At 70.9% G+C, this 48,376-nt stretch carries 39 protein-coding genes; 31 read left to right on the top strand and 8 right to left on the bottom strand.

What is annotated here, in order from left to right; genetic code table 11:
• Positions 1–38 precede the first annotated feature (38 nt).
• Positions 39–581, bottom strand: a complete 543-nt coding sequence (locus tag ACFWBQ_RS35925) for an NADAR family protein (protein WP_385507361.1) — start codon at positions 579–581, stop codon at positions 39–41.
• A gap of 219 nt (positions 582–800) precedes the next feature.
• On the opposite strand from ACFWBQ_RS35925, the gene ACFWBQ_RS35920 reads away from it, so the two are divergent.
• The 8 genes from ACFWBQ_RS35920 to ACFWBQ_RS35885 all read left to right on the top strand — a co-directional run bounded on the left by ACFWBQ_RS35920 (position 801) and on the right by ACFWBQ_RS35885 (position 10,532).
• Positions 801–2,315, top strand: coding sequence for a gamma-aminobutyraldehyde dehydrogenase (locus tag ACFWBQ_RS35920; RefSeq protein ID WP_385507357.1), 1,515 nt, complete (start codon positions 801–803; stop codon positions 2,313–2,315).
• Between the two features lie 46 nt (positions 2,316–2,361).
• Positions 2,362–3,612, top strand: a complete 1,251-nt coding sequence (locus tag ACFWBQ_RS35915; RefSeq protein ID WP_385507354.1) for a spermidine/putrescine ABC transporter substrate-binding protein — start codon at positions 2,362–2,364, stop codon at positions 3,610–3,612.
• Between the two features lie 51 nt (positions 3,613–3,663).
• On the top strand, positions 3,664–4,815 hold the full coding sequence (locus tag ACFWBQ_RS35910; protein ID WP_385507352.1) for an ABC transporter ATP-binding protein: 1,152 nt from the start codon (positions 3,664–3,666) through the stop codon (positions 4,813–4,815).
• On the top strand, positions 4,812–5,735 hold the full coding sequence (locus ACFWBQ_RS35905; RefSeq protein ID WP_385507350.1) for an ABC transporter permease: 924 nt from the start codon (positions 4,812–4,814) through the stop codon (positions 5,733–5,735). The genes ACFWBQ_RS35910 and ACFWBQ_RS35905 overlap by 4 nt, the downstream gene beginning before the upstream one ends.
• A complete protein-coding gene (locus ACFWBQ_RS35900) occupies positions 5,735–6,538 on the top strand; it encodes an ABC transporter permease (RefSeq protein WP_385507348.1) in 804 nt (267 codons plus the stop codon). Before ACFWBQ_RS35905 ends, ACFWBQ_RS35900 begins: the two co-directional genes overlap by 1 nt.
• A gap of 21 nt (positions 6,539–6,559) precedes the next feature.
• Positions 6,560–7,975 (top strand): NAD(P)/FAD-dependent oxidoreductase, encoded by a 1,416-nt coding sequence (locus tag ACFWBQ_RS35895; RefSeq protein WP_385507346.1) that lies wholly within the window; start codon positions 6,560–6,562, stop codon positions 7,973–7,975.
• 173 nt (positions 7,976–8,148) lie between these two features.
• Entirely contained in the window at positions 8,149–8,619 is a 471-nt protein-coding gene (locus tag ACFWBQ_RS35890; RefSeq protein ID WP_385507345.1) for a hypothetical protein, read from the top strand.
• A gap of 86 nt (positions 8,620–8,705) precedes the next feature.
• A complete protein-coding gene (locus ACFWBQ_RS35885; RefSeq protein ID WP_385507342.1) occupies positions 8,706–10,532 on the top strand; it encodes a chitinase in 1,827 nt (608 codons plus the stop codon).
• Here ACFWBQ_RS35885 and ACFWBQ_RS35880 read toward each other — a convergent pair.
• Together ACFWBQ_RS35880 and gabT are read right to left on the bottom strand one after the other, a co-directional pair.
• Positions 10,483–11,307, bottom strand: coding sequence for a phosphatase PAP2 family protein (locus tag ACFWBQ_RS35880; RefSeq protein WP_385507341.1), 825 nt, complete (start codon positions 11,305–11,307; stop codon positions 10,483–10,485). The genes ACFWBQ_RS35885 and ACFWBQ_RS35880 overlap by 50 nt on opposite strands.
• A gap of 149 nt (positions 11,308–11,456) precedes the next feature.
• Positions 11,457–12,797, bottom strand: coding sequence for a 4-aminobutyrate--2-oxoglutarate transaminase (gabT, locus tag ACFWBQ_RS35875; RefSeq protein WP_385507337.1), 1,341 nt, complete (start codon positions 12,795–12,797; stop codon positions 11,457–11,459).
• A 245-nt stretch (positions 12,798–13,042) separates the two neighbouring features.
• Between gabT and ACFWBQ_RS35870 the strand changes: the two genes are divergently transcribed.
• The 3 genes from ACFWBQ_RS35870 to ACFWBQ_RS35860 all read left to right on the top strand — a co-directional run bounded on the left by ACFWBQ_RS35870 (position 13,043) and on the right by ACFWBQ_RS35860 (position 18,783).
• Positions 13,043–15,400 carry an ATP/GTP-binding protein gene (locus ACFWBQ_RS35870; protein WP_385507334.1) on the top strand — a complete coding sequence of 786 codons (2,358 nt, stop codon included), beginning with the start codon at positions 13,043–13,045 and terminating at the stop codon, positions 15,398–15,400.
• 106 nt (positions 15,401–15,506) lie between these two features.
• Positions 15,507–17,096: a PucR family transcriptional regulator gene (locus tag ACFWBQ_RS35865; RefSeq protein WP_385507331.1), complete on the top strand. Its 1,590-nt coding sequence runs from the start codon at positions 15,507–15,509 to the stop codon at positions 17,094–17,096.
• Between the two features lie 241 nt (positions 17,097–17,337).
• Positions 17,338–18,783 (top strand): aldehyde dehydrogenase family protein, encoded by a 1,446-nt coding sequence (locus ACFWBQ_RS35860; RefSeq protein WP_385507329.1) that lies wholly within the window; start codon positions 17,338–17,340, stop codon positions 18,781–18,783.
• 101 nt (positions 18,784–18,884) lie between these two features.
• Here ACFWBQ_RS35860 and ACFWBQ_RS35855 read toward each other — a convergent pair whose 3' ends face one another.
• Positions 18,885–19,487 carry a hypothetical protein gene (locus ACFWBQ_RS35855; protein ID WP_385507327.1) on the bottom strand — a complete coding sequence of 201 codons (603 nt, stop codon included), beginning with the start codon at positions 19,485–19,487 and terminating at the stop codon, positions 18,885–18,887.
• A gap of 534 nt (positions 19,488–20,021) precedes the next feature.
• Between ACFWBQ_RS35855 and ACFWBQ_RS35850 the strand changes: the two genes are divergently transcribed.
• The 10 genes from ACFWBQ_RS35850 to ACFWBQ_RS35805 all read left to right on the top strand — a co-directional run bounded on the left by ACFWBQ_RS35850 (position 20,022) and on the right by ACFWBQ_RS35805 (position 32,026).
• On the top strand, positions 20,022–21,968 hold the full coding sequence (locus tag ACFWBQ_RS35850) for an acyl-CoA dehydrogenase family protein (RefSeq protein ID WP_385507324.1): 1,947 nt from the start codon (positions 20,022–20,024) through the stop codon (positions 21,966–21,968).
• A 78-nt stretch (positions 21,969–22,046) separates the two neighbouring features.
• Positions 22,047–23,285, top strand: coding sequence for a 3-phosphoshikimate 1-carboxyvinyltransferase (gene aroA / locus ACFWBQ_RS35845; protein ID WP_385507322.1), 1,239 nt, complete (start codon positions 22,047–22,049; stop codon positions 23,283–23,285).
• Between the two features lie 46 nt (positions 23,286–23,331).
• On the top strand, positions 23,332–23,826 hold the full coding sequence (locus tag ACFWBQ_RS35840; protein WP_385507320.1) for a nucleotidyltransferase domain-containing protein: 495 nt from the start codon (positions 23,332–23,334) through the stop codon (positions 23,824–23,826).
• Positions 23,827–23,964: 138 nt separating this feature from the next.
• A complete protein-coding gene (locus ACFWBQ_RS35835; protein ID WP_385507317.1) occupies positions 23,965–24,663 on the top strand; it encodes a hypothetical protein in 699 nt (232 codons plus the stop codon).
• 52 nt (positions 24,664–24,715) lie between these two features.
• Entirely contained in the window at positions 24,716–25,978 is a 1,263-nt protein-coding gene (gene dxr / locus ACFWBQ_RS35830) for a 1-deoxy-D-xylulose-5-phosphate reductoisomerase (protein ID WP_385507315.1), read from the top strand.
• Positions 25,975–27,285 (top strand): M50 family metallopeptidase, encoded by a 1,311-nt coding sequence (locus ACFWBQ_RS35825; protein WP_385507313.1) that lies wholly within the window; start codon positions 25,975–25,977, stop codon positions 27,283–27,285. The genes dxr and ACFWBQ_RS35825 overlap by 4 nt, the downstream gene beginning before the upstream one ends.
• 181 nt (positions 27,286–27,466) lie before the next feature.
• Complete coding sequence (gene ispG, locus ACFWBQ_RS35820; RefSeq protein WP_385507311.1) at positions 27,467–28,624, top strand: flavodoxin-dependent (E)-4-hydroxy-3-methylbut-2-enyl-diphosphate synthase; 1,158 nt, start codon at positions 27,467–27,469, stop codon at positions 28,622–28,624.
• Positions 28,625–28,788: 164 nt separating this feature from the next.
• Complete coding sequence (locus ACFWBQ_RS35815) at positions 28,789–29,649, top strand: GNAT family N-acetyltransferase (RefSeq protein ID WP_385507308.1); 861 nt, start codon at positions 28,789–28,791, stop codon at positions 29,647–29,649.
• 29 nt (positions 29,650–29,678) lie between these two features.
• Positions 29,679–30,254, top strand: coding sequence for a GNAT family N-acetyltransferase (locus tag ACFWBQ_RS35810; RefSeq protein WP_385507305.1), 576 nt, complete (start codon positions 29,679–29,681; stop codon positions 30,252–30,254).
• A gap of 71 nt (positions 30,255–30,325) precedes the next feature.
• Positions 30,326–32,026 (top strand): proline--tRNA ligase, encoded by a 1,701-nt coding sequence (locus ACFWBQ_RS35805; RefSeq protein ID WP_385507304.1) that lies wholly within the window; start codon positions 30,326–30,328, stop codon positions 32,024–32,026.
• Between the two features lie 70 nt (positions 32,027–32,096).
• On the opposite strand, the gene ACFWBQ_RS35800 is transcribed toward ACFWBQ_RS35805, so the two are convergent.
• Genes ACFWBQ_RS35800 through ACFWBQ_RS35790 form a run of 3 tightly spaced genes read right to left on the bottom strand, consistent with a single transcriptional unit; the run spans position 32,097 to position 34,079 of the window.
• Entirely contained in the window at positions 32,097–33,017 is a 921-nt protein-coding gene (locus ACFWBQ_RS35800) for an aminoglycoside phosphotransferase family protein (RefSeq protein WP_385507301.1), read from the bottom strand.
• Between the two features lie 28 nt (positions 33,018–33,045).
• A complete protein-coding gene (locus ACFWBQ_RS35795) occupies positions 33,046–33,552 on the bottom strand; it encodes a ferritin-like domain-containing protein (RefSeq protein ID WP_385507298.1) in 507 nt (168 codons plus the stop codon).
• Positions 33,549–34,079: a hypothetical protein gene (locus tag ACFWBQ_RS35790; protein ID WP_385507296.1), complete on the bottom strand. Its 531-nt coding sequence runs from the start codon at positions 34,077–34,079 to the stop codon at positions 33,549–33,551. Before ACFWBQ_RS35790 ends, ACFWBQ_RS35795 begins: the two co-directional genes overlap by 4 nt.
• A gap of 172 nt (positions 34,080–34,251) precedes the next feature.
• Between ACFWBQ_RS35790 and rimP the strand changes: the two genes are divergently transcribed.
• The 10 genes from rimP (at position 34,252) to ACFWBQ_RS35740 (ending at position 47,320) form a co-directional block, all read left to right on the top strand.
• Positions 34,252–34,749, top strand: coding sequence for a ribosome maturation factor RimP (rimP, locus tag ACFWBQ_RS35785; protein ID WP_385507295.1), 498 nt, complete (start codon positions 34,252–34,254; stop codon positions 34,747–34,749).
• Between the two features lie 2 nt (positions 34,750–34,751).
• Complete coding sequence (gene nusA, locus ACFWBQ_RS35780; RefSeq protein ID WP_385507292.1) at positions 34,752–35,792, top strand: transcription termination factor NusA; 1,041 nt, start codon at positions 34,752–34,754, stop codon at positions 35,790–35,792.
• 132 nt (positions 35,793–35,924) lie between these two features.
• Positions 35,925–36,203 (top strand): YlxR family protein, encoded by a 279-nt coding sequence (locus tag ACFWBQ_RS35775; protein WP_385507290.1) that lies wholly within the window; start codon positions 35,925–35,927, stop codon positions 36,201–36,203.
• Between the two features lie 148 nt (positions 36,204–36,351).
• Positions 36,352–39,489 (top strand): translation initiation factor IF-2, encoded by a 3,138-nt coding sequence (gene infB, locus ACFWBQ_RS35770; protein WP_385507287.1) that lies wholly within the window; start codon positions 36,352–36,354, stop codon positions 39,487–39,489.
• A 166-nt stretch (positions 39,490–39,655) separates the two neighbouring features.
• The gene (locus ACFWBQ_RS35765) at positions 39,656–39,952 is read left to right on the top strand and encodes a DUF503 domain-containing protein (protein ID WP_356429414.1); all 297 of its coding nucleotides are present in this window, start codon (positions 39,656–39,658) and stop codon (positions 39,950–39,952) included.
• A gap of 25 nt (positions 39,953–39,977) precedes the next feature.
• Positions 39,978–40,436 carry a 30S ribosome-binding factor RbfA gene (rbfA, locus tag ACFWBQ_RS35760; protein ID WP_384500998.1) on the top strand — a complete coding sequence of 153 codons (459 nt, stop codon included), beginning with the start codon at positions 39,978–39,980 and terminating at the stop codon, positions 40,434–40,436.
• Entirely contained in the window at positions 40,433–41,329 is an 897-nt protein-coding gene (gene truB, locus ACFWBQ_RS35755; RefSeq protein ID WP_385507283.1) for a tRNA pseudouridine(55) synthase TruB, read from the top strand. Before rbfA ends, truB begins: the two co-directional genes overlap by 4 nt.
• A gap of 212 nt (positions 41,330–41,541) precedes the next feature.
• A complete protein-coding gene (locus ACFWBQ_RS35750; protein WP_385507277.1) occupies positions 41,542–45,138 on the top strand; it encodes a trypsin-like peptidase domain-containing protein in 3,597 nt (1,198 codons plus the stop codon).
• Between the two features lie 43 nt (positions 45,139–45,181).
• Positions 45,182–46,135 (top strand): bifunctional riboflavin kinase/FAD synthetase, encoded by a 954-nt coding sequence (locus tag ACFWBQ_RS35745; RefSeq protein ID WP_385507274.1) that lies wholly within the window; start codon positions 45,182–45,184, stop codon positions 46,133–46,135.
• 78 nt (positions 46,136–46,213) lie between these two features.
• Complete coding sequence (locus ACFWBQ_RS35740) at positions 46,214–47,320, top strand: XdhC family protein (protein WP_385507271.1); 1,107 nt, start codon at positions 46,214–46,216, stop codon at positions 47,318–47,320.
• 37 nt (positions 47,321–47,357) lie between these two features.
• Here the strand turns inward: ACFWBQ_RS35740 and ACFWBQ_RS35735 are convergent, their stop codons facing one another.
• Positions 47,358–48,338, bottom strand: coding sequence for an ABC transporter ATP-binding protein (locus tag ACFWBQ_RS35735; protein WP_385507359.1), 981 nt, complete (start codon positions 48,336–48,338; stop codon positions 47,358–47,360).
• Between the last annotated feature and the right edge of the window lie 38 nt (positions 48,339–48,376).

The raw sequence follows: 48,376 nt of genomic DNA, 5'->3' as shown, positions 1-48,376 counted from the left end.
TCCCCCTACCCCCCCCATGTCTACTTTACTTTTTCAAATTAATTGGGGGGGCGCCGCGGCCCCCGCGCCTCCATGAGCGCGAAGCCCAGGAGATTCAGCCCCCGCCATGCGGCCGGGTCCGCGGTCCTCGGATCGTCCTTGGCGAGCCCGATGCCCCAGATCCGGTCCATCGGGCTGGCCTCGACCAGCACGCGTTCCCCGGTGCCCAGCAGGAACGCCCGCAGGGCCGGGTCCTGGCCGAACTTGTGGACGCTGCCCGCCACCACCAGTGCGAACCGCTCCCGCCCCCACAAGCCGTCGTCGAATCCCCGGACCAGCCGGCCCACCTTCTTCGCCGCTGCCGGGCTGCTCGCCGCCACGGCCCCGTGCTCCGCCTCCTCGTCACCGAAGAGCCGTGCCTTGCCGGCCATCATCCAGTGCTCCGCCGACGCGTAGGTCACCGAATCGACCGTGAACGGCGCGGGCCACCACTGGCTGAGGCAGCTCTCGCCGAGACGGCCGTCCGCGCGGGGACGATGTCCCCAGAACGGCAGGTACTTCACGTGCTCCCCGCGTGCCGCACGCGCCAGGAGGCCGTCCATGTGTTCCTGTCCCATGGCAGCCGAGTCTGGCATCCGCCACTGACAGTCCGTATGGGGATTTCCGTACCCGCGCGACACATGGTCGACAGATTCCGTCGCGTAACCAAAAGGAAACAACGGAATCACTTGTTGGTGGAGGTCTGCTCTGCCAGGATCGGCACTCAATTCGAGAAGAAGCTACGCCGCCCCCGGATCACGGGGACAGCACAGGAGAGCGTCATGGGCAACGGCTTCCAGGTGCAGGACCGCTTCGCGGACGGTGCGCAGTACATCGGCGGGAGACTGCGGTCCGGTACATCGGGGCGCCACCAGGAGGTGGTGGACCCAGCGACGGGTGAGACGGTCTACCGCTACGAGCTGGCCGGTGCGGATGATGTCGACGCAGCCGTCGCCGCCGCCCGCGGGGCGTTCCCCGCGTGGTCGGGCGCCACCCCCGGCGAACGGTCCGGACTGCTGCACCGCTTCGCCGCCGTACTCGACGCGCAGGCCGGTGACTTCGCGTACGCCGAGTCCCTGCAGTGCGGCAAGCCCGTCAAGCTCTCCACCGAGTTCGACGTGCCCGGAACCGTCGACAACACCTCGTTCTTCGCAGGCGCTGCCCGCACCCTGGAAGGAAAGTCGGCCGGCGAGTACAGCGGCGACCACACCTCCTTCGTACGCCGCGAGGCAATCGGGGTCGTCGGCTCCATCGCACCCTGGAACTACCCGCTCCAGATGGCGGCCTGGAAGATCCTCCCGGCCGTCGCCGCGGGCAACACCATCGTGCTGAAGCCGGCCGAGATCACGCCGCTGACCTCTTTGATGTTCGCCCAGGCAGCCACCGAGGCAGGTATCCCGGACGGCGTGATCAACATCGTCTCCGGCGCCGGAAAAGTCGCAGGTGAGCACCTCGTCGGCCACCCCGACGTCGTCATGACCTCGTTCACCGGTTCCACGGCCGTCGGTAAGCGGGTTGCCGAGATCGCGGCCTCCACCGTCACGCGCCTCCACCTGGAGCTCGGCGGCAAGGCGCCGTTCCTGGTGTTCGACGATGCCGACCTCGACGCCGCGGTCAACGGAGCGGTCGCCGGATCCCTCATCAACACGGGCCAGGACTGCACGGCCGCCACCCGCGCCTATGTCCAGCGCCCGCTGTACGACGCATTCGTGGCCGGTGTCGCAGCGCTGATGGAGAGCGTGCGGCTCGGCGACCCCTTCGACCCGTCGACCGACCTCGGCCCGCTCATCAGCCACGCACAGCGCGACCGGGTCGCCGGGTTCGTGGAGCGCGCCCGGGCGTACGCCACCGTCGTCACCGGCGGCGAAGCCCCCGGGGGAGACCTCGCGGGCGGCGCCTACTACCGGCCGACACTGATCACGGGCGCCGCTCAGGACAGCGAGATCGTGAACGCGGAGATCTTTGGTCCGGTCCTGGTCGTGCTGCCCTTCGACACCGACGACGAGGGAATCCGCCTCGCCGACGACACCCCGTACGGACTCGCCGCCTCCGCATGGACCCGCGACCTGTACCGGGCGAACCGCGCCACCCGTGAGATCGGGGCGGGCTGCGTGTGGATCAACGACCACATCCCGATCATCAGCGAGATGCCGCACGGCGGATACAAGGCCAGCGGCTTCGGCAAGGACATGTCGTCGTACTCCTTCGATGAGTACACGCAGGTCAAGCACGTCATGTACGACAACACCGCGGTAGCCAGGAAGGACTGGCACCGCACCGTCTTCGGGGACCGATAGCAGCGGCCGCCGCCCGGCGGCCCACCCACCCGGAAGGGCAACGCGTATGGAGCAGTACGAGCCCGAGCACCTCTCCGCGGCCCAGCTGGCCGCAATGAGGCGCAGCCTGACCACAGGCAGGGGCGCCCTCACCCGCCGTTCGCTGCTGCGCGCCTCCGGCGCCGGCGCCCTCGCGCTCGGCGGCATCGGCACGCTCGGCGCGTGCGGTATCCCGCCCGCGAAGCGGGAAGGGGACGCGGCGGCGGCCTCGGACGACCACTCGGCCAGGGAGAAACAGATCAACTTCTCCAACTGGACCGAGTACATGGACGTCAGCGAGGACGAGAAGAGCCGCCCGACGCTGGAAGCGTTCACCAAGCGCACCGGGATCAAGGTCAAGTACACCGAGGACATCAACGACAACGTCGAGTTCTTCGGAAAGATCAAGCCGCAGCTGGCGGCGGGCCAGGACACCGGGCGTGACCTCGTCGTCGTCACCGACTGGCTGGCCGCCCGCATCATCCGGCTCGGCTGGGCGCAGAAGCTCGACCCGGCGAACCTGCCGCACGCGTTCGCCAACCTCTCGGCCCAGTTCCGCAGTCCTGACTGGGACCCGGGACGCGCCTACTCCTATCCCTGGACCGGCATCCCCACCGTCATCGCGTACAACGTGAAGGCGACCGGCGGCCGCAAGGTCGACTCCGTCACCCAGTTGCTCGACGACCCGAAGCTCAAGGGCAAGGTCGCCTTCCTCTCCGAGATGCGCGACTCCGTAGGCATGACCCTGCTCGACATGGGCAAGGACCCCGGGACGTTCACCGACGCCGACTTCGACGCCGCGATAGGCCGGCTCCAGAAGGGCGTCGACAAGAAGCAGATACGCCGCTTCACCGGCAACGACTACACCGCGGACCTCAGCAAGGGCGACCTCGCCGCCTGTGTCGCCTGGGCCGGCGACATCATCCAGCTGCAGGCCGACAACCCCGACATCAAGTTCGCGATACCCGCCGCCGGATACATCACCTCCAGCGACAACCTGCTGGTCCCGGCCAAGGCCAGGCACAAGACCAACGCCGAGAAGCTCATCGACTACTACTACGAGCCCCCGGTCGCCGCCCAGCTCGCCGCGTACATCAACTACGTCTGCCCGGTCGACGGGGTCGCCGCGGAGCTCGCGAAGATCGACGCGTCGATGGCCTCGAACACCCTGATCCTCCCGGACAAGGAGATGGCCGCGAAGTCGCGTGCCTTCCGTTCGCTCAGCTCCGAGGAAGAGACGGCGTACGAGGAGAAGTTCGCCAAGCTCATCGGCGCCTGACCGGCCCGTTCCCCTTCCCGATCTCCCCCGACACCACTGGGACTGCGACCCATGACACAGCAGCAGACAGCGGGCGGCGACGTCCGTCTCACCGGGATCAGCAAGACATTCGGCTCCTTCACCGCCGTACAGCCACTCGATCTGACCGTTCCCGAGGGCTCCTTCTTCGCCCTGCTCGGCGCGTCCGGCTGCGGCAAGACCACCACCCTGCGGATGATCGCGGGCCTGGAGGAGGCCACCACCGGCACGGTCTCGCTCGGCGGCAGGGACATCACGGGCCTGCCGCCGTACAAACGGCCCGTCAACACCGTCTTCCAGAGCTACGCGCTCTTCCCGCACCTCGACGTCACCGAGAACATCGCCTTCGGCCTGCGCCGCCGCGGCATCAAGTCCGTGAAGAAACAGGTGGGGGAGATGCTGGACCTCGTCCAGCTGGGTGACTTCGCCCGCCGCAAACCGCACCAGCTCTCCGGTGGCCAGCAGCAGCGCGTCGCCGTGGCCCGCGCACTCATCAACCACCCCCAGGTGCTGCTGCTCGACGAGCCGCTGGGTGCGCTCGACCTCAAGCTGCGCCGCCAGATGCAGCTCGAACTCAAGCGGATCCAGACCGAGGTCGGCATCACGTTCATCCATGTCACCCACGATCAGGAGGAGGCCATGACCATGGCCGACACCGTCGCGGTGATGAACGGCGGCCGGGTCGAGCAGCTCGGTGCCCCCGCCGAGCTGTACGAGAACCCGCAGACCACCTTCGTGGCGAACTTCCTCGGGACCTCCAACCTCATCGAGGCCGAGATCCTCTCCGCGGGCACGGACATCGTCGTCTCGGCCGGCGGCGGGAAGCTCCGGCTGCCCGGCGGCCGGTGTTCCGCCCCCACGGCGAGCGGCGGCAGGCTGCTCCTCGGCATCCGCCCCGAAAAGATCTCCCTCGTCCCCGCCGAAGAGGCGGACGCGATAGCCGACGGCCGCAACCGGGTCACCGGACGGATCGTCGACTCCAGCTTCATCGGTGTCTCCACGCAGTACGTCGTCGAGAGCCCGGCCGGCAAGGCACTGCACGTGTACGAGCAGAACGTCGACCACCGCGCGGGCCTCGTCCCGGGCGCCGAGGTCGTCCTGCACTGGAATCCCGCACACGCCTTCGGCCTGGATGCCACACAGGACATGGACGCAGGCGTGGAGAGCGTGGAGGACGCGGCGTGAGCGTCACCGACGCGCCGCCGGCGCCACCCACCGAACCCGAGATCCGCAAGCCCTCCACCCGCAAGCGGCTCGTCCCGTACTGGCTGCTGCTCCCCGGCATCCTGTGGCTGCTCGTCTTCTTCGCGCTGCCGATGGTCTACCAGGCGTCGACCTCCGTACAGACCGGATCCCTGGAGAAGGGCTTCCAGGTCACCTGGCACTTCGGTACGTACTGGGACGCCTTCGCCGACTACTACCCGCAGTTCATCCGGTCCCTGCTCTACGCCGGTACCGCCACGATCCTGTGCCTGCTGCTCGGCTATCCGCTCGCGTATCTGATCGCCTTCAAAGCCGGTCGCTGGCGCAACCTCGTGCTCGTGCTGGTCATCGCGCCGTTCTTCACCAGCTTCCTGATCCGTACGCTCGCCTGGAAGACGATCCTCGCGGACGGCGGCGCGGTCGTCGACGTCCTGGACACCCTGCACGTCCTGGACGTCACCAGCTGGCTCGGCTGGACGGAGAACAACCGTGTCCTGGCCACCCCGATGGCCGTCGTCTGCGGTCTGACGTACAACTTCCTGCCCTTCATGATCCTGCCGCTCTACACGTCGCTGGAGCGGATCGACGGCAGGCTGCACGAGGCGGCCGGCGACCTGTACGCAACCCCCGCCACCACCTTCCGCAAGGTGACGTTCCCGCTGTCCATGCCCGGGGTGGTCTCCGGAACCCTGCTGACCTTCATCCCCGCCAGCGGCGACTACGTCAACGCGGAGCTGCTGGGCTCCACGGACACCAAGATGGTCGGCAGCGTCATCCAGACCCAGTTCCTGAGAGTCCTGGACTATCCGACGGCTGCCGCTCTCTCCTTCATCCTCATGGCGGTCGTCCTGCTCGTGGTCACCGTCTACATCCGCCGCTCCGGGACGGAGGACCTGGTCTGATGTCCGTACTCCGCCGGCTTCGCCGGAACCTGGTCGTGATCGCGGGTCTGCTGACCCTCGCGTACATGATCCTTCCGAACATCGTCGTGATGGTGTTCTCCTTCAACAAGCCGAACGGCCGCTTCAACTACGCCTGGCAACGGTTCTCGCTGGACGCCTGGAAGGACCCCTGCGGCGTCGCCGACCTGTGCGGCTCGCTCTCGCTCTCGCTCAGGATCGCCGTCTGGGCGACCGTCGGCGCGACCGTGCTGGGCACGATGATCGCCTTCGCGCTGGTCCGCTACCGCTTCCGGGCGCGCGGCGCGATCAACTCGCTGATCTTCCTGCCGATGGCGATGCCCGAGGTCGTCATGGCCGCCTCGCTGCTCACGCTCTTCCTCAACATGGGCGCCGAGCTCGGCTTCTGGACCGTGCTGATCGCGCACATCATGTTCTGCCTCAGCTTCGTGGTGACGGCGGTCAAGGCGCGCGTGATGTCGATGGACCCGAGGCTCGAGGAAGCCGCACGCGACCTCTACGCGGGCCCCGTGCAGACCTTCGTCCGGGTGACCCTGCCGATCGCCGCCCCCGGAATAGCGGCGGGCGCGCTGCTCGCCTTCGCGCTCTCCTTCGACGATTTCATCATCACCAATTTCAACGCGGGATCCACGGTGACCTTCCCCATGTTCGTCTGGGGATCGGCGCAGCGCGGTACACCCGTGCAGATCAACGTCATCGGTACGGCCATGTTCGTGATTGCCGTGACGGTGGTACTTGTCGGACAGCTCATTGCGAACCGACGGAAGAGCAATGCGGGAAAGTAACACCTGAAGGAGTTGGAAACCATGGCCCCGGACGCCATGCGTACTGCTGCACATTCGCTTTCCGATGCGACCCCCCTCTCCTACTGGCTCGACGACCCGGGAAAGCCTGATGCGCTTCCCGCGCTCACCGGGGACGAGCACTGCGATCTCCTCGTCGTAGGCGGCGGCTACAGCGGACTGTGGACCGCGCTGCTCGCCAAGGAAAGGGATCCCGGGCGCGACGTCGTCCTCATCGAGGGCTACGAGTCGGGCTGGGCCGCCTCGGGCCGCAACGGCGGATTCTGCGCGGCCTCGCTGACCCACGGCCTGGCCAACGGACTGGAGCGCTGGCCCGACGAGATCGGGAAGCTGGAGGAGCTGGGCGGGCAGAATCTCGACGCCATCGAGGCGGCCGTCGCCCGTTACGCCATCGACTGCGACTTCGAGCGCACCGGTGAGATCGATGTGGCCACCCAGCCCCACCAGCTCGAAGAGCTACGGCAATGGCACCGCAGGACCGAGGAGCTCGGCTTCACCGGAGTGGAATTCCTGGACCGCGACCAGGTGCGGACCCATGTCGATTCACCGACTTTCCTGGGTGGTCTGTGGGATCGGCGCGGGGTCGCCCTGCTGCACCCGGCGAAGCTCGTCTGGGGTCTGAAGCGGGCCTGCCTCGGTCTGGGTGTACGGATCTTCGAGCACACCCGGGCCCTCGAGCTCGCCGCGCAGGGAGCCGGCATGGCGGTGCGCACCCCGTACGGCAGGGTCTTCGCCCGCACGGTCGCTCTCGGCACGAACATCTTCCCGTCGCTGGTCAGACGCGTGCGGCCGTACACGGTCCCGGTGTACGACTACGCGCTGATGACCGAACCGCTCAACTCCGGCCAGCTCGCCTCGATCGGCTGGCAGAACCGGCAGGGACTGGGGGACAGCGCGAATCAGTTCCACTACTTCCGGCTCTCTGCGGACAATCGCATCCTGTGGGGCGGCTACGATGCGATCTATCCCTACGGTGGCCGACTGAATTCTGATCTCGACCAGCGTCCGGAGACCTTCCTCAAGCTCGCAGGGCAGTTCTTCGAGTGTTTTCCACAGCTTTCCGATGTGCGTTTCAGTCATGCCTGGGGCGGCGCGATCGACACCTGTTCGCGATTCTCCGCATTCTTCGGAACGGCCCATCGCGGACGGGTCGCCTATGCGGCCGGATTCACCGGACTGGGCGTCGGAGCCACGCGTTTCGGCGCGGACGTGATGCTGGATCTGCTGGCCGGCGAGGAAACGGGGCGCACCGCCCTCGGCATGGTCCGATCCAAGCCGATGCCGTTCCCGCCGGAGCCGTTCGCCTGGGCAGGGATCGAGCTCACCAAGCGGTCACTCGCCCGCGCGGACAGCCGCGGTGGACACCGCAACCTGTGGCTGCGGGCCATGGACCGGCTGGGGCTCGGCTTCGACAGCTGAGGCTTCGACGACTGCGGCTGCAACGGCTTCAGGAGGCGGGTGCGGGCGACCCGGCGTGACTCAGATCACAGTCGACGGGTGGCTGAACCCGCGTCATGATCCGGGCGGACGGCTCTCTCCTGCGTGAACGCACCGGCAGAACCCTGCCGGTGCCACGGCAGAGGAGGCAGTCCATGACCGGCACGGGGGCGCATGCCGCGGTCGAATGGCTCGCATCGGCGGCACCGGATCCGGACGCCTGCCGGTGGGAGTGGGAGCGCAATCCGCAGGGGATCGCGCTCCTTCCCGCCGGGAAGCGCTGGGACGTACTGATTCTTCCGGGGGAGCTGGGCTACCCGACGCTCGATGTGCTCACCCGGCTCATCGACCGGCCGGGGCCGGTTCTTGCCGGTTTCGGCGACTCCCGCATGGGGTTCTTCGTGCCGCCGGGAACGGTCGCGCGCTGGCTCGGAACCGGTGTCCGCGGGGTGGGTCAGGGTGCCTGGATCGTCATTCCCTACCCGGGCCGCACGGTGGGCGGGGTGCGGTGGCTCATCCAGCCGGACGGGTCGGGGACGCTCACCGACGCGACCGTCCTGGAGCTTGCGATGCACGAGGCCGCAGCGGCCCGAAGCGCCCATGGGGGAGGCGGCGACGAGGGGTGATGTGCCACCAGAGGTCTTGACAACTGGATTGGTCTGGACCATGTTGTGCGCGGCCCCACTCAATTCCCCCCTGCACGGAGGCTGTTGTGGAACGCACCGGACCACCCGCCCGATTCTCCGGACTTCTGGCCGCCTTCTCGGCCGCCCTGCTCGCCGCCGGCGGTCTGGTCGCCTCGGCGCCGGCTGCCGGGGCGGCCGACGCCGATCTGGCGCGCAACGGCGGCTTCGAGGCGGGCCTGGACGGCTGGAGCTGTACGGGCGGCAGCGGAGCCGTCGTCAGCACGCCCGTACACGGAGGCACTTCCGCGCTGAAGGCGACACCGGCCGGTAACGACAACGCCAAGTGCTCCCAGACCGTGACGGTGAAGCCCGACTCCACGTACACGCTGAGTGCGTGGGTGCAGGGCAGCTACGTCTACCTCGGCGCGACCGGCACCGGGACCACCGACGTCTCCACCTGGACCCAGTCCGCCGGCGCGTACACGAAGCTCACCACCACGTTCAGGACCGGCGCCGCGACCACCTCGGTCGGCGTGTACACCCACGGCTGGTACGGCACCCCGGCCTACTACGCCGACGACCTCACCCTCGTCGGCCCCGGCGGCGCCCCCGTCGTCGTGCCCGCCGCACCCACCGGGCTGAGCGCCGGTACGGCCACCGCCTCCGCCGTTCCGCTGTCCTGGACGGCTTCCGCCGGAGCCACGGGCTACAACGTCTACCGGGGCGGGACGAAGGTCCTCACCGCCTCCGGCACCTCGGCGACCGTGACGGGGCTGGCCGCGTCGACCGCGTACAGCTTCCAGGTCACCGCGGTCAACGCCGCGGGCGAGTCCGCGAAGTCCGCCGCCGTGAGCGCCACCACGACCGCGGGCGGCGGGGGAGGCGGGAACGGGGACCTCCCCGCCCATGCCCTCGTCGGCTATCTGCACTCCAGTTTCGCCAACGGCTCCGGCTACACGCGGATGGCCGATGTGCCCGACTCGTGGGACGTCATCAACCTCGCCTTCGGTGAGCCGACGTCCGTCACCTCCGGCGACATCCGCTTCTCGCTCTGCCCGGCCGCGGAGTGCCCGGGGGTGGAGTCCGAGGAGGAGTTCAAGGCGGCCATCAAGGCCAAGCAGGCCGTCGGCAAGAAGGTGCTGATCTCCATCGGCGGCCAGAACGGCCAGGTCCAGCTCGCCTCCACGGCCGCGCGCGACACCTTCGTCTCCTCCGTGTCCAAGATCATCGACACCTATGGGCTCGACGGCCTGGACATCGACTTCGAGGGCCACTCGCTCTCGCTGAACACCGGTGACACCGACTTCCGCAGCCCGACGAGCCCCGTCATCGTCAACCTGATCTCCGCGGTCAAGTCCCTCAAGGCCAAGTACGGCGACGACTTCGTCCTCACCATGGCGCCCGAGACCTTCTTCGTACAGCTCGGCTACCAGTACTACGGTTCCGGCCCCTGGGGCGGCCAGGACCCGCGCGCCGGGGCCTATCTCCCGGTCATCCACGCCCTGCGTGACGACCTCACCCTGCTGCACGTCCAGGACTACAACTCGGGCTCCATCATGGGCCTGGACAACCAGTACCACTCGATGGGCGGCGCCGACTTCCACATCGCCATGACCGACATGCTGCTCACCGGCTTCCCGGTCGCGGGCGACCAGACCAAGGTCTTCCCGGCCCTGCGCCCCGAGCAGGTCGCCTTCGGACTCCCGGCGTCCACCCAGGCGGGCAACGGCCACACCTCGCCCGCCGAGGTCACCAAGGCGCTGAACTGCCTGACGAAGAAGACCGACTGCGGCTCCTACCAGACGCACGGCACCTGGTCCGGGCTGCGCGGGCTGATGACGTGGTCCATCAACTGGGACCGCTTCAACAACTGGGAGTTCTCGAAGAACTTCGACGCCTACTTCGGCAGCTGACCTCCCGCAGGACCAGCAGCAGTACCGCGCTCAGGCACCAGCTGGCGAGCACGTCCAGGGGCCAGTGGTAGCCGCGCAGCACCAGACCGATGCTCGTCGCCGCCGTCATCAGGACGGCGGCGACGAGCATCATCCATGAGCGCCGCACGTACGGCGCCAGCAGCAGGGCCGCGGCCCCGTACGCCACCGCCGCTGTGGCCGTATGGCCCGAGGGGTAGTAGCCGGTGGCCTCGGTCAGCGGCCCCTGGCGGTCGGTCCACAGCTTGAGGGGGACGACCAGTGCGGGTACCGCCGCCATGACCGCCACGGCGCACAGCGCGGCACGGCGGGCGCGGCGGGCGCGGCGGAACCAGGCGAAGACGACCGCACACGCCAGCACCGGCACGGCGACCTGCATGTTGCCCAGATCGGCGAAGAAGTCGGCGAGCCGGGCGGGTCCCCGCCCCGCCAGGGCCAGACCGGCCCGCTCGTCGGGTCCGAGCAGGGGGCCGTCGGCCACGACCTGCCAGGTGACCAGTGCGAAGAGCGCCATCAGCGCCGATACCTGCGAAACGAGAAGAACCGGCCACCGGGGAACAGGGGGGATTGTTCCGGGGTGGCCGGTCGGATCGGTTTGCCGCGCGCCCCGGGGGGTGTGGGGCGAGCGGCCATCCGATCGAGGAGTTCCGGAGCCAGAAGCTCCAGTGGTGTGCGCCAGGGCACTACCGGGACGGCACTGGGGGAGCCCCGGCCCGGCATCGCCCGCAGTCCCCTGCGGGCGGGGTGTTTCTCTCATCTGCGGAAACCGTACGTCAGAGGAAGGGGGGACCGATAGCGGCAACGGTATCCCGCCATCGCCCCCGCACACCTTCTTCACAGGCCCACACCAGGGCCGCGGTCATCCCCGCCGAAATCGCCTCGCGGCGGCCGGCGGACTCGCACGGATCAGAGCCGGGCGAATGCCTGCTCGAGGATGTCCAGGCCCTCGTTCAGCAGGTCCTCTCCGATGACGAGCGGCGGCAGGAAGCGCAGGACGTTGCCGTACGTGCCGCAGGTCAGCACCAGCAGGCCCTCGGCGTGGCAGGCCTTGGCCAGCGCGGCCGCGGCGGCCGCGTCGGGGTCCTTCGTGCCGGACTTCACGAGCTCGATGGCGATCATCGCGCCGCGGCCGCGGATGTCACCGATGATGTCGCCGTTCGGGAGCTTCGACTGCAGCTCGGCCAGACGGCCCTTCATGACCTCCTCGATGCGCTTGGCCTTCCCGTTCAGGTCCAGCTCACGCATCGTCTCGATGGCACCGAGCGCACCCGCGCAGGCCACCGGATTGCCGCCGTACGTGCCACCGAGACCGCCGGCGTGCGCGGCGTCCATGATCTCGGCGCGACCGGTCACCGCGGAGAGCGGGAGGCCGCCCGCGATGCCCTTGGCCGTGGTGATCAGGTCCGGGACGATGCCCTCGTCCTCACAGGCGAACCACTGGCCGGTGCGGCAGAAGCCGGACTGGATCTCGTCCGCGACGAAGACGATGCCGTTGTCCTTCGCGAACTGCGCGATCGCCGGGAGGAAGCCCTTGGCCGGCTCGATGAAACCGCCCTCGCCGAGGACCGGCTCGATGATGATGGCCGCGACGTTGTCCGCGCCGATCTGCTTGGTGATCTCGTCGATGGCCTGGGCGGACGCCTCGGCACCGGCGTTCTCGGCGCCGGTCGGCCAGCGGTAGCCGTACGCGACCGGGACGCGGTAGACCTCGGGGGCGAACGGACCGAAGCCCTGCTTGTACGGCATGTTCTTCGCCGTCAGCGCCATCGTGAGGTTCGTCCGGCCGTGGTAGCCGTGGTCGAAGACGACGACCGCGGTGCGCTTGGTGTAGGCGCGGGCGATCTTCACGGCGTTCTCGACGGCCTCGGCGCCCGAGTTGAACAGCGCCGACTTCTTCGCGTGGTCGCCCGGCGTCAGCTCGGCGAGCTGCTCGCAGACCTCGACGTACCCCTCGTACGGCGTGACCATGAAACAGGTGTGGGTGAAGTCGGCGAGCTGCGCGGAGGCGCGGCGTACGACCGCCTCGGCCGATGCGCCCACCGACGTCACGGCGATACCCGAGCCGAAGTCGATCAGCCGGTTGCCGTCCACGTCCTCGATGATCCCGCCGCCCGCCCTGGCGGTGAACACCGGCAGCGTGGAGCCCACGCCCGCGGCGACCGCCGCGAGGCGGCGAGCCTGCAGCTCGACCGACTTCGGGCCGGGAATGGCAGTGAGGACGCGGCGCTCCTGCGGAATGTCGGACATGCGGGGCTCCTGGGGGTGTTTCGGACGCTTCTCTTTCTGCAGGCTAGGGGTGGGGGCGGGCGTCAGGCATGCTCCGATCGGGAGCAGTGGGGGCGTGTCCTTGTCCGTGGCGGACAGGTGCCCGGACCTGAATGCTGTGCGGCCGCGACCTGCCCCATCCGGCCGGATTGCTGAACTCCCCGTGCCCTGGCACTAGATTGACCGGTGCAGAAGGCGGGACCTGGCTGGTCAGGGGGCAGCGGTTCATGGACACCGAAGGCACGTACGGCAAACGGGGCACAAGCGCGGAGCGGGTGCCCCGCCCGGCGGGACCACCACCGTCCGCTCCACCGCCCCCCGCGCACGCCCCGGCCGTCGGCCCTCCGCTGGAGGAATGGCTGCGCACTCCGCGCCCCGTACGGGAACCGGGCGTCTGGCGGTACGGACACACGCCGCGCCCGCCCGAGAGGCCGGAAGGGGTCTCCGACCGCTCACTGGCGGTCGGAGTGCTGATCTCGGTGCTGTGCGGGCTGCTCCTGTGGTCCCTGTGGCGCAACGGCTACATCCCCTACCGGCTGGTCCCGCTGAAGCTGTTCACCCCGCGCGACTGGTGGTACGCCGGAATGTTCGGCGGACCCAGGACGGTCGAGGGTGCCGATGCCCTCACGGTCTACGAGGCCGTCCTCTTCGGCCTGCTCGTCTACGGGTGCGGGCGTCTGGGGAACTGGTCCGAGATCTTCCGGCGCCATGTCGCCGGGCGCGGGCAGCCCTTCCTCGCGCTGGTGACGGCCGCCGCAGCAGCGGTCGCGCAGCTCCTGGTGTGGAAGGACGCCGTGCCCGTCGTCAGGCCGGTGCTCGTCCTCGTCGCCTCGATCGCGGGCGGTGAGATCTTCCAGAGCCAGGCCGTCGTGAACGTGATCTACACCCTCATCACCCTCGGGGTGCTCTGGCCGTTCGCCCGCCTCGGACGCTGGCGCGAGCTGGTCGCCGGTCGCCTCCGGGGCCTCTCCGGCGCTCCCGCTGCTGCCCGGGCACCTGCCGCACCCCCGGACGTCCCCACTTTCGAGCAGTGGCCGGAGCTGCGTGCGGCAGGGCAGACGGACGCCGCCGAGATCCTCGCCGCCGAAGTACGCACCGGCCGGATGAACGACGTCGACGTTGCGCGTCTGCGTCACGCCTGGACCGTGGGCCGGGCGCACGCCGACCGTGTCACCGCGCTCACCGAAGCCGTACTGCGCGCCGGCGGCGCCGCGGCGCTTCACCCGTCCGGCGCCCGCGACCTGCCGCAGCGCACCGCACGCCACGATCTGCTCACCGGCCAGGTCCGTATCGGCAGCTGCGCCGAGGACCCGCACAATCCGTACGCACGCCGCGGCTCGGGCGTCGCCCTGGAACCCGCGCTGCTCGGCACCTCGCTCCTCGCGGTCGGACCGCCGGGGGCCGGGAAGTCCGCCCGTCTGGTGCGGCCGGTCGTCGAGTCGCTCGCCCTTCAGGCGCTTGCCGGACGGGCGGCCGTGCTCGCTGTCGGCGCGGCCGGGGGACAGCTGGGCCCCGACGAGGCGTATGACGTCGTGGTGCGGATCGGCGACCCCGCTTCGGTGCACGACTTCGATCTGTACGGCGGCACGACCGACCCCGACGAGGCCGCGGGTGTGCTCGCCCAGGGGCTCGTCGGCGATGTCACCAACGTGGACAGCAGGCGCGCCGCCACCGTGCTCGCCCAGCTGCTCGGCCCCTACCGCGCCGTCCACGGACATTTCCCCGGGGTGCCCGCACTCCGGGAGCTCCTCGACGGGGACCTGTCCGCGATCGGCACGCTGCGCGAGGCGCTGGGGGCCGGCGGCCACCACGCGATGCTGCGCGAACTCGAGACCCGCGCGCGGCAGAAGGGCGGACCCGGAGACCCGGCGCCGGTGCTCGCCGACCGGATCGCGTTGCTCGACCGGCCCGCGTTCGCCTCGTTCTTCGCCACCGGGGACGGCGCCCGCCCCTTCTCACTGCGGTCCCTGGAGCACCTTCCGCTACGGGTGAGGATCGATCTGCCCGAGCGCGCGCATGCCGAGGCCTCGCGGCTGCTCGCCCGGCTCGTCCTCGCCCAGTTCAACGCGATCGCCGCTGCCCGCACGGACCACTCGCTCTTCGTCTGCCTGGTACTGGACGATGCCACGCACACCGTCACCACCGAGACCGTCCGGGGCGTCCGCCGGCTGCGGTCGGTCAACGCGGGGGCCGTCCTCACCCTGCGTACCGTCGACGACGTACCCGAAGGGCTGCACACCGCGCTGCTCGGCGCGGTCGGCTGCTGCATGGCCTTCTCCGGAGTCAGCACCTGGGACGGCAAGCGCTTCGCGGAGGTCTGGGGCAAGGAGTGGGTGGAGACCCGTGAGGTCGCCCAGCACGCGGTCTTCGCCGACCAGCCGTTCACCCGCGCGCTGCACGGCTTGCGCAAGCTGGTCACCGGCAAGGCCGTGACCAGGGACGCCGTGACCGTACGGCGGGTCGAACGGGAGCGCTGGTCGGCTTCCGAGCTGGCGTACTCGCTGCCCACCGGACACGCCGTGCTGTCGCTGACGACGGTGGACGGCGAACATGCACCGCCGCTGCTGGTCGAGCTCGGACGCTGAGAGCGCCGACCGGCGAGCGGTTACGGGAAACCTGCCGCCCTGGCAGAATCGAAGTCGGCCGTCTGTACGGGACGGCGCAATCGACTCCCAGAGGTCCGGCGGTCCCATGCCCCCCACTCTCGCCTCGCTCGTCCAGCACTCCGCGCTCAAGCTCACTGTCCGTGCGGGGGCGGACCGGCTCGACACGCAGGTGCGCTGGGCGCACGCCAGTGAGCTCGCCGACCCCGTCCCGTACATGGACGGCGGCGAGCTCCTGCTCGTCACCGCCACCAACCTCGACGCCGAGGACCCCGAGGCGATGCGCAGGTACGTACAGCGGCTGGCCGGCGCCGGAGTCGCCGGCATCGGCTTCGCCGTCGGCGTCACCTACGAGGACATTCCCGAGGCCCTCGTCGCAGCCGCCGACGAAGCGGGGCTGCCGCTCCTGGAGGTGCCCCGCCGCACCCCGTTCCTCGCCATCAGCAAGGCCGTTTCCGCGGCGATCGCCGCCGACCAGTACAGGGCCGTCACCGCCGGTTTCGAGGCCCAGCGGGAGCTGACCCGGGCCGCACTCGCCGGGGACGGCCCGGGCGAACTCCTGAGCCGCCTCGCCGCGTACGTCGACGGCTGGGCCGCGCTGTACGACACCTCCGGCGCGGTCGTCGCCGCGGCGCCCGACTGGGCGGCCCGCCGCGCCGCGAGGCTCACCCCCGACGTCGAGCGCCTCCGGGACCGCCCCGCTCCGGCCAGCGCCGTCGTCGGCGACACCGACGACCGGGTCGAGCTCCAGTCCCTGGGCACCGGCCGCCGCACCCGCGGTGCGCTGGCCGTCGGCACGGGGGCGGCGCTCGGCACGGCCGAGCGGTACGCCGTGCACTCGGCCGTCGCCCTGCTGACGCTCACCACGGCCCGCTCCCGCTCGCTCCAGGGCGCGGAGCAGCGCCTCGGCGCGGCGGTCCTGCGCATGCTGCTGGCGGGGCAGCCCGACCACGCCCGGGCGGTTGCCGGGGATCTGTACGGGGGCCTGCTCGACGCCCCCTTCCGGCTGCTCATCGCGGAGGCGTTCACCCCGTCGTCCCCCTCCGCGCCCGTCGCCACCGAGCTCCTCGCCGAGACGATGGAGGCCGCGGCGGCCCGGTCCGGCGAGACGCTGCTGATGGTCCCCGAGGGCGAACGAGTCGTGGTGCTGGCCGCGGACGGCGGCGCCGCGGTCGCCGCGTGCGCCGCGCATGCCCGGACGCAGGACGAGCGTCCGGCACACGAGCCGGGGAAGGAGGAGGGCGACGTCGTGGTCGGCCTGTCCGCCCCCTGTGGCCCCATCGCCGTGGCCGCCGCGTACAAGCAGGCCGAACAGGCGCTCTCGGTCGCCCGCCGCCGGGGCAGGGCCCTGGTCGAGCACGAGGAGCTCGCGGCGGGGTCGGTCCTGCCGCTCCTGGCGGACGATGCGGTACGGGCCTTCGCCGACGGAATGCTGCGCCCCTTGTACGAACACGACGCGAAGGGCCGGGGTGATCTGGTCGCCTCGCTGCAGGCCTGGCTCTCCCGGCACGGCCAGTGGGACGCCGCAGCCGCGGACCTGGGCGTTCACCGCCACACCCTGCGGTACCGGATGCGCCGGGTGGAGGAGATCCTGGGCCGCTCCCTGGATGATCCGGACGTCCGTATGGAGCTGTGGCTGGCCCTGAAGACGACGGCCGCGTCATCGGGGACCCCGTAGCGAGCGGGACCGCAGGAAGTGACGTGTCCTCCGGGGGAGGGCGGCCGTATCGCGGTTCCGCCCGGGGACGACTGAGGGCAGAGCGCCGGGCCCTCCTCCGACAAACCGGCGCATCGCCCCTCCCGTCCGCTCCACGCCGGACAAACGTCATCCGCGCCCGGCCGACCTACGGTGGGGCCAGGAGGGTGCCTCCGCGGTGCCCGCGACCCCCCGTTCACACCCCCGAAGGGCCGGAACCGCCATGACTTCCACCCACGCCTTCTGGCTGGCCGGCCGCCAGGCCACCGGCGAGGACAGCTTCGACGTCACCAACCCCTGGGACGGTCGTCTCGTCGGCACGGTCAGCGTGCCGACCGACGCCCAGGTCGAGGAGGCCGTCGCCGCCGCGCACGCCGTGCGTGACGAGTTCGCCGCCACCCCGGCGCATGTGCGGGCCGCCGCCCTCGACCATGTCGTGCGGCGTCTGACGGAGCGCACCGAGGAGATCGCCCAGCTGATCTCCGGCGAGAACGGCAAGCCCATCAAGTGGGCCCGCGGTGAGGTCGGCCGTGCCGTCTCCGTGTTCCGGTTCGCCGCCGAGGAGGCCCGCCGCTTCAACGGCGGCGACGCCCAGCGGCTGGACACGGACGCCGGCGGGACCGGCCGCCTCGCACTGACCCGGCGCTTCCCGCGCGGACCCGTCCTCGGTATCGCGCCCTTCAACTTCCCGCTCAACCTGAGCGCCCACAAGGTCGCCCCGGCCATCGCCGTCGGTGCGCCGATCATCCTCAAGCCGGCGCCGGCGACCCCCATCTCGTCCCTGATCCTGGGCGAGCTGCTGGCGGAGACGGATCTCCCGGCCGGCTCCTGGTCCGTCCTGACCGTGCCGAACGACAGGATGCCCGCCCTGGTCAAGGACGAGCGGCTGCCCGTGATCTCCTTCACCGGCTCCGGCCCGGTCGGTTACTCGATCATGGAGTCGGTGCCGCGCAAGCACTGCACCCTGGAACTCGGCGGCAACGGCGCGGCCGTCGTCCTCGGCGACTACGCCTCCGAGGAGGACCTGGACTGGGCCGCGACCCGTATCGCGACCTTCTCCAACTACCAGGGCGGCCAGTCCTGCATCTCGGTGCAGCGCGTCATCGCCGACTCCTCGGTGTACGACCGCCTCGTCCCGAAGATCGTCGCGGCCGTCGAGGCCCTCGTGACCGGTGACCCCTCCGACGCGGCCACGGACGTCGGCCCGCTGGTCAACGAGGACGCCGCCCGCCGCGTCGAGTCCTGGGTCGACGAGGCCGTCGCAGCAGGAGCGGCACTGCTCACCGGCGGCAAGCGCGACGGGGCCACCTACGCCCCGACGGTCCTCACCGACCTGCCCGGCACCTCGAAGATCGCCTGTGAAGAGGTCTTCGGCCCGGTCCTGTCCGTGCAGCGGACCGATGGCGAGGTCGAAGCCTTCGCCGCCGTCAACGCCTCCAAGTACGGTCTGCAGGCAGGCGTCTTCACGCACGACCTGCAGACCGCGTTCCGCGCCCACCGCGCTCTGGAGGTGGGCGGCGTGATCATCGGTGACGTCCCCTCCTACCGCGCCGACCAGATGCCGTACGGCGGCGCCAAGCAGTCCGGCGTCGGCCGCGAGGGTGTGCGCTACGCGATGGACGACTACACCTACGAGCGGGTGCTGGTCCTCACGGGCCTCGCCCTGTAGCCCACGCGTAAGTCAAAAACCGGCCGGAGCCCGCTGTGCGGGGCTCCGGCTGGTTCTTTTCCCCCGCCCGGATCTGCGAAGGCTGCCCGGAAGGAACGCGATCAGTACGGGCCGCCGCGGAAAAGCATGCTGCCGTGGTGGCGCGGGCGGTCGCCGCGTGCGTGGGCCGCGTCGGATCGGTCGGCGGGGGCCGAGAGCCGGGCGAGGGTCCGGAGGGTCGCCAGGCCGGCCAGCACCTCGTCACGGCGGTCCGCGGACTTCATCCAGGCCGGCAGCCGGGCGAACATCCCTCTCGTCGGGGAGGCGTGACGCTCGCGCAGCCGGGCGCCCACGTAGGCGGCGAGGGCATCGACGTGCTCCTCGTCGTAGGCCCACAGGATCCGTCCCGCACAGCGGGTCTGAAGCCAGAGCGGCCGCCGGAAGAAGGGGTCCTCGCTACCGCCGGGCACCGCGCCGACCAGACCGGCGCCCCGCTCCTCGGCCGTCCAGTCGGCGACCGCGCCGCAGCCGGCGCAGGTGAGGCGGCGGGGCTGGAAGAGCAGGGCGCTGGAGTACTTCGGCGCCGCGAGGCCGGGCCGAGGTACGACGAGCGCGCGGCCACCGCACCTCGGGCAGACCACGAGCACCCGGCCGGTGAACTGGGGGAGCCACGAACCGTCGTCGTGGTGGCGGACCGGTTCGGCGTGCGCGGGCTCGGAGCTCATGACGGACACCCTGCCAGGCCCGATCCGCCCCGGCGACCAGGATCCGGCGGACCCTGCACGAGCCACGGGACACCCTCCAGCTGGGGTCGCCCATGCAGCGGAGTCGTTCCGGCCGACTTTGAGATCCCGCGTACGCGGCCGTCCCGGGGAGGCGTGCGGTGAGCCCCCCCGCTCCCGCACCCGTAGGCACAGGGGCGTGACCGGGCCCGACGGCCCAGGCACCGGGGCCGCTGCGACCGGTCCCGGCGGGTGTTCCCGTGCGAACACCGCGGCGGGCTGAAGGGGTTCGGAACGGGCCGGATCGGGGCGATACGGTCCGAAGTGCGGAGAGCCCTCGCAGATTGGAGGGAAACTGCAGGTCAGGGTGGTGGAAGGGGCTCATTGTGCGGGGGCTCCGGCCGGTCCGGTACCCCGCAGGGAGTCCGCAGCAGGGGTGGTGGGGGCGGCGTGGATCGGGTACATACGGACGAGTAGCACCGATCGGTTTGCGTACGTCCCGACCATCGACCCGACTCGCGGCGAGGTGAGCTCCTCATGTCCGCCCCATCCGACATTCCCCAGGCCCCCAAAGTCACCGAACGCGAAGCACGGCAGGTGGCCGAGGCCGCCCGCGAACAGGACTGGCGCAAGCCCAGTTTCGCCAAGGAACTCTTCCTCGGACGCTTCCGGCTCGACCTGATCCACCCCCACCCCGTGCCACCCGCCGACGACGTACGGCGCGGCGAGGCCTACCTCGCCCGACTGCGCGAATTCTGCGAGACCCGCATCGACGGGGCGCTCATCGAGCGCGAGGCAAAGATTCCCGACGAGGTCGTCAACGGCCTCAAGGAACTCGGCGCCCTCGGCATGAAGATCGAGACCAAGTACGGAGGCCTGGGACTGACCCAGGTCTACTACAACAAGGCGCTGGCCCTGGTCGGTTCCGCCAGCCCCTCGCTCGGCGCGCTGCTCTCCGCCCACCAGTCCATCGGCGTACCGCAGCCACTGAAGATGTTCGGCACCCAGGAGCAGAAGGACACCTTCCTGCCCCGCCTCGCCCGTACGGACATCTCCGCCTTCCTCCTCACCGAACCCGACGTGGGATCCGACCCGGCGAGGCTGGCCACCTCGGCCGTCCCCGACGGCGAGGACTACGTCCTGGACGGCGTGAAGCTCTGGACGACCAACGGCGTCGTCGCAGATCTGCTCGTCGTGATGGCCCGTGTCCCGCAGTCCGAGGGCCACAAGGGTGGCATCACGGCCTTCGTCGTCGAGGCGGACTCCCCGGGCATCACGGTGGAGCACCGCAACGCCTTCATGGGGCTGCGCGGCATCGAGAACGGGGTGACCCGCTTCCACGGGGTCCGGGTGCCCGCCGGCAACCGGATCGGACCCGAGGGCGCAGGTCTCAAGATCGCCCTGACCACGCTCAACACCGGACGCCTCTCGCTGCCCGCCATGTGCGTGGGCGTCGGGAAGTGGTCCCTGAAGATCGCCCGCGAATGGTCGGCGGTACGCGAGCAGTGGGGCAGGCCGGTCGCCCGGCACGAAGCGGTCGGCGCGAAGATCTCCTTCATCGCCGCCACCACGTTCGCGCTGGAGGCGGTCGTCGACCTCTCCTCGCAGATGGCCGACGAGAACCGCAACGACATCCGGATCGAAGCCGCCCTGGCCAAGCTGTACGGCTCCGAGATGGGCTGGCTGATCTCCGACGAACTGGTCCAGATCCGCGGCGGGCGCGGCTTCGAGACCGCCGACTCGCTCGCCGCCCGCGGCGAACGCGCCGTACCCGCCGAGCAGATGCTCCGCGACATGAGGATCAACCGGATCTTCGAGGGCTCCACGGAGATCATGCATCTGCTGATCGCCCGCGAGGCCGTCGACGCCCACCTCAAGGTCGCCGGCGACATCATCGACCCCGACAAGCCCCTCTCGGCCAAGGCGAAGGCGGGCGCCAACGCGGCGGGCTTCTACGCACGATGGCTGCCGAAGCTGGTCAGCGGCCCCGGGCAGCTGCCCAGCGCGTACAGCGAGTTCAGGGTTCCGGGGCACCCGGACCTCTCCGCCCACCTCCGGTACGTGGAACGCTCCGCCCGCAAGCTCGCCCGCTCCACCTTCTACGCGATGTCCCGCTGGCAGGGCCGCATGGAGACCAAGCAGGGCTTCCTCGGCCGGATCGTCGACATCGGCGCCGAACTCTTCGCCATGAGCGCCGCCTGCGTCCGGGCCGAACACCTGCGCGTCAACGGTGACCACGGCCGCGAGGCGTACCAGCTCGCCGACGTCTTCTGCCGGCAGTCCCGCATCCGGGTGGAGGAGCTCTTCACCCGGCTGTGGTCCAACACCGACGACATCGACCGGCGCGTGGTCGACGGAGTCCTGTCCGGTACGTACACCTGGCTGGAGGAGGGTGTCATCGACCCCAGCGGCGACGGTCCCTGGATCGCCGACGCCACCCCCGGCCCGGCCACCGGGGAGAACGTCCACCGCCCCATCCGCTGAACCGGCATCCCCGCGGGGCGCGTCCACTGCCTGGACGTGCCCCGCGGGTGCGCCCGCCGCACGGCAGGATGAGTGCCCGTGACCGTCATCCACATCCCCGGCTCCAAGTCCGTCACCGCCCGCGCCCTGTTCCTGGCCGCAGCGGCGGACGGCACCACCACCCTCCTGCGGCCCCTGCACTCGGACGACACCGAGGGGTTCACCGAGGGGCTGACCCGCCTCGGATACGGGGTGACGCGCGAGCCGGACCGCTGGCACATCGAGGGCCGCCCCTCGGGCCCCGCCGTCACCGACGCCGAGGTGCACTGCCGCGACGGGGCCACCACCGCACGCTTCCTGCCGACGCTGGCCGCCGCCGCGGCCACCGGCACGTACCGCTTCGACGCCTCCGCGCAGATGCGCCGGCGTCCCCTCGCCCCGCTCACCGAGGCCCTGCGCGCCCTCGGTGTCGACCTGCGCCACGAGGGTGCCGAGGGCCACCACCCGCTCCGCATCGAGGCGTCGGGGGTCAAGGGCGGCCAACTGACCCTGGATGCGGGGGAGTCGTCCCAGTACCTCACCGCCCTGCTGATGCTCGGGCCTCTCACCGCCGAAGGGCTCCGGATCGACGTCACGGAGCTCGTGTCGGCGCCGTACATCGAGATCACCCTTTCGATGATGCGCAGCTTCGGCGTCGAGGTCGTCCGGGAGGGGAACACCTTCACCGTCCCGCCGGGCGGTTACCGCGCCACCACGTACGCCGTCGAACCCGACGCCTCCACCGCGAGCTACTTCTTCGCCGCTGCGGCCCTCACCGGCCGTGAGGTCACGGTCCCCGGCCTGGGCACCAACGCGCTCCAGGGCGATCTGCGCTTCACCGACGTCCTGCGCCGCATGGGCGCCGAGGTGCGGACCACGGCCGACGCGACGACGGTCCGGTCCACCGGCGCCCTCCGCGGCCTCACCGTCAACATGCGCGACATCTCCGACACGATGCCCACCCTCGCCGCGATCGCGCCGTTCGCCTCGTCGCCCGTACGGATCGAGGACGTCGCCAACACCCGGGTGAAGGAGTGCGACCGGCTGGAGGCCTGCGCGGCGAACCTGCGGCGGACGGGGATCACCGTGCACACCGGGCCCGACTGGATCGAGATCCACCCCGGCACCCCCCGCGCCACCGAGATCGCCACCCACGGCGACCACCGCATCGTGATGTCGTTCGCGGTCGCGGGGCTGCGCGCGCCCGGGATGAGCTACGACGACCCCGGCTGCGTACGCAAGACCTTCCCCGAATTCCACGAGGTGTTCTCGGAGTTCGCGGCCGGGAGCGCCGGCTGACGGAAAGGCCGCGCACACGGACGGCGGCGGCGCCTACCCTGCCCGCATGATGTCCAGGAGCGATGTTCTGTCCATCCTGTCCCTGCTGCAACGGGCGGGGGCCGACGTGGTGATCGGCGGAGGCTGGGGCATCGACGCCCTGCTCGGCGAGGAGACCCGCGAGCACCGGGATCTCGACCTCCTGCACGTCCGGGAACAGGAGCCCGTCGTCGTCGCGGCCCTGGTCTCGGCCGGATACGCGGAGACGCTCGACTGGCGCCCCGTACGCTTCGTCCTCAGCCATCCCTCCGGGCTCGAGATCGACCTGCATCCACTGGTGTTCGCCGCCGACGGCTCCGCCGTACAGTCCTCGCCCGATCCGGCCGAGCCCTTTCGCTACCCCGCGTCCTGCTTCGTCACCGGCACCATCGGCACGACCACCGTGCGCTGCATCTCCGCCGAGCAGCAGGCCCTGTTCCACCAGGGGTACGAACCGGCCGACCGTGACGTCCGGGACATGGCACAGCTGAGGAAGAAGTTCGGCATCCATACGCGAATCTGACCCCCGTATGCAGCACAATCGAGCCTCGGTGGCGGTCGGAGACCCGATCGCCACCGTCAACGGGAGACAGGGGCAGGGATGTTCGGGGCGGGAAACCGGCGGGCCGGGTGGCGGAGTGCCGCAGCCGTGGGATGCGCGGTGGTGACGCTCGTGGGCGTCACCGGATGCGGCGGCGGCGAAGGCGGTGGCGACAAGGCCGGGAAGAGCACCGGGCCCTCACCCTCCGCGGCCCCGGCCGCCGGGCTCACCGAATCCCAGCTCACATCGGTCGCCTTCACCGACGGGGAGAGGGTCGGCACCTACACAGCCTCCGACTACACCCTGGACGGGCCGCTCGGCGACGACTACACCGCCACCCCGGCCGTCTGCCAGCCGCTCGTCAGCCTTGCCGGTGACGTCAGCGACTACGACCCGACCGCCCAGGTACAGCGCAAGGTCGACGTCCCCGAGGAGATGCTCGGTGTCACCGTCGACGTGACCCTGCGCTCGTACGGGAAAGGCGAGGCCGCGAAGGTCATGCTGTCGCTCGACAAGGCCGGCCGGGACTGTGCCGGAGGCCTGACCGAGGAGCGGGCCGTCGCGCGGGCCACGTACGAGAAGGTCGAACCCACCGGGCTGCCCGCTTTCGCGGCCGAGGCCGACGAGGCGAAGGCGTACCGCTTCACCGTCCTCGACGTGAAGGGGAAGCTGAAGCTGTACGAGTACCTCACCGTCGTACGGGCCGGCTCCACCACGATCGCGTTCCGCGGGGAGATCCTGGACACCAAGGACATCGGCGGGGTCCCGCAGGACATCATGGCCGCTCAGTGGAAGAAATTCCGTGCCGCGCAGACCTGAGGCAGGCGCCGACGGGGACGCACTGTCTGGGTGCACAGTGGATGCGGCAACAATGGGGGGCATGAGCGACAGCCCCGTACCCCTCGCCGATCCGCATCTCGTATTCGACGCCGCGGACGGCCGCCGGGATCTTGTGATCCTCGGCTCCACCGGGTCCATCGGCACCCAGGCCATCGACCTGGTGCTGCGCAACCCCGACCGCTTCCGTGTCACGGCGCTGTCCGCCGCGGGCGGCCGGGTCGAGCTCCTCGCGGAGCAGGCGCGGCAGCTGCGGGTGCGTACGGTCGCGGTCGCCGCCGAGGACAAGGTGCCGGCGCTGCGCGAGGCCCTGCGCGAGACTTACGGGGCGGGCGAGCAGCTCCCCGAGATCCTGGCCGGGCCCGACGCCGCGGCCGAGCTCGCCGCGAGCGACTGCCACACCGTGCTGAACGGGATCACGGGCTCGATCGGCCTGGCCCCCACGCTCGCCGCGCTGAAGGCCGGCCGCACGCTCGCCCTCGCCAACAAGGAGTCGCTGATCGTCGGCGGCCCGCTCGTGAAGGCCCTGGCGGCCCCCGGTCAGATCATCCCGGTCGACTCCGAGCACGCCGCCCTGTTCCAGGCCCTCGCCGCAGGCAAGCGCGCCGATGTGCGCAAGCTCGTCGTGACCGCGTCGGGCGGCCCGTTCCGCGGACGTACGAGGAGCGAGCTCGCCGACGTCACCCGCGAGCAGGCCCTTGCGCACCCGACCTGGGCCATGGGTCCGGTCATCACGGTCAACTCGGCGACCCTGGTCAACAAGGGCCTGGAAGTCATCGAGGCGCATCTTCTCTACGACATTCCGTTCGACCGGATCGAGGTCGTGGTCCACCCCCAGTCGTACGTTCACTCGATGGTGGAGTTCACCGACGGGTCCACCCTCGCCCAGGCGACCCCGCCCGACATGCGGGGCCCGATCGCCATCGGGCTCGGCTGGCCCGAGCGGGTCCCGGACGCCGCCCCCGCCTTCGACTGGACGACGGCCTCCAGCTGGGAGTTCTTCCCGCTGGACACCGAGGCCTTCCCGTCCGTCGGGCTCGCCCGCCACGTGGGCACGCTGGGCGGCACCGCCCCCGCAGTGTTCAACGCCGCCAACGAGGAGTGCGTGGACGCATTCCTGGCGGGACGGCTGCCCTTCAACGGAATCATGGATACGGTCACCGCAGTGGTCGCCGAACACGGCACCCCTGCCACGGGAACTCCACTCGACGTAGCGGACGTCCTCGAAGCGGAGGCCTGGGCCCGTTCCCGGGCCAGGGAACTCTCGGCGAAAGCGACAGCGGAGGCACACGCATGAGTATGACGACGATCCTGATGACGGTCCTGGGGATCGCCATCTTCGCCGTGGGGCTGCTGTTCTCGATCGCCTGGCACGAGCTGGGCCACCTGTCGACCGCCAAGCTCTTCGGTATCCGGGTGCCGCAGTACATGGTCGGCTTCGGGCCGACGATCTGGTCGCGCAAGAAGGGCGACACCGAGTACGGCATCAAGGCCATTCCCGCGGGCGGCTACATCCGCATGATCGGGATGTTCCCGCCCGGAGCCGACGGACGCCTCGAAGCACGCTCCACCTCGCCCTGGCGCAGCATGATCGAGGACGCCAGATCCGCCGCGTTCGAGGAGCTCCAGCCGGGCGACGAGACCCGGCTCTTCTACACGCGCAAGCCGTGGAAGCGCGTGATCGTGATGTTCGCCGGGCCGTTCATGAACCTGGTCCTGGCCGTCGTGATCTTCATGGGCGTGTCCATGACCTTCGGCTTCCGGACCGAGACGACGGAGGTCGCGGGCGTCTCGCAGTGTGTGATTCCGCAGAGCGAGAAGCGTGACACCTGCAAGGCATCCGACACCGCATCGCCCGCCAAGGCCGCCGGACTGCGGGAGGGCGACACGATCGTCGCCTTCAACGGACAGAAGATCGACGACTGGCAGACCCTGTCGGACCGGATCCGCGCCACCATCGGCCCCGCCTCCATCACGGTTCAGCGTGACGGGCAGGAGACGACCCTGCACCCGGTGCTGAAAAAGAACTCCGTGGCGAAGAAGGACGGCGACGGACAGGCGGTTCCCGACCAGTACGTGGTGGCCGGGTTCCTCGGGTTCGAGCCGCGGATCGAGATCGTTCCGCTTTCCTTCGGTGACTCGGTCGTCCGCATGGGCGACATGATCGAGAACGGCGTCGACTCGATCATCGCCCTGCCCTCCAAGGTCCCCGACCTGTGGAACGCGGCCTTCAGAGACGGCGAGCGCGCCGCCGACTCGCCGGTCGGCGTGGTGGGTGCGGCCAGGATCGGCGGCGAGGTGATGAACCTCGACGTCCCGGCGCAGAGCCAGGTCGCGATGATGCTGTTCCTGCTGGCCGCCTTCAACCTCTCGTTGTTCCTCTTCAACATGCTGCCCCTGCTGCCGCTCGACGGCGGCCATATCGCGGGTGCGCTCTGGGAATCCCTGCGCCGCACTGTGGCCCGCGTCTTCAAGCGCCCCGACCCCGGCCCCTTCGACGTGGCCAGGCTGATGCCGGTCGCCTATGTCGTGGCCGGGGTCTTCATCTGCTTCACGCTGCTGGTGCTGGTCGCCGACATCGTGAACCCCGTCAAGATCACCTGACGGCTCCTGCGTCCCAGGGGTGGCGGCCGGGCACACGGGCGGTGTCCGGCCGCTCACCGTTCGGCGGTACTGCCGGACGGGGTGCGCCCGGAATTCCTCCGGTGCCGTAACCTCGAAGCCTGGAGCCCGCAGTTCTCGGGACCTTGATCACACTGATCCACACCTTGGGGATGCTCAGCGCATGACTGCCATTTCTCTCGGAATGCCGGCCGTTCCGACCAAGCTCGCCGACCGACGGGTCAGCCGTCAGATCCAGGTCGGGTCGGTGGCGGTCGGTGGGGACGCACCGGTGTCGGTGCAGTCGATGACGACGACCCGTACGTCGGACATCGGTGCGACGTTGCAGCAGATCGCTGAGCTGACGGCGTCGGGCTGTCAGATCGTGCGGGTGGCGTGCCCGACGCAGGACGATGCGGATGCGCTGTCGACGATCGCGCGGAAGTCGCAGATTCCGGTGATCGCGGACATTCATTTCCAGCCGAAGTACGTGTTCGCGGCGATCGATGCCGGTTGTGCTGCGGTGCGGGTGAATCCGGGCAACATCAAGCAGTTCGACGACAAGGTCAAGGAGATCGCGAAGGCGGCCGGTGACGCGGGTACGCCGATCCGCATCGGCGTCAACGCGGGCTCGCTGGACGCGCGGCTGCTGAAGAAGTACGGCAAGGCGACGCCGGAGGCTCTGGTGGAGTCGGCGCTGTGGGAGGCGTCGCTGTTCGAGGAGCACGGTTTCCGGGACATCAAGATCTCGGTGAAGCACAACGACCCGGTCGTGATGGTGAACGCCTACCGTCAGCTGGCCGCACAGTCCGACTACCCGCTGCACCTGGGTGTGACGGAGGCCGGCCCGGCGTTCCAGGGCACGATCAAGTCCGCGGTGGCCTTCGGTGCGCTGCTCTCGGAGGGGATCGGGGACACGATCCGGGTTTCCCTGTCGGCTCCGCCGGCGGAGGAGGTCAAGGTCGGGCTGCAGATCCTTGAGGCGCTGAATCTGAAGCAGCGGCGGCTGGAGATCGTGTCGTGCCCGTCGTGCGGGCGTGCTCAGGTGGATGTGTACAAGCTGGCGGACCAGGTCAGTGCGGGGCTGGAGGGCATGGAGGTTCCGCTGCGGGTCGCCGTGATGGGCTGTGTCGTGAACGGGCCCGGCGAGGCGCGTGAGGCGGACCTGGGTGTGGCGTCCGGTAACGGCAAGGGCCAGATCTTCGTGAAGGGCGAGGTCATCAAGACCGTCCCGGAGTCGAAGATCGTGGAGACCCTCATCGAGGAAGCCATGAAGATCGCGGAGCAGATGGAGAAGGACGGCATCGCCTCCGGCGAGCCCAAGGTCTCCATCGCAGGCTGAACCCCACCACTCACTGTGCCCCGCAGGCCCGCCCTGCGGGGCACAGCCGTGTCCGCGACCCGTTGCCGGCCCCCGGACCGCAGGGCTTCGCATCCGGCCGTCCCGTCCCGTGCGGGGGGCGCCCCACAGCCTTGTTGGGTACAGTGCGGAAATCAGCAGACCGTATGGTGAGGCCCCCAGTGTTGACGCAGACCACTACCCGGGTCCTCGACCCCGGCGAGCTTCCCGCCGCGCTCGCCGTCCTCGAGAGCGAACCCGTCGACAACGCGTTCGTGATGTCCCGCGTCCAGGTCGCGGGACTCGACCCCTGGCGCCTCGGTGGCGAGATGTGGGGCTGGTACGCCGACGGCAGGCTGCGCTCGCTCTGCTACTCCGGCGCCAATCTGGTCCCCATCTGCGCGACCCCCGAGGCCATCAGGGCCTTCGCCGACCGCGCCCGGAGGGCGGGTCGCCGCTGCTCCTCGATCGTCGGCCCCGCCGGGCCCACCGCCCAGCTGTGGCGCCTGCTCGAACCGAGCTGGGGTCCCGCCAGGGAAGTGCGGCCCAACCAGCCCCTCATGGTCACCGAGAGCCCGTCCGCCGAGGTGGCCCCCGACCCGCTCGTGCGCCGTATCCACAAGGAGGACATCGACGTCCTCATGCCGGCGTGCGTGGCGATGTTCACCGAGGAGGTCGGCATCTCCCCGCTGGCCGGCGACGGCGGGCTGCTCTACCAGGCACGTGTCGCCGAGCTGATCACCACCGGCCGCTCCTACGCCCGTATCGAGGACGGCAAGGTCGTCTTCAAGGCGGAGATCGGCGCGGCCACCGACCGGGCCTGCCAGATCCAGGGCGTCTGGGTCGCCCCCGAGTTCAGGGGCCGCGGCCTCTCCGAGACAGGCATGGCGGCCGTTCTGCGCTACGCGCTGGCCGATGTGGCGCCGGTCGTCAGCCTGTACGTGAACGACTACAACACCGCCGCACGCAGGGCCTACAGCCGCGTCGGCTTCCGCGAGACCGGTGCGTTCATGAGCGTGCTGTTCTGACCGGGCGGCACGGCCAGTAGGGTTCCGGCATGGCAGCAGCAGACCCCGCATCCCCCCGGGGCTCCGGGACCCCCGGCATCGTGGTCGGACCGCTCGATCTTGCCGCGCGTGTCGACGAGGCTCTGGCCGTGCAGGCCGTCGCCTTCGGACTCTCCCAGGACGAGATCGACGTACGCCGCCATATCGTGCTCAGGCACCTCGACCACCCGCAGGCCCGCGCCCTCGGCGCCACCACCCCCGCCGGACGGCTCGTCGGGTTCGTCTACGGCCTGCCGAACAACCGGGCGCACTGGTGGTCCACCGTCGTCGAGCCGTATCTGCGCGCCACGGGCTCCGCGGAATGGCTCGACGACTCGTTCGTGATCACCGAACTCCATGTCCACCCGGAGTTCCAGCAGCGCGGCCTCGGCCGCAGCCTGATCACCACCATCACGGACGCCGTCGACCTGCCCCGTTCCATCCTCTCGGCGATCGACACGGAGAGCCCCGCACGTGGTCTCTACCGCGCCCTCGGCTACCAGGACCTGGCCCGGCAGGTGCTCTTCCCCAGCGCCCCCAAGCCGTACGCGGTGATGGGCGCGCCCCTTCCGCTGCGCCGCCGATAGCGAATCGATTTCCGCCCGCGCGTGCCGCCCCGCTAACCTCGGCCCATCACCCTTCCGAGCAGGAGTTCATCATGGCCCAGGTCCAGCGCATGTCCCGATTGATGATCAAGACACTGCGCGATGACCCGGCGGACGCCGAGACGCTCAACCACAAGCTCCTCGTCCGGGCCGGATACGTACGTCGCACCGCCGCCGGAATCTGGTCCTGGCTCCCGCTCGGCAAGAAGGTCCTGGAGAACATCACCCGCGTCGTCCGCGAGGAGATGGACGCCATCGGCGGCCAGGAGGTCCTGCTGCCCGCACTGCTCCCCAAGGAGGCGTACGAGGCGAGCGGCCGGTACGACGAGTACGGCGACCTGCTGTTCAGGCTCCAGGACCGTAAGGGCGCCGACTACCTCCTCGGCCCCACCCACGAGGAGATCTTCACCCAGGTCGTCAAGGACATGTGCTCGTCCTACAAGGACCTGCCCGTGATCCTGTACCAGATCCAGACCAAGTACCGCGACGAAGCCCGTCCCCGCGCCGGTGTGCTGCGCGGCCGTGAGTTCCAGATGAAGGACTCGTACTCCTTCGACACCACGGACGAGGGCCTGGCCGAGGCGTACCAGCTGCACCGCGCCGCCTACATCCGGATCTTCGAGCGCCTCGGCCTCGACCACCGCATCGTCTCGGCCGTCTCCGGCGCCATGGGCGGCTCCGCGTCCGAGGAGTTCCTGGCGCCCGCCCCGGCGGGCGAGGACACCTTCGTCGACTGCCCGAACTGCGACTACGCCGCCAACACGGAGGCCGTGACCTTCAAGGCCACCCCCGTCGACGGTTCTGCGGCCGCCCCCGTCGAGGAGCTGGACACCCCCGACACCCCGACCATCGAGACCCTCGCCGCTCACCTCGGCGTCCCGGCCTCTGCCACCCTGAAGAACCTCCTGGTCAAGGTCGACGGCGACATCGTGGCCGTGGGCGTGCCCGGCGACCGCGAGGTCGACCTCGGCAAGCTCGGCGAGCACCTGTCTCCCGCCGTCGTCGAGCTCGTCACCGCCGAGGACTTCGTGGGCCGCCCCGACCTGGTGCGCGGCTACGTCGGCCCGCAGGGCCTGGAGAAGGTCCGCTACATCGCCGACCCGCGCATCGCCCCCGGCACCGCCTGGATCACGGGCGCCAACAAGGAGGGCACGCACGCGAAGAACGTCGTCGCGGGCCGCGACTTCGAGGTCGACGACTACCTCGACGTCGTCGTCGTCGAGGCGGGCGACCCCTGCCCCAACTGCGGCACCGGCCTCCGGGTGGACCGCGCCATCGAGATCGGCCACATCTTCCAGCTCGGCCGCAAGTACGCCGACATCTTCTCCCTTGACGTCCTCGGCCAGCAGGGCAAGCCCGTCCGCGTCACGATGGGCTCGTACGGCATCGGCGTCTCCCGCGCGGTGGCCGCACTCGCCGAGCAGACCGCCGACGACAAGGGCCTGTGCTGGCCCCGCGAGATCGCGCCGGCCGACGTGCACGTCGTCGCCGCGGGCAAGGCGCTCCAGACGGAGCTCGCCCTCGACGTCTCCGAGAAGCTCGGCGCCGCGGGCATCCGCGTCCTGGTCGACGACCGTGCCGGGGTCTCGCCCGGTGTGAAGTTCACCGACTCCGAGCTCATCGGCATCCCGAAGATCCTCGTCGCCGGCCGGCGTTCGGCCGAGGGCGTTCTGGAACTGAAGGACCGTCGTACGGGCGAGCGCGAGGAGCTCACCGTCGACGAGGCGATCGCCCGCCTGGCCGACCAGGGCTGATCCGCCGGCCGCAGACACACGAGAGGCCCCCACCACCCGGTGGGGGCCTCTCCGCGTCGTGCACAGGCCGCTACAGCCAGCCCGCGAACTCCAGGATCAGCTCGCCGTCCTGACGACGCCCTGCCGTCAGCGCGCGGGTGCCCGACTCCACGGCCCGGAACAGCGTCCAGCCGTGCAGCCGCGCCTGGTCCAACTCCAGCGACTCCGCGAGCTTCTTGACCCGTCGGCGGGCCGTCACCGCGCCGCCGGGCGAGGCGATCAGGTCCTCGACCCGGTCGCGCACCAGCCGCGCAAGGTCGTAGGCGCGTTCGCCCACCAGCGGCTCGGGACCCACCGCCAGCCACGGGGCACGCTCACCCGACAGCACCTTGCTCTGCCGGAAGTTGCCGTGCAGCAGAAGGAGTTCGGGGGAGTGCGCGACCAGCTCCTCGCGGGCCGCCAGCGCCGCGGAGACCAGCGGTCCGAGCGCCGGATCCGCCGCTGCGGCTGCCCGCATGGGGTCCGTCTGCCGGGCGGTCCGCTCCGCGACGGTCTCGAAGGGGTGCCCGACCGGCGGCTCGATCCACAGCCGCCGCACGGTGCCCGCCGCCTCCAGCAGTGCCTTCGCCTCGGGAAGGGAGCGCAGGGACACCTCGTGGTGCAGCCGCTCCAGCAGCAGGCTGTCACCCGCAACCGCGGCGCCTTCGGGATCCAGGAGCTTCACCGCACCCCAGCCGTTCCAATGGGCGAGCGCAGCCCGCTCCAGCGAGGGCCAGGCACCGGGCGGCGCGATCTTCAGCACGGCCGGAGTGCCGTCCGGCCGGTGCACAAGGAGGGCGAGGCTGGTGCGGCCGCCCGGGGCCACCACCCGGTCGGGCAGGACATGGTGACCCGCTGCGGACAGCGCCTGCTCGGTGAGTGCGGGAAGCTGCGCGAGCCAGTCGGCGGCGGCCGTGTCCCCGTACGTCTCGCCGAGCGCTCGCACCAGCCGCTGCGGCGGTTCGAAACCCATACGTGCCTTGTTCCCTTTCAGAGCTTCTTCAGTGCGTGACAGCCGCGGCGCCGGCCTCGGCCGTTGTGTCCGACGGGCGGGCGGCAGCCTTCTCGGCGAGCCCCGGAAAGGCTACGCCCGTGCCGCGCCAGCGCACCGACCGCACGGCAGCCTCCCGCAGGGCACCCGCGGCCTCCTGCCGCAGGGGCCCACCGGCGGCGCGTACGAGATCGGAGTAGACGCCCGCGATCCGGTCCTCCAGCAGGGCGGCGAGCCGCACCGCCGCCGCCGGATCCGGTACCGCGAACGGCAGAGCGTACGCGGCGTCGGCTGCCACCGGCACACCGCCCAGGTCGCGGACCCTGCGCACCAGTGCGTCGCGCCGGGCCCGGTGAGCGTCGTACGCCGCCGTCGCCTCGGTGCGGCGGCGGCCCTCCAGACGGCCGCCCAGGACCCCGTACCCGTACACGGCGGCGTGCTCGGCGGCGAGCGCGGCCTGTGCGGCCGGCAGCGTCACCTGCTCGGCCTCTTCCGTCTGCCCGGCCCCTTCCGTCATGACGAGGTCTCCTTGGCCAGTTCGGTCAGCAGATACGCGTGGGCCGCACCGGCGGCGGCGACCGACGCCAGCAGCCGGGCCAGCTCCGGCCCGGCCGTCAGCAGGGTCCTGGTGTGGGCGTCGGCCACGCGTCGCTCCTCGGCCGCCAGCTCCTGCAGCGCGGCCTTCGCGTCGGTGGCGGGAGCCGCCGGTGCGGGAGCGGTCGGCTCGGCCGTGCCCTTCGGCGGGCCGCCCAGGGCCGATGCGTGCTCCTGTATGGCGGACCGCAGCGGGGCGAGCCCGGCTGCCGTCACCGGGTGGGCCGTCACGACCTGGTCGTACCGGGCGAGCAGCGAGGAGCTGGCGCGGGCGGCAGCCGCCCGCAGTGCCGTCTGCGTCCGCGCTGCCGCGGCCCGCGCATCGGAACTCGTGTTCCGCCGTTGCCCGCCGGAGACGTCGCCGGACCCGCAGCCTGTCAGCGCCGCACCCAGTGCGAGCGCTCCGGTAGCGGTGAGCGCACTCCTGCGCGTCGTCCCCGTACGCCGCACTTGTCTCCTTCGGGCCTGGTTTGTGACAGATTCTGTCCTGAAGTGATCACCGCAGGCGAGCGTACCCGCGGACCGGCGGGAGGCGGACGGCAACACCCCTGCGGACCGGATACCCTTTGACCTGACACGCGACGATCCCCACAACAGCACACGCGGCCGAGGAGTCACCCGGATGAGCACCAACCAGAGCGACAGGCTGCGCGCACTGATCGAACCGCTCGTCGGAGCCAAGGAGCTGGACCTCGAGGAGATCGAGGTGTCCCGGGCGGGCCGCCGCCGGGTGTTGCGGGTCATCGTGGATTCCGAGGACGGCGTGGAGCTCGACACCTGCGCCGAGCTGAGCCGCACGATCTCCGAGACGCTCGATGAGACCGACGCGATGGGTGAGGGCGAGTACGTCCTCGAAGTGAGCTCTCCGGGCGCCGACCGCCCGTTGACCGAGCACCGCCACTACGTGCGCGCCATCGGCCGGCTGGCGAAGCTGAGCCTGGACGACGGTGACGAGCTGGTGGCCCGCATCCTCGCAGTCGACGACGAGGGGCTCGATCTCGAAGTGCCGGGCGTCAAGGGCCGTAAGCCCACGTCGCGCCGCGTCGCCTTCGACGAGATCGCCAAGGCGCGCGTGGAGATCGAATTCAACCGCAAGGACAAGAAGGAAGAGGAGGCGTAGCCGTGGACATCGATGTGAAGCTTTTGAAGGGCTTGGCGCAGGACAAGGAGATCCCCTTCGACGTGCTCGTCGGGGCGATCGAGGCGGCCCTCCTCATCGCGTACCACCGCACCGACGGCAGCCACCGCCGGGCGCGGGTCGAGCTGAACGAGCGCGGCCACGTGACGGTGTGGGCCAAGGAGGACCCGGCCGACCTCGAAGAGGGCCAGGAGCCCAAGGAGTTCGACGACACCCCGTCCGGCTTCGGCCGTATCGCGGCAACCACCGCCAAGCAGGTCATCCTGCAGCGCCTGCGCGACGCCGAGGACGACAGGACGTTCGGTGAGTACGCGGGCCACGAGGGCGATGTCGTCACCGGCCTGGTCCAGCAGGGCAAGGACCCGAAGAACGTCCTCGTCGACATCGGCAAGATGGAAGCGATCCTGCCGGTGCAGGAGCAGGTGCCGGGCGAGGAGTACACGCACGGTCTGCGGCTGCGTACGTACGTCGTACGGGTGGCCAAGGGTGTGCGCGGTCCGTCCGTGACGCTGTCGCGGACCCACCCGAACCTGGTGAAGAAGCTTTTCGCGCTGGAGGTCCCGGAGATCGCGGACGGCTCGGTGGTCATCGAGGCCATCGCGCGTGAGGCCGGTCACCGTAGCAAGATCGCCGTACGGTCCACCCGGGCCGGGCTGAACCCCAAGGGCGCCTGCATCGGCCCGATGGGCAGCCGTGTGCGCAATGTCATGGCCGAACTGCACGGCGAGAAGATCGACATCGTGGACTGGTCGGACGACCCGGCCGAAATGGTCGCCAACGCGCTGTCACCCGCACGGGTGAGCCAGGTCGAGGTCGTGGACCTCGGTGCGCGCTCCGCCCGGGTCACCGTGCCCGACTACCAGCTGTCGCTGGCGATCGGCAAGGAGGGGCAGAACGCCCGCCTGGCTGCCCGCCTCACCGGCTGGCGCATCGACATCCGCCCGGACACCGAGACCGACGCCGAGCGGGACATCGCCGACCGTGAGCGCGCCGAGCGCGCCCGGGAGCGGTCCGAGCGCGGCTGATCCGGTCTGCCCCGGGGGTTCCGGGGCGGACCGCAGGAATAGATCAAGGCGTTCTGACGCTGAGATCACGACAACATCCGTTCGATTTTTGCCCCAAAGGGGTGAGGTCGGTACGGGGAGGTAGACTTAAACGTGTCTGGCCGGACGCCCGCCCGCGCTTGCCCCGAACGAACCTGTGTGGGATGTCGGGAGCGAGCGGCCAAGAGCGAGCTGCTGCGCATCGTGGTGGACGAGGGTGAAGTTGTCCCTGATCCACGCGGTACGCTGCCCGGCCGGGGTGCGTACGTGCACCCGGTCTCTGTCTGTCTCGACCTGGCGGTCCGCCGCCGGGCATTCCCCCGGGCCTTCAAGGCGAAGGGGCCGTTCGATTCCGCGGCACTGCAGCGGTTCGTCGAGCGGGTGACACCGTAAGAAAGTGAACGGCACGGGTCTCCGTGCGGTCAGGTACCTCGCGAGTTGGAAGTAGGTCGAGATTGCGATGAGCACTCGATGAGTACGCGATGAGTACGCCCATGAAGTAGCGACGGTCCGGCGGTAACCCGGACCTAAAAGGAGCGAAGTGGCTAAGGTCCGGGTATACGAACTCGCCAAGGAGTTCGGAGTTGAGAGCAAGGTCGTCATGGCCAAGCTCCAAGAACTCGGTGAATTCGTCCGTTCGGCGTCCTCGACGATCGAGGCGCCGGTCGTGCGCAAATTGACTGACGCACTGCAGGGTCCCGGTGGCAACGCCGGCAAGTCCGCTGCAAAGCCTGGCGCGCCCCGCAAGGCCGCCCCCGCAAAGCCCGCAGCGCCCTCCCCGGCGGCCGCTGCGGCACGTCCTGCTGCCCCGAAGCCCGGCGTCCCGGCCCCCAAGCCGGCCGCTGCCGAGGCCCCGGCGGACAGCACCCCCGCAGCGCCTTCCGTGCCGTCTGCGGGCCCGCGTCCGGGCCCGAAGCCCGCGCCCAAGGCAGCTCCGGTCACTCCGGTGCCCGCCGCCGAGTTCTCGGCTCCGGCACCGGCCCAGCCGGCCGCACCCCAGCAGCCGCAGGCCCCGCGTCCCGCGGGTGCCACCCCCGGTCCCCGCCCTGCCCGCCCGGCTCCGGCCGGCGGTCAGCGTGACGGTGGCCGTGGTGGCGAGCGTGACGGCGCCCGTGGCGGCGAGCGCGGCGGCGACCGTCCGGCACGTCCCGCAGGCCAGGGCGCACCCCGCCCCGGCGGCGCGCGTCCGGCGGGTCCCCGTCCGGGCAACAACCCGTTCACTTCCGGCGGCTCCACCGGCATGGCGCGCCCCGGGGCGCCCCGTCCCGGCGGTGCCCCGCGTCCCGGCGGCGGTCAGGAGCGCCCCGGCGCCCCGCGTCCGCAGGGCGGCTCGGGTGGCCCCGGTGGCGCACCGCGCCCGCAGGGTCAGGGTGGTGCCCGTCCGTCGTCTCCGGGCGGCATGCCCCGTCCGCAGTCCCCGCGTCCCGGCGGTGCCCCCGCGGGTAACCGTCCGAACCCCGGCATGATGCCGCAGCGTCCCGCTGCGGCCCCGCGTCCCGGCGGTGGCCCCGGCGGCGGCCGTGGTCCCGGTGCCGGTGGAGGTCGTCCCGGTGGCGGTGGCGGCGCAGGTCGTCCCGGTGGCGGCGGCTTCGCCGGCCGTCCGGCCGGTCCCGGTGGTGGCGGCGGCGGCTTCGCCGGTCGCCCCGGTGGTCCCGGTGGCGGTGGCGCTCCCGGTCGTCCGGGTGGTGGCGGCGGCTTCGGCGGTCGTCCCGGCTTCGGTGGACGTCCCGGTGGCCCCGGTGCCCGTGGTGGCACGCAGGGCGCCTTCGGCCGTCCCGGCGGTCCCGCGCGTCGTGGCCGCAAGTCGAAGCGGCAGAGGCGCCAGGAGTACGAGTCCATGCAGGCCCCGTCGGTGGGCGGCGTCATGCTGCCCCGCGGCAACGGGCAGGCTGTCCGGCTGTCTCGCGGTGCTTCGCTCACGGACTTCGCGGAGAAGATCAACGCGAACCCGGCGTCGCTCGTCGGCGTGATGATGAACCTCGGCGAGATGGTCACTGCCACGCAGTCCGTCCCCGACGAGACGCTGAAGATGCTCGCGGACGAGATGAACTTCGTCCTGGAGATCGTCAGCCCCGAGGAGGAGGACCGCGAGCTGCTCGAGTCCTTCGACATCGAGTTCGGCGAGGACGAGGGCGGCGAAGAGGCCCTGGTCTCCCGTCCGCCGGTCGTGACCGTCATGGGTCACGTCGACCACGGTAAGACCCGACTGCTGGACGCGATCCGCAAGACGAACGTCATTGCGGGCGAGGCCGGCGGTATTACGCAGCACATCGGTGCGTACCAGGTCGGCGCCGAGGTCAATGGCGAGGACCGCAGGATCACCTTCATCGACACCCCGGGTCACGAGGCGTTCACCGCCATGCGTGCACGTGGTGCGAAGTCGACCGACATCGCGATCCTCGTGGTCGCGGCGAACGACGGTGTGATGCCGCAGACGATCGAGGCGCTGAACCACGCCAAGGCGGCCGACGTGCCGATCGTGGTCGCGGTCAACAAGATCGACGTCGAGGGTGCCGACCCGGTCAAGGTGCGCGGTCAGCTCACCGAGTTCGGTCTGGTGGCCGAGGAGTACGGCGGCGACACGATGTTCGTCGACATCTCCGCCAAGCAGGGCCTCAACATCGAGGCTCTTCTGGAGGCCGTCGTCCTCACCGCCGACGCCTCGCTCGACCTGCGGGCCAACCCGGAGCAGGACGCTCAGGGTATTGCGATCGAGTCCCACCTCGACCGTGGCCGCGGTGCCGTCTCGACCGTCCTGGTCCAGCGCGGCACGCTGCGCATCGGCGACACGGTGGTTGTCGGCGACGCGTACGGCCGAGTCCGCGCGATGCTCGACGACAAGGGCGAGAACGTCGAGGAGGCGGGTCCCTCGACCCCCGTCCTCGTGCTGGGTCTCACCAACGTCCCGGGTGCAGGCGACAACTTCCTGGTCGTCGACGAGGACCGTACGGCCCGTCAGATCGCCGAGAAGCGTGCCGCTCGTGAGCGCAACGCCAACTTCGCCCGCAAGGGTGTCCGGTTCTCCCTGGAGAACCTGGACGAGGCGCTCAAGGCCGGTCTGGTCCAGGAGCTCAACCTCATCATCAAGGGCGACGCGTCCGGTTCGGTGGAGGCTCTCGAGTCCTCGCTGCTCCAGCTCGACGTCGGTGAAGAGGTCGACATCCGGGTCCTGCACCGCGGTGTGGGTGCGGTCACCGAGTCGGACATCAACCTGGCGACCGGCTCCGACGCCATCGTGATCGGCTTCAACGTGCGCGCCGCAGGGCGTGCCGCGCAGATGGCCGACCGCGAAGGTGTGGACGTCCGGTACTACTCGGTCATCTACCAGGCGATCGAAGAGATCGAAGCGGCCCTCAAGGGCATGCTCAAGCCGGAGTTCGAAGAGGTCGAGCTCGGTACGGCGGAGATCCGTGAGATCTTCCGCTCGTCCAAGCTGGGCAACATCGCCGGTGTGCTGGTCCGGTCCGGCGAGGTCAAGCGCAACACCAAGGCGCGCCTGCTGCGCGATGGCAAGGTCATCGCGGAGAGCCTCAACATCTCCGGTCTGCGCCGCTTCAAGGACGACGTCACCGAGATCCGCGAAGGCTACGAGGGCGGTATCAACCTCGGAAACTTCAACGACATCAAGATCGACGACGTCATCGCGACGTACGAGATGCGCGAGAAGCCGCGAGGCTGATCCACAGGGATTCCCTGGGGGAGCCCCCTGGGCTCTCTGCACGGTCGGGGCCGGTCGACGGGTCGTATTTCCGTCGATCGGCCCCGGCCGTTCCGTGTACGGTTCTGATGTCCCTGCCAAGCGATGGCGGGGCGCGAACCCGAACCGGCGGGACATCCGGACATACATGTATGTGGGGACGCTGTCCTTCGACCTTCTCCTCGGCGACGTACGGTCGCTGAAGGAGAAGCGCTCCATCGTCCGTCCGATCGTTGCCGAGATCCACCGCAAGTTCGGGGTGAGCGTCGCGGAGACGGGCGGCCAGGACCTCCATCGCAGGGCCGAGATCGGCCTTGCCGTGGTGTCCGGGGACACCGGACACCTCACAGACGTACTCGACCGGTGCGAGCGCATGATCGCGGGCCGGCCGGAAGTGGAGCTGCTGTCCGTACGACGGCGGCTGCACAACGACGAAGACGATTGAGCACGTTCAAGAAGGAGACGGACCAGTGGCCGACAACGCGCGGGCAAAGAAGCTGGCGGACCTCATCCAGGTGGTGGTCGCCGAGAAACTGCAGCGCGGTATCAAGGACCCGCGTCTGGGCACGCACGTGACCATCACGGACACCCGGGTCACCGGCGACCTGCGGGAGGCCACGGTCTTCTACACGGTCTACGGCGACGACGAGGAGCGGGCGAGCGCGGCGGCAGGGCTGGAGAGTGCCAAGGGCATCCTGCGCTCGGCGGTCGGCGCGGCGGCGGGGACGAAGTTCACCCCGACCCTGGCCTTCGTCGCCGACGCCCTGCCGGACAACGCCAAGGCGATCGAGGACCTGCTCGACCGGGCTCGGGCCTCGGACGCCAAGGTCCGCGAGGCATCCTCGGGTGCCGCGTACGCCGGTGACGCGGACCCGTACCGCAAGCCGGAGGACGAGGACGAGAACGGCGAGGGCTCACCTTCCGCATGACGCAGAACAAAACGCCGGACGGCCTTGTCATCGTCGACAAGCCGTCCGGCTTCACTTCGCACGACGTCGTGGCCAAGATGCGCGGCATCGCCCGCACCCGGCGGGTCGGCCATGCCGGCACGCTGGACCCGATGGCGACCGGTGTCCTCGTGCTCGGCGTCGAGAAGGCCACGAAACTCCTCGGCCATCTCGCACTGACCGAGAAGGAGTACCTCGGTACGATCCGGCTCGGCCAGGACACCGTCACCGATGACGCGGAGGGCGAGATCACCTCGTCCACCGACGCCTCGGGCGTGACCCGTGAGGGCATCGACGCCGGTGTCGCCGCACTGAGCGGCGCGATCATGCAGGTCCCGTCCAAGGTCAGCGCCATCAAGATCGACGGCAAGCGGTCGTACGCGCGGGTGCGCGGCGGCGAGGAGTTCGAGATCCCGGCCCGCCCGGTGACCGTCTCGTCCTTCCGCGTCTACGACGTGCGCGAGGCGGTCGCCGAGGACGGGACACCCGTTGTCGACCTGGTCGTCTCGGTCGTCTGCTCCTCGGGTACGTACATCCGGGCCCTGGCGCGTGATCTCGGCGCCGGGCTCGGCGTCGGCGGGCACCTGACCGCGCTGCGGCGCACGCGCGTCGGTCCGTACGGAATCGACGCGGCCAGGACGCTCGAACAGCATCAGGAGGAACTGGCCGTCATGCCGGTCGCGGAGGCCGCCGCCTCGGCGTTCCCCCGCTGGGACGTGGACGAGAAGCGGGCCAGGCTGCTGCTCAACGGCGTGCGGCTCGACATGCCCGCGTATCCGCCGGGGCCGGTCGGTGTCTTCGGGCCCGACGGAACGTTCCTGGTGCTCGTCGAGGAGCAGAAGGGCAAGGCCAAGAGCCTCGCCGTCTTCGCCTGATCCGACAGCACCCGAGGACCGGTCGGTCCCATCGTGGAGCGGGCAGGCCCCCCGGTGCCCGCTCCACGATCCCCCTCCAGGGACCATCCCTGTCCACCGGAACCCGCGTATTCACCCCAATGGACGGGCGCTCGGAGTGACTGAGGGGTGTGAGGGGGGCGCTTTTGCCCCCTGAGCTCTCGTCCTGATCACCCGAGATCTACCGTCGGACCATGGGCAGCGGGGACCGGTCGAAACTGGTAAGAATCTGCGATCAGGCCGGCCGGCCGCGGGGGGTCGGATTTGTCGCGGACGACCGCGGCACGGTCGTCACCAGCCATCAGGCCGTCGCCTCTTCCGAACCTCTGGAGCTGCACGGGACGGACGGCCGGACCTGCCCCGCAGCTCCCGGCGACATCACGGCTCTGCCCGGCCTCGGCCTCGCGCTGCTGCGCACCGGCGGGCCCGATGTCCTCGGTGTGGAACCGCTCCCCATCGCCGCGCGCGACCGCGTGGGGAAGGGCATATACGTGCGGATCGCCGCCCACGGCTGGCGGGAGGCGCGCGTGCTCGGGACGACCCCGGCGACGTACACCGAGGGCGGACGCAGCCACCGGCTGGGTGCCGCGATGGAGCTGGCCCTCGGCACGGACGGGCGCGACGCGCTGCGATCGGGCGGAGCCGCCGTGGGCGGGCCCGTCACCGACCCGGACACCGGCGCCGTCCTGGGCGTGCTCTCCACCGCGCTGAGGGCGGAGCACGAGGCGGCGGGGCTCGCGGTACTCCTCCCCGGCCCGGACCAAGGCGACGGCGGACCACTGGAGGAGCTGCTGCGGCGCAACGCGAGTGGTGTCCCCGGGTACGGGTGCGACCTCAACCTGGCGGGGGCGCTGCAGCTGACCGCGACCTCACTCGGCTCCGCAGGACGTCCGGACGGTACGGAAGCGGTCGAACGTCCGCACATCACTGGCGAGTTCACCGCCTTCGAGGCCGGTACGGGACCTGTACTCGGCGTCGTCGGGGCACCCGGCACGGGGCGCACCACCGAGCTGGCAGCCCTTGCCGCCCGCCGTTCCCGCGGCCCCGTTCCCGCCCTCACCATCTGGCTGCGCGGAGCCGATCTGATGGCCGAGGACACCTCGGTCGCGGACGCGCTGACCCGTGCGCTCGGGCGTTCCGGACGGATCGTCACCGCAGCCGGGGCCCGTGGCGACATGACGACGGCCACTCCCGAGAGTGTGGCCCGCCTCGCCGGTTCGTCGGGGAATCCGCTGCTCGTCGTCGTGGACGGTCCCGAGGAGATGCCGCCCCTGCTGGCCCACCGGCTCGCGGAGTGGACCGGCGCAACAGCGGACTGGTTGCGCTGTCACGGGGTGCGGATGGTCGTCGCCTGCCGCCCCGAACACTGGGAGACCGCAGGCGCGCTGTACCCGCCGGACGCCCTGCACGATCCGCAGCGGCCCGCCCGGCGGCTGCCGCCCGCCGTGCGGCTGGGCGACCTGACCGCGGACCAGGCGGAGCGGGCCAGGGAGCGGTACGACATCCCGCCGGAGGCGATCGCCCCGGGGCACGACCGGCACCCGCTCACCCTGCGGCTGCTCGCCGAGGTACGGGGCGCGCTGCCCCCCGACGTACCGGGCAGGCCCGGCACCGAAGAGGTCTTCGCGGCCTGGCTGGACCTGGCCTGTGTCCGGATCGCCGTCCGTATCGGCGCGGAGGCCGAACCCCGGCTCCGGGGCACGGCGGTCCGCAGACTGGCCGCGAAGGTGGCGGGGCAGGTCCACGAAGCGGCCCGCCGCTGCCTCGGGCCGGGGCAGGGGGAGCTGGAGCGGGCGACGTTCGAGGAGATCTTCCCGTGGCGCACGGGGTGGGCCTCGGCGGTCCTCACCGAAGGGCTCCTCGTACCGGCGGGCGTGGGCTACCGCTTCGCCCACGAGGAGCTGGGCGACTGGGTGCAGGGTGCCCACCTGGATCTGGACGCCGCCCTGCACTCACTGGTCCACCGCTGGCACAGCGGTGAGGTGCCCACACCTCCTTGCGAGGACGGACCCCGGTCCGCGGCGCCGCCCGAGACGTCCGGGGCCGCCGAACCCCGCAACCTCCCCGTACCGCGCCATCGCATCGGTCCCGTGATCCAGGCGATGCTCCTGCTGGGGCGCCGTCAGGGGAGCGCGGCACTGGCGCACCGGATGGCCGATCTGATCGAGGCGACGGACCGCCTGTCTGCCGAGCCCGACAGCGGCAGTGACAGCGCCGCGTCCGCCCGGCATGCCGATGCCGTGTGGTGGGCGGCTCATCTGCTCGGGGAGAGCCTGCTCAAAGTGCCCGACGCGCGCCCGTACCTCGGGGTGCTGCGCGTGCTCACCGGACGGATCACCCGGCGGTCCCCGGCAGCCGGCCGGCCGGCCGCATCCGGTCCCTACGCCGCATTCGGCCCTTGGTTCTGGCGACGTCTCCGGTTGCCGGAGGAGGACCGGATCGACCTGCTGCGCCGCCTCGTACCGGCCGACGGTGCCCCGCGCGCCGACGGGGAGGAGCGGTACCTGGACGCTGTGGCCTGCCGGCTCACCGCCAGCCCGCAGACGGTGCAGGCGCTGCTCTGCCGCTGGTTCACCGACGAGCGCCCGCTGCCCGCCCAGGAGGGTGTGCCGATGCGGCTCACGGTGGCCGCGGCCGCACAGGCCCTGCTGTACGCCCGACGCGACCTTGCCGTCGACGACCTGACCGAAGCGCTGGTGGACACCGTCCACCCGCGCGCCGCCGAGCTGCTCACCGCCCTCGCCGAGGACGAGCCGTCCGCGCTCTGCAGGGCCGTCGACCGCTGGGCGCGCGACGAGGAACGGCCCGCGCGCCGGGCGGCCGCAGCCGTCCACGCCACGCTCACCGCCGCTGTCGTCACCTCGGACGGCGACCGGGCCCTGCTGCGCGGCGCCGCGCTCACCCTGCTCGCCCGGGCGGGGGACACCGCCCTGCACGCTCCGGCGCTCACCCTGCTCGTCAGGGATCCGCAGACCCGGATCCGCTATCTGCCGCAGGCCCTGCGGGTCTTCGCGGCCGGGGACCCCCGGCTGCCCGTGGCACTGCTGGCCGAGGTCCTCCCCGAGCATCCGGAGCCCGTGCTCGCCGCGCTGCGTGCGCGGCTCGCGGTGCCCGGGGACGCGGCCGACGATGCTCTGGGGGCGCTGGCCGGCCTGGATGCTCCTGCCCTCGCCCTGCATGCCCCCGGCCTCGTACGGCAGTACATCGACAGCAACCCCGGGCGCGGGGCGCAGGCCGCCGCATATGTGGAGCGCAGGCTGGAGCACAGTCCGGCCGCCCGCGCACTGCTGCTGCCCCTGGTGACGGGGCTGCTGCGGGACCGCTCCGCGCCCGCGCCGGTACGCGCCGCGCTGGCCCGGGTGCTCGCCGCGCCGGGGAGCACCGGGTCCAGGCCGCTGCGGGCCGAGCTGCTGGAAGTGCTGCTGGACTTCGAGCAGGACACCGGGAGGGACCCCGTGGTGCTCGATGCCTTGCTGCGGGCCGCCGCAGCCGACTCCGGCCGGCGCCCCGAGGCCCGTACACGGGCGCTGGTGCACCGCACCGGGATGCTCCTGGTACGAACGCCCGAGGGAGCCGCACGCTTCGACACCGGACTGGTCGAACTCGCCCGCGAGGTGCCCGGATTCGCCGGGCTCGTCACCCGGTGGCTGGCCGACGCCCCCCAGGAGTGGGCCGCCGTCGTGGGACCCAGCGCCCGGCGGACGGTGGAGGCACTGGAGAGATCACAGTCCGGGTTGCCGATGCCGATGCAGGCCGTGGGACGTGAGCATGGCAGTCTTAGACCTGCGTAAGGGACATACACACGTACACAGGTTCGGGCGAGGAGCGGTCACAGTGCAGCGCTGGCGTGGCTTGGAGGACATCCCCGAGGACTGGGGACGCAGCGTCGTCACCATCGGCTCCTACGACGGGGTGCACCGCGGACACCAGCTGATCATCGGCCGGGCCGTGGAACAGGCACGCGCGCTCGGCATTCCGTCCGTCGTCGTCACCTTCGACCCGCACCCCAGCGAGGTCGTACGCCCCGGCAGCCACCCGCCGTTGCTCGCCCCGCACGACCGCCGTGCCGAACTGATGGCGGACCTGGGTGTGGACGCGGTGCTGATCCTGCCGTTCACCACCGAGTTCTCGAAGCTGGCGCCCGCCGACTTCATCGTGAAGGTGCTCGTCGACAAGCTGCACGCGCAGCTGGTCATCGAAGGCCCGAACTTCCGCTTCGGACACCGGGCGGCCGGCAACGTCGCGCTGCTCACCGAGCTCGGTGCCACCTACGACTACAGCGTCGAGGTCATCGATCTCTTCGTGAGCGGTGAAGCGGGTGGCGGCGAGCCGTTCTCCTCCACCCTGACCCGTCGGCTGATCGCCGAGGGCGATGTGGCCGGGGCGGCCGAGATCCTCGGCCGCCCGCACCGCGTGGAGGGCATCGTCGTGCGCGGCGCGCAGCGCGGCCGGGAGCTCGGCTTCCCGACAGCGAACGTGGAGACTCTGCCGCACACCGCGATCCCCGCCGACGGCGTCTACGCGGGCTGGCTGACGGTGAACGGCGAGGCGATGCCCGCGGCGATCTCCGTCGGCACGAACCCGCAGTTCAACGGCACGGAGCGGACCGTCGAGGCGTACGCGATCGACAGGGTCGGCCTCGACCTGTACGGGCTGCACGTGGCGGTGGACTTCCTCGCGTACGTACGCGGCATGCTGAAGTTCGACTCCATCGACGACCTGCTCGTGGCGATGGCCGCCGACGTGAAGCGCTCCAGCGAGCTGACCGCGGCCTACGGGCAGGCCTGACACCTCCCGCGGTGCGCGTGCCGTCCCGCCGAGGCATCGTCGGGGTAGGACCCGTCGAGCCGGGAGGACGTCCGCACCGTGCGTGAACTGCTGTCGGAACTGCGTGACTGGCACGACTCCGGTATGCCCTTCGCCCTGGCCACGGTCGTGGCCGTACGGGGCAGCGCGCCGCGAGCCGCCGGCGCGGTGATGGCCGTGACCGCCGACGGAGCCGTGGCGGGCAGCGTCTCCGGGGGGTGTGTGGAGAGCGACGTGTACGAGGTGGCCACCGAGACGCTCGCCACCGGCAGCCCCCGGCTGCAGACGTACGGCATCAGCGACGACGAAGCCTTTGGTGTCGGACTGACCTGCGGCGGCACGATCGACCTCCTGGTGCAGCCCTACACCACGGCGGACGGCCGGGACCGGCTGCGCGAGCTCGTCGACACCATCGCCGCCGGGGAACGGGTGGCGGTCGCGACCGTCGTATCCGGAGCGGCGCCCACCGGCGCCCGCAGGGTGGTCCTGGCCGACCGCGTCACGGGTTCGCTCGGCAGCGAAGGGCTGGACGTGGCCGTCACCGACGACGCGCGCGGGCTGCTCGCCCAGGGAGCCACGGGAATCCACCGGTACGGCGCCCACGGCGAGCGGCGCATGCAGGACGTGACCGTCTTCGTCCAGACGTACGCTCCGGCACCCCGCATGCTCGTCTTCGGGGCCATCGACCACGCGGCGGCCACGGCGAGGATCGGGTCCTTCCTCGGCTACCGGGTGACCGTGTGCGACGCCCGTCCGGCCTTCGCCACCCGGGAGCGCTTCCCCACGGCCGACGAGGTCGTCTGCGCGTGGCCGCACGCATATCTGGAGTCGACCGAGGTGGACGCGCGCACAGTCATCTGCGTGCTGACGCACGACCCGAAGTTCGACGTGCCCCTGCTGGCCGCCGCGCTGCGCACGCCTGCCGCGTACATCGGCGCCATGGGCAGCAGGCGCACCCACCTGGACCGGATCGCCCGGCTGCGGGAGGCCGGTGTGGACGAGGCGGGACTGGCCCGCCTCGCCTCACCCGTGGGACTCGATCTGGGAGCCCGGACCCCGGAGGAGACAGCCGTCTCGATCGCCGCCGAGATCATCCAGCACCGCTGGGGCGGAACAGGGCGCCCGCTGGGCGAGCTGACGGGGACGATCCACCACCACCGGCCCTGACCCCGTCCACGCCCGCTCGGTGCGGCCGAGGACGGCGTCACACGCCGGCCGGGCTCACTGCGGTCGCCGCCCAGTGGCACGCCACCTGCGTCAGGCCCCCGCCCTCCAGCACCGGCAGATCCTTCGTACGGCAGGCGTCCGCGACCCCCGCACGCTCCGCCTCGCCCGAGGCGAGGATCTGGCAGCGGGCATGGAACCGGCAGCCCGAGGGCACCTTCGACGGGTCCGGCGGCTCCCCGGTCAGGATCACCGGATCGCCGTCCGCCTCCGGCAGGACCGACAGCAGCGCCTGGGTGTACGGGTGCCGGGGCGCCGTGAGGATCTGTTCCACGTCGCCCGTCTCGACGATGCGGCCCAGATACATCACCGCCACCCGGTCCGCGATGTTCCACGCCAGACCCAGATCGTGCGTGACCACCAGCGCGGACAGGCCCAGCTCGTCGCGCAGCCGCAGCAGCAGGGCCAGGATCTCGCCGCGCACGGACGCGTCCAGCGAGGCCACGGGCTCGTCCGCGACGATGAGCTCCGGCTCCAGGACCAGCGCGCCCGCGATCACGACGCGCTGACGCTGGCCGCCGGACAGTTCGTGCGGATACCGCAGGAAGAACCGTTCCGGTGGTCGCAGCCCCGCCCGCGCCAACGCCCCGGCCACGGCCGCCTGTTCATCGCCCGCGTACCCGTGGATGCGCAGGCCCTCCGCCACCGCGTCGTACACCGTGTGGCGCGGGTTGAGGGAGCCGCTGGGATCCTGCAGCACCAGCTGCACACGCTTGCGGTACGCCTTGAGGGCCCGGCCCGAATAGTCCAGCGGCTTGCCGCCGAACGTGACCCGGCCGGACGTGGGCGGTACGAGGCCCAGCAGGGAGCGGGCCAGCGTCGTCTTGCCGCAGCCCGACTCGCCGACCAGGGCGACGATCTCGCCGGGCCGGATGTCGAGGTCGACCCCGTCGACGGCGCGCGCCGGCGACGCCCCCCGCCGGCCGGGGGAGGCGACCGTAAGAGCCGTTGCACTGAGCAGCGGAGCCGGGGGGGGAGGGGTGTTGAGGTGGTCCTTGA

This window comes from Streptomyces sp. NPDC060035 (genome assembly GCF_042736635.1).
In the GTDB taxonomy this organism is placed as follows: domain Bacteria; phylum Actinomycetota; class Actinomycetes; order Streptomycetales; family Streptomycetaceae; genus Streptomyces.
Note: the sequence above shows the minus strand (reverse complement) of the source record. Positions and strands in the feature narration are given on the sequence as shown.

Coding starts and splice junctions, on each gene's coding strand:
- ACFWBQ_RS35925 (WP_385507361.1), bottom strand. CDS start 581: ATGGACGGCCTCCTGGCGCGTGCGGCACGCGGGGAGCACGTGAAGTAC.
- ACFWBQ_RS35750 (WP_385507277.1), top strand. CDS start 41,542: ATGGGCAGCGGGGACCGGTCGAAACTGGTAAGAATCTGCGATCAGGCC.
- ACFWBQ_RS35805 (WP_385507304.1), top strand. CDS start 30,326: ATGGCCCAGGTCCAGCGCATGTCCCGATTGATGATCAAGACACTGCGC.
- gabT (WP_385507337.1), bottom strand. CDS start 12,797: ATGTCCGACATTCCGCAGGAGCGCCGCGTCCTCACTGCCATTCCCGGC.
- ACFWBQ_RS35865 (WP_385507331.1), top strand. CDS start 15,507: ATGCCCCCCACTCTCGCCTCGCTCGTCCAGCACTCCGCGCTCAAGCTC.
- truB (WP_385507283.1), top strand. CDS start 40,433: ATGACGCAGAACAAAACGCCGGACGGCCTTGTCATCGTCGACAAGCCG.
- ACFWBQ_RS35910 (WP_385507352.1), top strand. CDS start 3,664: ATGACACAGCAGCAGACAGCGGGCGGCGACGTCCGTCTCACCGGGATC.
- ACFWBQ_RS35920 (WP_385507357.1), top strand. CDS start 801: ATGGGCAACGGCTTCCAGGTGCAGGACCGCTTCGCGGACGGTGCGCAG.
- ACFWBQ_RS35880 (WP_385507341.1), bottom strand. CDS start 11,307: ATGAGAGAAACACCCCGCCCGCAGGGGACTGCGGGCGATGCCGGGCCG.
- ACFWBQ_RS35895 (WP_385507346.1), top strand. CDS start 6,560: ATGGCCCCGGACGCCATGCGTACTGCTGCACATTCGCTTTCCGATGCG.
- ACFWBQ_RS35840 (WP_385507320.1), top strand. CDS start 23,332: ATGATGTCCAGGAGCGATGTTCTGTCCATCCTGTCCCTGCTGCAACGG.
- ACFWBQ_RS35815 (WP_385507308.1), top strand. CDS start 28,789: ATGGTGAGGCCCCCAGTGTTGACGCAGACCACTACCCGGGTCCTCGAC.
- ACFWBQ_RS35850 (WP_385507324.1), top strand. CDS start 20,022: ATGTCCGCCCCATCCGACATTCCCCAGGCCCCCAAAGTCACCGAACGC.
- ACFWBQ_RS35825 (WP_385507313.1), top strand. CDS start 25,975: ATGAGTATGACGACGATCCTGATGACGGTCCTGGGGATCGCCATCTTC.
- ACFWBQ_RS35915 (WP_385507354.1), top strand. CDS start 2,362: ATGGAGCAGTACGAGCCCGAGCACCTCTCCGCGGCCCAGCTGGCCGCA.
- ACFWBQ_RS35900 (WP_385507348.1), top strand. CDS start 5,735: ATGTCCGTACTCCGCCGGCTTCGCCGGAACCTGGTCGTGATCGCGGGT.
- ACFWBQ_RS35795 (WP_385507298.1), bottom strand. CDS start 33,552: ATGACGGAAGGGGCCGGGCAGACGGAAGAGGCCGAGCAGGTGACGCTG.
- ACFWBQ_RS35810 (WP_385507305.1), top strand. CDS start 29,679: ATGGCAGCAGCAGACCCCGCATCCCCCCGGGGCTCCGGGACCCCCGGC.
- rimP (WP_385507295.1), top strand. CDS start 34,252: ATGAGCACCAACCAGAGCGACAGGCTGCGCGCACTGATCGAACCGCTC.
- ACFWBQ_RS35800 (WP_385507301.1), bottom strand. CDS start 33,017: ATGGGTTTCGAACCGCCGCAGCGGCTGGTGCGAGCGCTCGGCGAGACG.
- ACFWBQ_RS35890 (WP_385507345.1), top strand. CDS start 8,149: ATGACCGGCACGGGGGCGCATGCCGCGGTCGAATGGCTCGCATCGGCG.
- dxr (WP_385507315.1), top strand. CDS start 24,716: ATGGGGGGCATGAGCGACAGCCCCGTACCCCTCGCCGATCCGCATCTC.
- ACFWBQ_RS35855 (WP_385507327.1), bottom strand. CDS start 19,487: ATGAGCTCCGAGCCCGCGCACGCCGAACCGGTCCGCCACCACGACGAC.
- ACFWBQ_RS35765 (WP_356429414.1), top strand. CDS start 39,656: ATGTATGTGGGGACGCTGTCCTTCGACCTTCTCCTCGGCGACGTACGG.
- ACFWBQ_RS35860 (WP_385507329.1), top strand. CDS start 17,338: ATGACTTCCACCCACGCCTTCTGGCTGGCCGGCCGCCAGGCCACCGGC.
- ACFWBQ_RS35870 (WP_385507334.1), top strand. CDS start 13,043: ATGGACACCGAAGGCACGTACGGCAAACGGGGCACAAGCGCGGAGCGG.
- ispG (WP_385507311.1), top strand. CDS start 27,467: ATGACTGCCATTTCTCTCGGAATGCCGGCCGTTCCGACCAAGCTCGCC.